This window comes from Aquimarina hainanensis (assembly GCF_042684685.1).
GTDB classification, from domain to species: Bacteria; Bacteroidota; Bacteroidia; order Flavobacteriales; family Flavobacteriaceae; genus Aquimarina; species Aquimarina hainanensis.
The window spans coordinates 1-57,671 of sequence record NZ_JBHULX010000022.1 but is presented as its reverse complement, the minus strand read 5'-3'; the positions used below and the strand labels follow the sequence as shown (position 1 = coordinate 57,671).

43 protein-coding genes (1 of these 43 running past the window's edge) are annotated in these 57,671 nt (G+C 36.4%); 21 read left to right on the top strand and 22 right to left on the bottom strand.

Annotated features, from left to right (window positions below):
* Window positions 1-900, bottom strand: the 5' portion of a protein-coding gene (locus ACFSTE_RS12390; RefSeq protein WP_378253345.1) for a helix-turn-helix domain-containing protein. The gene continues 90 nt to the left of window position 1, outside the view; only the first 900 of its 990 coding nucleotides appear in the window; its start codon is at window positions 898-900; its stop codon lies off the left edge, out of view.
* A gap of 107 nt (window positions 901-1,007) precedes the next feature.
* Here ACFSTE_RS12390 and ACFSTE_RS12385 point away from each other — a divergent pair, with 107 nt between their 5' ends.
* From ACFSTE_RS12385 to ACFSTE_RS12375, 3 genes are all read left to right on the top strand, one after another.
* Entirely contained in the window at window positions 1,008-3,392 is a 2,385-nt protein-coding gene (locus ACFSTE_RS12385) for a TonB-dependent siderophore receptor (RefSeq protein ID WP_378253343.1), read from the top strand.
* 131 nt (window positions 3,393-3,523) lie between these two features.
* Window positions 3,524-4,258: a serine O-acetyltransferase EpsC gene (gene epsC, locus ACFSTE_RS12380; protein ID WP_378253341.1), complete on the top strand. Its 735-nt coding sequence runs from the start codon at window positions 3,524-3,526 to the stop codon at window positions 4,256-4,258.
* Window positions 4,259-4,272: 14 nt separating this feature from the next.
* Complete coding sequence (locus tag ACFSTE_RS12375) at window positions 4,273-5,292, top strand: MBL fold metallo-hydrolase (protein WP_378253339.1); 1,020 nt, start codon at window positions 4,273-4,275, stop codon at window positions 5,290-5,292.
* Window positions 5,293-5,304: 12 nt separating this feature from the next.
* On the opposite strand, the gene obgE is transcribed toward ACFSTE_RS12375, so the two are convergent.
* Both obgE and ACFSTE_RS12365 read right to left on the bottom strand, forming a co-directional pair.
* Window positions 5,305-6,303 carry a GTPase ObgE gene (obgE, locus tag ACFSTE_RS12370; RefSeq protein WP_176027279.1) on the bottom strand — a complete coding sequence of 333 codons (999 nt, stop codon included), beginning with the start codon at window positions 6,301-6,303 and terminating at the stop codon, window positions 5,305-5,307.
* 144 nt (window positions 6,304-6,447) lie between these two features.
* The gene (locus tag ACFSTE_RS12365) at window positions 6,448-7,554 is read right to left on the bottom strand and encodes an adenylate kinase (RefSeq protein ID WP_378253336.1); all 1,107 of its coding nucleotides are present in this window, start codon (window positions 7,552-7,554) and stop codon (window positions 6,448-6,450) included.
* A 163-nt stretch (window positions 7,555-7,717) separates the two neighbouring features.
* Here ACFSTE_RS12365 and ACFSTE_RS12360 point away from each other — a divergent pair, with 163 nt between their 5' ends.
* The 3 genes from ACFSTE_RS12360 to ACFSTE_RS12350 all read left to right on the top strand — a co-directional run bounded on the left by ACFSTE_RS12360 (window position 7,718) and on the right by ACFSTE_RS12350 (window position 12,169).
* A complete protein-coding gene (locus ACFSTE_RS12360; protein ID WP_378253334.1) occupies window positions 7,718-8,878 on the top strand; it encodes a 5-(carboxyamino)imidazole ribonucleotide synthase in 1,161 nt (386 codons plus the stop codon).
* Window positions 8,875-9,360, top strand: coding sequence for a 5-(carboxyamino)imidazole ribonucleotide mutase (purE, locus tag ACFSTE_RS12355; RefSeq protein ID WP_378253332.1), 486 nt, complete (start codon window positions 8,875-8,877; stop codon window positions 9,358-9,360). Before ACFSTE_RS12360 ends, purE begins: the two co-directional genes overlap by 4 nt.
* A 787-nt stretch (window positions 9,361-10,147) precedes the next feature.
* Complete coding sequence (locus ACFSTE_RS12350) at window positions 10,148-12,169, top strand: M3 family metallopeptidase (RefSeq protein WP_378253330.1); 2,022 nt, start codon at window positions 10,148-10,150, stop codon at window positions 12,167-12,169.
* A gap of 63 nt (window positions 12,170-12,232) precedes the next feature.
* On the opposite strand, the gene ACFSTE_RS12345 is transcribed toward ACFSTE_RS12350, so the two are convergent.
* Both ACFSTE_RS12345 and ACFSTE_RS12340 read right to left on the bottom strand, forming a co-directional pair.
* Window positions 12,233-14,596 (bottom strand): M20/M25/M40 family metallo-hydrolase, encoded by a 2,364-nt coding sequence (locus ACFSTE_RS12345; RefSeq protein ID WP_378253328.1) that lies wholly within the window; start codon window positions 14,594-14,596, stop codon window positions 12,233-12,235.
* 457 nt (window positions 14,597-15,053) lie between these two features.
* Window positions 15,054-17,099 carry an SBBP repeat-containing protein gene (locus ACFSTE_RS12340; protein ID WP_378253326.1) on the bottom strand — a complete coding sequence of 682 codons (2,046 nt, stop codon included), beginning with the start codon at window positions 17,097-17,099 and terminating at the stop codon, window positions 15,054-15,056.
* 447 nt (window positions 17,100-17,546) lie between these two features.
* Between ACFSTE_RS12340 and ACFSTE_RS12335 the strand changes: the two genes are divergently transcribed.
* From ACFSTE_RS12335 to ACFSTE_RS12320, 4 genes are all read left to right on the top strand, one after another.
* Window positions 17,547-18,863 carry a hypothetical protein gene (locus ACFSTE_RS12335; RefSeq protein ID WP_378253324.1) on the top strand — a complete coding sequence of 439 codons (1,317 nt, stop codon included), beginning with the start codon at window positions 17,547-17,549 and terminating at the stop codon, window positions 18,861-18,863.
* A 195-nt stretch (window positions 18,864-19,058) separates the two neighbouring features.
* On the top strand, window positions 19,059-19,613 hold the full coding sequence (locus ACFSTE_RS12330) for a sigma-70 family RNA polymerase sigma factor (RefSeq protein WP_176027287.1): 555 nt from the start codon (window positions 19,059-19,061) through the stop codon (window positions 19,611-19,613).
* A 4-nt stretch (window positions 19,614-19,617) separates the two neighbouring features.
* Entirely contained in the window at window positions 19,618-19,896 is a 279-nt protein-coding gene (locus tag ACFSTE_RS12325) for a hypothetical protein (RefSeq protein ID WP_176027288.1), read from the top strand.
* A 47-nt stretch (window positions 19,897-19,943) separates the two neighbouring features.
* On the top strand, window positions 19,944-20,198 hold the full coding sequence (locus ACFSTE_RS12320; protein WP_176027289.1) for a hypothetical protein: 255 nt from the start codon (window positions 19,944-19,946) through the stop codon (window positions 20,196-20,198).
* Here ACFSTE_RS12320 and ACFSTE_RS12315 read toward each other — a convergent pair whose 3' ends face one another.
* Window positions 20,199-21,014, bottom strand: a complete 816-nt coding sequence (locus tag ACFSTE_RS12315; protein WP_176027290.1) for a hypothetical protein — start codon at window positions 21,012-21,014, stop codon at window positions 20,199-20,201. It lies immediately after the preceding gene.
* A 134-nt stretch (window positions 21,015-21,148) separates the two neighbouring features.
* Between ACFSTE_RS12315 and gcvP the strand changes: the two genes are divergently transcribed.
* The gene (gene gcvP / locus ACFSTE_RS12310) at window positions 21,149-24,001 is read left to right on the top strand and encodes an aminomethyl-transferring glycine dehydrogenase (RefSeq protein WP_176027291.1); all 2,853 of its coding nucleotides are present in this window, start codon (window positions 21,149-21,151) and stop codon (window positions 23,999-24,001) included.
* A gap of 94 nt (window positions 24,002-24,095) precedes the next feature.
* Here gcvP and ACFSTE_RS12305 read toward each other — a convergent pair whose 3' ends face one another.
* The gene (locus ACFSTE_RS12305) at window positions 24,096-24,467 is read right to left on the bottom strand and encodes a hypothetical protein (protein WP_176027292.1); all 372 of its coding nucleotides are present in this window, start codon (window positions 24,465-24,467) and stop codon (window positions 24,096-24,098) included.
* A 113-nt stretch (window positions 24,468-24,580) separates the two neighbouring features.
* On the opposite strand from ACFSTE_RS12305, the gene ACFSTE_RS12300 reads away from it, so the two are divergent.
* The 3 genes from ACFSTE_RS12300 to ACFSTE_RS12290 all read left to right on the top strand — a co-directional run bounded on the left by ACFSTE_RS12300 (window position 24,581) and on the right by ACFSTE_RS12290 (window position 26,650).
* Complete coding sequence (locus ACFSTE_RS12300; RefSeq protein ID WP_176027293.1) at window positions 24,581-24,853, top strand: hypothetical protein; 273 nt, start codon at window positions 24,581-24,583, stop codon at window positions 24,851-24,853.
* A 399-nt stretch (window positions 24,854-25,252) separates the two neighbouring features.
* Window positions 25,253-25,777 carry a methyltransferase gene (locus tag ACFSTE_RS12295; protein WP_176027294.1) on the top strand — a complete coding sequence of 175 codons (525 nt, stop codon included), beginning with the start codon at window positions 25,253-25,255 and terminating at the stop codon, window positions 25,775-25,777.
* A gap of 21 nt (window positions 25,778-25,798) precedes the next feature.
* Window positions 25,799-26,650, top strand: a complete 852-nt coding sequence (locus ACFSTE_RS12290) for a glycosyltransferase family 2 protein (protein WP_378253320.1) — start codon at window positions 25,799-25,801, stop codon at window positions 26,648-26,650.
* Between the two features lie 131 nt (window positions 26,651-26,781).
* Here ACFSTE_RS12290 and pafA read toward each other — a convergent pair whose 3' ends face one another.
* Entirely contained in the window at window positions 26,782-28,443 is a 1,662-nt protein-coding gene (gene pafA / locus ACFSTE_RS12285; protein WP_378253318.1) for an alkaline phosphatase PafA, read from the bottom strand.
* Window positions 28,444-28,557: 114 nt separating this feature from the next.
* Here pafA and ACFSTE_RS12280 point away from each other — a divergent pair, with 114 nt between their 5' ends.
* Together ACFSTE_RS12280 and ACFSTE_RS12275 are read left to right on the top strand one after the other, a co-directional pair.
* On the top strand, window positions 28,558-29,295 hold the full coding sequence (locus ACFSTE_RS12280; protein WP_176027297.1) for an MlaE family ABC transporter permease: 738 nt from the start codon (window positions 28,558-28,560) through the stop codon (window positions 29,293-29,295).
* Window positions 29,295-30,059, top strand: coding sequence for an ABC transporter ATP-binding protein (locus ACFSTE_RS12275; RefSeq protein ID WP_176027298.1), 765 nt, complete (start codon window positions 29,295-29,297; stop codon window positions 30,057-30,059). Before ACFSTE_RS12280 ends, ACFSTE_RS12275 begins: the two co-directional genes overlap by 1 nt.
* A gap of 81 nt (window positions 30,060-30,140) precedes the next feature.
* Here the strand turns inward: ACFSTE_RS12275 and ACFSTE_RS12270 are convergent, their stop codons facing one another.
* Genes ACFSTE_RS12270 through ACFSTE_RS12255 form a run of 4 tightly spaced genes read right to left on the bottom strand, consistent with a single transcriptional unit; the run spans window position 30,141 to window position 34,193 of the window.
* Complete coding sequence (locus ACFSTE_RS12270) at window positions 30,141-31,607, bottom strand: DUF389 domain-containing protein (protein WP_176027299.1); 1,467 nt, start codon at window positions 31,605-31,607, stop codon at window positions 30,141-30,143.
* A 2-nt stretch (window positions 31,608-31,609) separates the two neighbouring features.
* On the bottom strand, window positions 31,610-32,686 hold the full coding sequence (locus ACFSTE_RS12265; RefSeq protein ID WP_176027300.1) for a mannose-1-phosphate guanylyltransferase: 1,077 nt from the start codon (window positions 32,684-32,686) through the stop codon (window positions 31,610-31,612).
* A 2-nt stretch (window positions 32,687-32,688) separates the two neighbouring features.
* The gene (locus tag ACFSTE_RS12260; RefSeq protein WP_176031016.1) at window positions 32,689-33,285 is read right to left on the bottom strand and encodes a SprT-like domain-containing protein; all 597 of its coding nucleotides are present in this window, start codon (window positions 33,283-33,285) and stop codon (window positions 32,689-32,691) included.
* A gap of 56 nt (window positions 33,286-33,341) precedes the next feature.
* Window positions 33,342-34,193, bottom strand: a complete 852-nt coding sequence (locus tag ACFSTE_RS12255; RefSeq protein WP_378253315.1) for a DUF4349 domain-containing protein — start codon at window positions 34,191-34,193, stop codon at window positions 33,342-33,344.
* A 241-nt stretch (window positions 34,194-34,434) separates the two neighbouring features.
* On the opposite strand from ACFSTE_RS12255, the gene ACFSTE_RS12250 reads away from it, so the two are divergent.
* The 3 genes from ACFSTE_RS12250 (at window position 34,435) to ACFSTE_RS12240 (ending at window position 37,624) form a co-directional block, all read left to right on the top strand.
* On the top strand, window positions 34,435-35,286 hold the full coding sequence (locus ACFSTE_RS12250) for a hypothetical protein (protein WP_378253313.1): 852 nt from the start codon (window positions 34,435-34,437) through the stop codon (window positions 35,284-35,286).
* On the top strand, window positions 35,283-36,173 hold the full coding sequence (locus ACFSTE_RS12245) for a hypothetical protein (RefSeq protein ID WP_378253311.1): 891 nt from the start codon (window positions 35,283-35,285) through the stop codon (window positions 36,171-36,173). The genes ACFSTE_RS12250 and ACFSTE_RS12245 overlap by 4 nt, the downstream gene beginning before the upstream one ends.
* 140 nt (window positions 36,174-36,313) lie before the next feature.
* Window positions 36,314-37,624 (top strand): sugar MFS transporter, encoded by a 1,311-nt coding sequence (locus ACFSTE_RS12240; RefSeq protein ID WP_378253310.1) that lies wholly within the window; start codon window positions 36,314-36,316, stop codon window positions 37,622-37,624.
* Between the two features lie 307 nt (window positions 37,625-37,931).
* Here ACFSTE_RS12240 and ACFSTE_RS12235 read toward each other — a convergent pair whose 3' ends face one another.
* The 5 genes from ACFSTE_RS12235 to porV all read right to left on the bottom strand — a co-directional run bounded on the left by ACFSTE_RS12235 (window position 37,932) and on the right by porV (window position 43,841).
* Window positions 37,932-38,615 (bottom strand): SDR family NAD(P)-dependent oxidoreductase, encoded by a 684-nt coding sequence (locus ACFSTE_RS12235; protein ID WP_378253308.1) that lies wholly within the window; start codon window positions 38,613-38,615, stop codon window positions 37,932-37,934.
* Between the two features lie 34 nt (window positions 38,616-38,649).
* The gene (locus tag ACFSTE_RS12230; RefSeq protein WP_378298167.1) at window positions 38,650-39,639 is read right to left on the bottom strand and encodes a M20/M25/M40 family metallo-hydrolase; all 990 of its coding nucleotides are present in this window, start codon (window positions 39,637-39,639) and stop codon (window positions 38,650-38,652) included.
* A gap of 160 nt (window positions 39,640-39,799) precedes the next feature.
* Window positions 39,800-41,419 (bottom strand): pyruvate dehydrogenase complex dihydrolipoamide acetyltransferase, encoded by a 1,620-nt coding sequence (locus tag ACFSTE_RS12225; RefSeq protein WP_378253304.1) that lies wholly within the window; start codon window positions 41,417-41,419, stop codon window positions 39,800-39,802.
* A gap of 6 nt (window positions 41,420-41,425) precedes the next feature.
* The gene (gene pdhA / locus ACFSTE_RS12220) at window positions 41,426-42,424 is read right to left on the bottom strand and encodes a pyruvate dehydrogenase (acetyl-transferring) E1 component subunit alpha (RefSeq protein WP_176027308.1); all 999 of its coding nucleotides are present in this window, start codon (window positions 42,422-42,424) and stop codon (window positions 41,426-41,428) included.
* Window positions 42,425-42,689: 265 nt separating this feature from the next.
* Window positions 42,690-43,841: a type IX secretion system outer membrane channel protein PorV gene (porV, locus tag ACFSTE_RS12215; protein WP_176027309.1), complete on the bottom strand. Its 1,152-nt coding sequence runs from the start codon at window positions 43,839-43,841 to the stop codon at window positions 42,690-42,692.
* Window positions 43,842-44,551: 710 nt separating this feature from the next.
* Here porV and gldJ point away from each other — a divergent pair.
* Window positions 44,552-46,228, top strand: coding sequence for a gliding motility lipoprotein GldJ (gldJ, locus tag ACFSTE_RS12210; RefSeq protein ID WP_378253301.1), 1,677 nt, complete (start codon window positions 44,552-44,554; stop codon window positions 46,226-46,228).
* 79 nt (window positions 46,229-46,307) lie between these two features.
* Complete coding sequence (locus tag ACFSTE_RS12205) at window positions 46,308-47,585, top strand: UDP-N-acetylmuramoyl-tripeptide--D-alanyl-D-alanine ligase (protein ID WP_176027311.1); 1,278 nt, start codon at window positions 46,308-46,310, stop codon at window positions 47,583-47,585.
* Here ACFSTE_RS12205 and ACFSTE_RS12200 read toward each other — a convergent pair.
* The 5 genes from ACFSTE_RS12200 to ACFSTE_RS12180 all read right to left on the bottom strand — a co-directional run.
* Window positions 47,578-48,201 carry an alpha-ketoglutarate-dependent dioxygenase AlkB family protein gene (locus tag ACFSTE_RS12200; protein ID WP_378253299.1) on the bottom strand — a complete coding sequence of 208 codons (624 nt, stop codon included), beginning with the start codon at window positions 48,199-48,201 and terminating at the stop codon, window positions 47,578-47,580. The two genes, ACFSTE_RS12205 and ACFSTE_RS12200, sit on opposite strands and share 8 nt — an antisense overlap.
* A gap of 122 nt (window positions 48,202-48,323) precedes the next feature.
* Window positions 48,324-51,290 carry a GH92 family glycosyl hydrolase gene (locus tag ACFSTE_RS12195; protein ID WP_378253297.1) on the bottom strand — a complete coding sequence of 989 codons (2,967 nt, stop codon included), beginning with the start codon at window positions 51,288-51,290 and terminating at the stop codon, window positions 48,324-48,326.
* A gap of 200 nt (window positions 51,291-51,490) precedes the next feature.
* A complete protein-coding gene (locus ACFSTE_RS12190) occupies window positions 51,491-53,167 on the bottom strand; it encodes a RagB/SusD family nutrient uptake outer membrane protein (protein WP_176027314.1) in 1,677 nt (558 codons plus the stop codon).
* Between the two features lie 159 nt (window positions 53,168-53,326).
* On the bottom strand, window positions 53,327-56,482 hold the full coding sequence (locus tag ACFSTE_RS12185; RefSeq protein WP_176027315.1) for a SusC/RagA family TonB-linked outer membrane protein: 3,156 nt from the start codon (window positions 56,480-56,482) through the stop codon (window positions 53,327-53,329).
* Window positions 56,483-57,014: 532 nt separating this feature from the next.
* Window positions 57,015-57,671, bottom strand: a 657-nt coding sequence (locus ACFSTE_RS12180) for a PorP/SprF family type IX secretion system membrane protein (protein WP_378298125.1), incomplete at its 5' end; no start/stop codon positions are given.

The window sequence follows — 57,671 nt, the reverse complement described above, 5'->3', positions numbered from 1 at the left end:
AGCCTCAGAAACCGTATATCCTTCTTCCAGAATCATTTTTTTGGCATGTTCCATACGCAACTCGGTCAGGTAAGCAAATACAGGTTTCCCAAACACTTTCTTAAAATCTTTCTTGAGCTTAAAACTGTTTAGCCCTACCTGGAGCACTAATTCTGAAATGGTTGGAGGTGTCTTAATATTTTTTCGAAGGATTTTTTCGGCATCGATAATCTTTGCATAATCAATCGCACTCAATGATATGGCATCTTCCGCATTCCCCTGTTTCTCAATAATATCGAAAAGAATTGAAAAAATTTCAGCTACTTTGGATTCTAAATAAACCTTTCGGATGGAATTCGTATACCTACACCCTAAAATATCATCGATAATCAATTGCAATTTCGGAGAAATAGGCTTGCTTTTTTTCCACATTACAAAAGGCTCCTTGTTTTCCATAGCTTCTCCAAAATGAGAAATCGCTTTTTTATAGCTGGCATCAAAAATCCGTTTCAGGTAGCGTTCCGTAAATTTAATTTCAAGTGTTTTCCGTCTTTGGGTATCAAAAGTCAATTTCCCTTTCACCTTAGGCAGGTAAAATAAATTATAGTGCCCACTTGGTATATTTATAGGTACACTTTTTTTATTATATGGTGTATACACATTACTTCCTTCAATTTCGAAATGCAACTTTAAAAAAGGGAAATCGTGTTCCACTTCTGCTTCATAAGGAGAGTCTACATCTATTTCTACATCTTTAGTCTGCAGAAAAACTCCGTTTAACTGGATATCTGCCGTAGTCCCTTTGATTCCCTTAAAATTTACTTCCTGCCGATCTTCCAATAACGTATCTGTTTCAAAGTCATCAGAATACGTCTTCTCAATAACCCCTCCTAAAATATCACTTTTAATTCTACTTTTCATTTATTCCCTTTTGCGGCAGTCAAAATACCTAATGCGTTATTCATCATTTCACCCTCCCAATACCTTTGCAAAGTTACTATTTAAATTAAATCCAAATTAATAAAAAAATGAAGAATTTATCAATGCGTATTGGTAACGCTATTCTGGTAATCACCTTTTTACTACTTGGTAGTGCCGGGTATTCACAGGCAACCAACAGTATTACAGGAAAAGTCTTTACATCAGACGGACAACCTGCTGCTTACATCAATGTATTAATAAACAACACTGCAAGAGGAGCTCTTACAGATCAAAATGGAACATACACTTTTCACAATGTAGATGCCGGCGATTACGAATTCGTATTTTCACTTATCGGACTCAAATCCCAGACAATAAATGTACAGGTAGCCGAAGAAGGAATCACTTCCGTAAAGGACATTACTCTCGAAGTTGATGAACAAAAACTACAAGAGGTGATCGTCATTGCAGAACGTCTAAATCAGTTTGCCAGAAAAGAAACAGAGCAGGTAGCACGTTTACCTCTAAAAAACATCAACAACCCTCAATCATATACGGTAGTAAGTAGTGAGTTACTAAAAGAGCAAATCAATACTGATCTACCTTCTGCCCTAAAAAGTATCACAGGAGGAGGATATGTAGAAGGTAATCAGGGATTCGCATCTGTATATGCCAGAGGTTTCAGAGCGGATTCTAATATCAAAAACGGACTAAGAGTATATACTAAATACCCTATCGATCCACAAAACATTGATCGTATCGAAGTAATCAAAGGACCTTCTTCTGTATTATTCGGTGCCGGATATTACGGAGGATTGGTTAACCTTGTTACTAAGAAACCTTTTGAAGGAAAAAAATTAGATGTTTCTTACACATTAGGCAGCTGGGATCTGAATCGTTTTACGGTAGATTTCAACACAGCTCTTGACAAAGAAAACAAAACATTATTGCGAGTAAACGGTGCTTATCATTCTGAAAACAGTTTCCAAAACCAGGGATTCCACCGTTCTTTTATGGTAGCTCCTAGCATTACTCATAAGGTTAGCGACAAACTTGATCTGGAGTTCAATGCTGAAATCAATCATAGCAAAAAAACCAAGAATTTTGCTAGAGGAATTGCCAGAGGAGGCATCGAAGGAGCAAATAGCTGGGATGATATCAACTGGGATTATAACGAAAGTTATACTTCTAATGAGGCAGCAGGAGACGTAAAATCACAATTATATCAATTATTTGCAAACTATAAAATCAAAGATAACTGGATTTCCAAAACGTCTATTTCATCTAATAATTACCACCTAACTGATAATTATGTATATCTGGAAGCAATTGCCAAAGATACGATTAACAGAGGGATCATTCAGTTCAGCCATGGAAATGGAGGAACATTAGACTTACGCCAGGATTTTCAGGGGATCCATACAAGTGATGCTATCGAAAACAAAATAGTTATCGGAGTTAATTATGTGAATACTTTCTGGGACTTCACTATTAAAAACGGTCCTGTTGTAAACGGAAGATCACATTGGAATTTCCCATATGATCAAATTGTATTAAATGGAGAAAACACTATAGTACCTCCTATTACACGCAGGGGGCTTGATGAAGCTGATGGTAGCATTGCTGCTCGTGAAACAGGAAACAAAAACTTAGCAGCATACATTTCGGACGCGATCACTATTCAGAAAAAACTAACCTTGCTAGGAGGAATCCGTTTTGATCGTTTTATGAATGACCCAAGTATAAGTAATGGAATCTCTCGGGGAGGATACAATCAAAATAACATTTCTTATAATGCCGGAATCGTTTACAATCCATTTGGGGATAAGCTAGGAATATTTGGTAATTATATGAATGGTTTTAAAAATGTAGCCCCTGGAATCATGGACGCTGAAGGAGAAATTGTAGATTTCGATCCAGAAGAAGTAAACCAATGGGAAACCGGAGTAAAACTAAATCTACTAGATGGTAAAATTAAAAGTACTGTTAGCTATTACAACATTACAATTGATAATGCCATTCGTCGTTTCAATGGATTCTCTACTCAGGACGGAGAAATTGTAAGCTCGGGAATTGAAGCAGATTTAATCGCAAATCCTCTCCCTGGATTAAATATGGTATTAGGATACACATACAATCACTCAGAACACAAAAAACATGCAAATCCTCAATTCGACGGAAGACAGCTAACATTAACTCCGGAAACAGTTGCTAATTTCTGGATTAGTTATAGAGTACTTAAAGGGCAACTTAGTGGTTTAGGTGCCGGATTCGGAGGAAATCATATGAGTAAAATCTATCAGGTAAGTAGTTTAGACAATAGCTTCTGGGCCAATGATTATACCACATTTGACGGAACTATTTTCTACGACCAGCCGAACTATCGTATCGGTTTCAAAATAAACAACATGTTTGACAAGGAATACTATAACGCTTATGGTATGCCACAAAAACCTCTTAATGTTAATGTAGGTTTTACCTATAAGTTATAATTGACTTTTCGCTTTTTTTAATTAAGGTGGATTTTCACTACAAAGAAAATCCACCTTAATTTTTTTAAACATTTCCCAAGAACCATATTTCCATAAATAAAAGTCTTATTTTGTAAAAAAAAAGATTCATAATGGACATCTGGAAAACGATCAATGAAGAAATCATAGCAGCAGAAAAAAAAGAGCCGTTTATAACTCAGCTAACCAACGCTCTCCCTACAGAAGAAGGATTCTGGGGTGTCCTTACATATATTCTTAGTGATAAACTAGCGACTTCCGTATTTAGTCAGCAAACTTTAGCTACAATCATTACTCCTATTCTAAAGGATAATGATATGATCAGGCTTTTTATTACCACTGATCTGAAAGAGTATTTCAAAAGAGATTTTGCCTGTCATACATACCTGGAAATCCTTTTATTCTCCAGAGGTTTTCTCGCTACTTGCATGTATCGTATTTCTCGTTTTTTGTTTACTCAGAATCAGCCACAAACTGCTAAGTTCTTCCATAGTAGAATCATTGAACTATACACCATTGACATTCATCCAAATGCCCAAATCGGCAAAGGAACTATCATAGATCACGGAATCGGCATTGTCATTGGAGAAACGGCTCAGGTAGGAGATTACTGTGTTATTTTTCATCAGGTAACTTTGGGAAGTACAGGGCATGAAAATGGCGATCGTCATCCTAAAATCAAGGATCATGTAGTTATCGGTACCGGAGCAGTAATTCTAGGAAATATACATATAGCAGATCACGTTAACATTGCTGCGGGTAGTGTAGTTCTTAAAAACGTTCCTCCTCATACAACCGTCGCCGGTATTCCTGCTAAACCAGTAGGAAGATCCAAAAAATTACTTTAAAAAAACGCAAACGAATGACAATACACAGAATTCTTATCGTTACTTTTTGGGGTTTACAATTGATTTCCTGCAATCAATCTTCTCAAAAAACTACTTCAGAAATCCCTTCTCTGATAACTACAAATACCAAACAACAACAAACATCAGAAGTATCCACTTCATCTATCGATTCTCCTTCTATTGTTATTCTCGGCACCATCCAGGATGCAGGCTCCCCTCATATAGGCTGTAAAAAAAGCTGTTGTACTTCATTATTTGACACACCTGATGCAAATCGAAAAGTGGTTTCTCTCGGAGTAATCGATCCTATATCAAATAAGACATTTTTATTCGAAGCAACCCCGGACATCACCACTCAATTAAAAACCTTAAAGAAGCTTATCCCTAACCGACAGGAAGAAATTCCTGATGGTATTTTTTTGACACATGCACATATTGGTCATTATACTGGTTTAATGTATCTGGGAAAAGAAGCTACTAATGCCCAAAAAGCACCTGTATACGCAATGCCTAAAATGAAAGATTTTCTGGAAAAGAATGGTCCATGGAGTCAACTTGTAACCAATGAAAACATTCAGATCCTTCCCCTTGAAAACAAAAAAGAAATAACATTAACGCCTGCCATCCAAGTTACACCTTTTACAGTCCCTCATCGTGATGAATATTCCGAAACTGTCGGATATTACATCACCGGTCCTAATAAAAAAGCATTGTTTATTCCTGATATCGACAAATGGGAAAAGTGGGACACCAATATAATTGATGCTATTGCCAGTGTAGACTATGCCTTTATAGATGCTACTTTTTTTGACGGAGAAGAAATAAACAACCGAGACATTTCCGAGATCCCGCATCCTTTTATTATAGAAAGCATGCGTACATTCAAAGGATTATCAACAGCAGAAAAAAGCAAGGTATACTTCATTCATTTCAACCACACCAATCCTGTTATTAATGCACAAAGTAAGCAAGCACAGCGTGTTTTGACACAAGGGTTCAACATTGCACAAATTCATGATATTATCGCACTATAAGACGATAAAAAATCAAGCATTGAGCATTTGCCAAAGTTTATCTTTTAGCCCCTGTAACCCTTGTTGTGCAACAGAAGAAATAAACACGTAGGGAATCGTAAATGCTGCATCTAACTGTTCTTTTAATTCTGCTTCCAGCTCTTCATCCAGCATATCACACTTAGAAATTGCTACCAATCGTTCCTTATCCAATAGTTCCGGGTTATAACGTCTCAGCTCATCAAGCAGGATTTCATACTGTTTCTTAATATCGGGAGCATCTGCAGGAATTAAAAATAATAAAGTGGAGTTTCGCTCGATATGCCGTAAAAACCGATGCCCTATCCCCTTACCTTCTGCTGCTCCTTCAATAATCCCAGGAATATCTGCCATGACAAATGTCTGAAAATTCCTGTATTCTACAATCCCTAAATTAGGCTTTAGGGTCGTAAACTCATAATCTGCTATCTTAGGTTTGGCAGCTGTTATAACAGATAATAATGTAGACTTTCCCGCGTTAGGAAATCCTACCAAACCGACATCTGCCAGCACCTTTAATTCTAAGGTTATGTTAATCTCTTCTCCGGGAATTCCTGGTTGTGCATACCGAGGTGTCTGATTAACCGAGCTTTTGAAATGCCAGTTTCCTCGACCTCCCATTCCTCCTTCTGCTATGATTATTTCCTGACCTTCTTCTACTATTTCATGAAGGATTTTCTGCGTTTCTGTTTCGCGTATAACAGTTCCCAGAGGTACATCAACAAATATATCTTCTCCATCAGCTCCAGTACTTCTGTTTTTACTTCCATGTTCTCCATGACCTGCTCTGAAGTGCCTTTTGAACTTTAGGTGATACAATGTCCACATATTAGGATTTGCTCTGAGAATGATATGCCCTCCTCGACCTCCATCTCCTCCATCTGGACCTCCTTTGGTTATATATTTCTCTCTATGTAAGTGTACTGAACCTTTCCCTCCATTTCCGGAAGTAACATGTAACTTTACATAATCAACAAAATTCCCCTCTGTCATAACGCTCCTTATATTTCTTTATCATAAAAAAGTATCCATATTAACCGTTTCACGAAAATATCGCCTTTCTAATATGAATACTTTTATAATTATAATTTGGTCAAATATATGCTGACCTTTCTATTTTTTATACTTAGATCCTATTTATAAGGTATCTATAACCTCACTCAATCTATTGGTAATCTCCTCAACAGCTCCTACTCCATCAACTCCATAATACTTATCAAGTTTTTCGTAATATCCTTTTAGAATTGCAGTTTCATCATAATACACTTTAATTCTATTTCGGATGACAGACTCATCAGCATCATCTGCTCTTCCAGAAGTTTTTCCTCTTTCTAAAAGACGCTGTACCAACACCTCATCATCTACTTCTAAAGCCACCATTGCATTCACTCCTGTTCCTTTGCTCTCTAATAAAGTAGTCAATGCATCAGCTTGTGCCTCTGTTCTAGGAAATCCATCAAAAATAAACCCTTTGGCATCTGCATTTTTTTCTACTTCTGCACTTAGCATATTAATTGTTACCTCATCAGGAACCAACTGTCCTTTATCGATATATGATTTTGCCAATGTTCCTAATTCGGTTGCGTTTTTGATATTATATCTAAACACATCACCTGTAGAAATGTGTACCAGGCTATATTTCTCTTTTAATACTTCTGCTTGTGTTCCTTTACCTGCTCCCGGAGGACCAAATAACACTAGATTTGTCATATGTTTTGTTTTTAATTGGTATATCGCAGTAAGATTACGGCCCAATCCGTCATAATCGAGACCATACCCTACAATAAATTTATTAGGAATATCTAATGCTTTATAATCGATATGAATCGATCTGGTATATGCTTCCGGTTTAAAAAACAAGGTAGCAATTCTAAAATCTTTACACCCCTGATCTTTCATCATATCTGATAATATTGCAATCGTATTTCCCGTATCTACAATATCTTCCAGAACAACCACAGTCCGATCTGACACCTTTTCTGTCAAACCGATCAGTTCATGAATCTGTTCTGTAGATTCGGTTCCTTCATACGATGAAAGTTTCACGAAACTTATTTCACAATCATGATCAAACCTCTTTAATACTTCTGAAGCAAACATAAAAGCACCATTCAGCACTGCTAGAAACAATGGTTTTTTTCCTGCCAGGTCTTTGTTAAGTTCTTCAGCAAGTCCATCTATTGCTTTACTAATTGCTTCTTCTGGCAATAATGGCTCAAATTCTAAATCATGTAATTTAATCATGTTTACCCCTAAATTTTATAAGGTTTGACGTTATCAGGTGGCAAAGATAATGATTACAAATCATACTTATAACAGTTTACTCCTTGCATTTAGATCGTAATATTGTGGTTTTTACTTTTTAAAAAATTATTTTTGCCCCATATACCAAACATTTTATTTTTTTATGATCAATTATTTTTCATCCGATTTTAAACTAGGTATCTTAGGAGGAGGACAATTAGGAAAGATGATGCTTTATGAAACTCGTAAATATGATATTCAGACATATGTCCTGGATCCCAGTGATGATGCCCCAAGCAAGATTGCTTGTAATTATTTTGAAAAAGGTGATTTAATGGATTATGACACCGTCTATAATTTTGGAAAAAAAGTAGACGTATTAACATTCGAGATAGAAACCGTTAACATCAATGCCTTAAAGCAATTAGAAAAAGAAGGAAAAAAAGTATACCCAAGTGCTGATACCCTCGAAAAAATTCAAAACAAAGGACGACAAAAGTTTTTTTATAAAGACCAGCAAATTCCAACAGCCGCTTTCCAGAAATTCTCAACACTTCAGGAATTAAAAAAACAGGTAGACAATGGTGAAATAACATTCCCTTTTGTATGGAAAAGTACGCAGGGAGGGTATGATGGTAATGGAGTAGCCGTGATCCGAAAACCCGAAGACCTTACAACTCTTCCTGACACAGAATGCATCGCTGAAGACATGATTCATTTCAAAAATGAACTGGCTGTTATTGTTGTCAGAAGCGCCTCTGGAGAGATAAAATCATATCCTGTGGTAGAAATGGAATTTCACCCGGAAGCGAATCAGGTAGAATATGTTATTTGTCCGGCCAGAGTGAGTGATCGTGTTGCCCAAAAAGCAAGAGCTGTTGCCAAACAAGTATCCGAAGCATTCCAACATGTTGGTATATTGGCTGTAGAAATGTTCCAGACACAAACGGATGATATCCTTGTTAATGAAGTTGCTCCAAGACCTCATAATAGTGGGCACTACAGTATAGAAGCCAGTTACACGAATCAATTCGAACAACATATCAGAGCTATTCTGGACCTTCCTCTGGGAGCTACTGATAGTAAAGTAGGCGGAATTATGGTCAACCTTGTAGGAGCAGAAGGGCACACAGGAAATGTTATTTATGAAGACATTGACACCATTATGCAAATGAATGGAGTAACTCCACACATATACGGTAAGAAAGAAACACGCCCTTTTAGAAAAATGGGACATGTAACGATCGTACATGAAAATATATCCGAAGCAAGAAAAATTGCAGAAAAAGTAAAAAACACAATAAAGGTAATAAGTAAGCCATGAGTAAAGTAGGAATAATTATGGGTAGTACAAGTGATATGCCCATTATGGAAAAAGCCATCGAAGTACTAAAGGGATTCGATATTGAGGTAGAAGTAGATATCGTATCTGCTCACAGAACTCCTGATAAACTTTTTGACTATGGAAAAAATGCCCATATCAGAGGAATCAATGTCATTATAGCAGGAGCTGGAGGCGCAGCACATCTTCCTGGAATGGTTGCTTCCTTATCTCCATTGCCAGTTATCGGGGTTCCTGTAAAATCGAGAAATTCGATCGATGGATGGGATTCTGTATTATCTATATTGCAAATGCCTGGAGGAGTTCCTGTAGCAACAGTAGCTCTTGACGGAGCGCTTAATGCAGGGATATTAGCTGCTCAGATTATTGGAGCAACTGATAAATGTGTTTTGGACAAAGTTCAGATATATAAAGAAGGGCTAAAACAAAAGGTTATAAAAGGAGCCAAAGAAATCCAACAGTAAATTATTTAGGTACGGTTCCAAAAACATATAAATCCAGAGGATTGAGTACCAGAAAATAATGCCTCAAAAAACCTCAAAAAGCAAAAAGAGTCACTTTCTGTGACTCTTTTTTTATTAGGTCATACAACAATTATAACAATATTTATTAACCAACTTAAATATATTACACAAAAAAAATGTTGTATAACCCTACTCTTAAAACCTATAACAAAGGTAAAACCTTACTTTTATTACGCAATAAAAGTATTCATAAAAAATATAACTTTTCGATGAAAATACATAAAAAACCGATAAAATACACAAATTAAGCCTTACTAAACAAATAAAAGAAAGAAAAAACTTCACAGTATTGATGTAAAACCGTAAAATTATGTCTCAATAAAGCCAAAAAAGAAAGAAAACAGAAGGTATAATTTTGTTTTTTCGACAAGGAATCAAACCTCCTTCATACTCATAAAGTTACTTTTTTTTTCTTAAAATATAGCAATCCAGATAAAGAAAGTCTTTTTTTATAAATTGAGTAAAATAAAAAAAGAGCCACAGGTTTGTGGCTCTTTCAATATATTTGGTCTTACTAAAGAAATAATTATTGTTATTCATACCCCTAATAGCAATAATGTTTATTTTTCTATAGCTTAACCATTACTAATAAACCTATGGCAAATCTACTGGTATTAATATTAGGTAGAGCAATAAAAACCATAATAAAAAGGCAATTTTCGATTAAAAGCACACTTTTTCGACAAAAAACATAGTATTTAACAAAAAACTAAACAGTATTTATAAAATGAATAATCCATTATTAGAATTATTTGACCATTCCCCCTTCTCCAAGATACAACCTGCACATTTTCTTCCTGCCATTCAGGAAGCAATTGACAAGGCTAAAAAAGAAATAGACTCCATAGTTAATACTACCGAGACACCTTCTTTTTCGAATACAATTGAAGCATTGGATTATAGTGGCGCATTACTGGATCGAATTACCAGTATTTTCTTTAATCTAAATAGTGCAGAAACCACAGATGAGATCCAGCAAGCTGCTCAGAAAATATCTCCTCTACTATCTGAATTCAGGAATGATATCGCATTAAACATTGAACTCTTTAATCGAATTGAAAGTGTATACAATCAAAAAGACGAGCTTACACTTTCTGAAGAACAAATTACCTTACTGGATAAAAGATATAAGTCTTTTTCCCGAAACGGAGCTAAATTGCCTAATGACAAAAAGGAGCAACTTCGAAATATCGATAAAGAATTAGCTCAATTGAGCTTGTCTTTTGGAGAAAATGTGCTAGCAGAAACTAATAAATTCGAATTACACCTCACCCAGGAATCTGATCTGGATGGACTACCAGAAGGGGCTAAAGAAGCCGCACAAGCCATTGCCAAAAGTAAAAATAAAGAAGGATGGATTATCACTTTGGATTATCCTAGCTACATCCCTTTTATGACATATGCTTCTAACAGAGCGCTTCGAAAAAAACTATCCATGGTTTTTGGTTCTAAGGGATTCCATGGGGATCAACATGACAATCAAGAAATTGTTTTAAGAATTGTTACCCTAAGACATCAACGTGCTCAACTTTTAGGGTACAATTCGCATGCGCATTATGTTCTGGAAGAACGCATGGCAGAAACACCAGAGAATGTCACTTCCTTTCTAAATGAAATCCTTCAAAAAGCCAAGCCTGCTGCTAGTAGAGAGTATGAAGAATTAGAGCAATTTGCCAAAGACTTAGATGGTATAGATCAGCTTCAAAAATGGGATGGGGCTTATTATTCCGAAAAACTAAAACAAAAACGTTTTAATCTGGATGATGAAAAACTAAAACCTTATTTCAAACTGGAGAATGTTATCAATGGAGTCTTCCAGGTCTCATCTAAATTGTTCGGTCTGGAATTTGAAGAGGTTTTTGATATCGATACCTATCATGAAGAAGTTAAAACATATAATGTAAAAGACAAAGAAGGAAATTTTATTTCTTTACTCTATGCGGATTTTCACCCAAGAGCTGGTAAAAGAAATGGAGCCTGGATGACTTCTTATAAACCTCAGATGAAAAAAGAAGGCAAAAATATCAGACCTCATGTCTCTATTGTTTGCAACTTCACAAAACCCACTCCTAGCAAACCGTCTTTATTAACTTTTAATGAGGTTACAACATTGTTCCATGAATTTGGTCACGCACTGCATGGTATGCTTGCAAACACAACCTATCCCAGTCTTTCTGGAACCAATGTATACTGGGATTTTGTAGAGCTCCCCAGCCAAATATTAGAAAACTGGTGCTATGAAAAAGAGGCACTAGAATTATTCGCTAAACATTATGAAACTGGAGCATTGCTTCCTATGGAATTAGTAGAAAAAATAAAAGCATCTGCTACTTTTCAGGAAGGAATGGCGACCTTACGTCAATTGAGCTTCGGGCTATTAGACATGTCATGGCATGCCAAAGATCCTTCTGCAATTACCAATGTAAAAGAACATGAAAAAACTATTTTCCAGGAAACTTCCTTATACCCTGAAGTAGCAGAAAACTGTATGAGTGTAGCTTTTTCTCATATTTTTCAAGGAGGATACTCTTCTGGATACTATTCCTACAAATGGGCAGAAGTACTGGATGCTGATGCATTTGAATACTTTAAAGAGAACGGCATATTTAATGAAAAAACCGCTCATAAATTCAGAGATAATGTACTCTCTAAAGGAGGAACAGAAAACCCAATGGTATTATACAAACGTTTTAGAGGACAGGAACCCAAACCAGAAGCCTTACTCAAACGTGCCGGTTTAATCGCTTAAAGAAAAAAGCCATTACCTTAGAAAAAAGGTAATGGCTTTTACAATTAGTATGGTTATTGACCGTTATTCTCTCAACAATTGCTGAGTGTATTTTTTAGCACTTCCTTCCAGTGAAATAAAGTAAGTTCCCGAGGCAAGATCAGAAATCAGTAACTTGGTTATTTTATCTGTTAAAGCTATTTTTCTGATAATTTTTCCATTCATATCAGAAATCAGGAGTTTTTTCACTTTCCACAATTCATTTCCAATTGAAATTGTCAGATATTCTTCTTTAACAGGATTAGGAGAAAACTGAATCACTGCTGCATCTTCAACCAACATTTCTCCTTTTTTCAAAGTACTCTTCCCTGAAGTACCACAGTTCCCTAAAAACCTCCAGCTACTACTTGTTTTCTCGTACAAACGTCCAAAATAAGTCACCTTATCTCCAACCTGGTAATTCTGAGATGAATCATATGCAGGAACTCCATCACAGATATCCCCACTATTACCTGTAGTTGTCACACGTATCGCATCACTAAAAGCAGATTCATTCCCCGCAGCATCTTTAGCCTTAATCTTAAACTCATAGGTTGTACTGGCAGCTAATCCAGAAACATTTTTAGATATTCCGGACACAGTTCCTAAATTAGTAGATCCTCTATACAGTATATAGCCTGTCACACCTACATTATCAGTAGAAGCATTCCATGAAAGGGTACATGAATTCTGCGTCACATTAGAAGACGTCAGCCCACCAGGCACCGAAGGAGCCTGTGTGTCACCTCCTGTAGTTCCTCCAATCACTACTGTATAATCTTCTACTTCGCCGTAATCGAATGTTTCACAAGCTGTCGGGATCCCGTTATACTTCATAGACACCCGCATTCGTGTTCTCCCATTCTTTGCAGAAGAAGGTACTGTAAAACTTCCATTAACCGGACTGGTTTTGGAAGCAGCCTTACTCCAGACCAATTCTCCAGCATCTTTAAAATCTTTATCCTGATTATAATCAATCCATACAGCATACCCTTCATCATATGCAGTCCCTGACCATTTAGGAGTAATCGTTATTGTATGTGAATTTCCTTTTGATAAATTTGTAGAAATTCCTGTGTGATCCCCATAACCATTAGATCCATCGGTTGTATTATCAATACTTCCTAATTTTACATTTCCAATGTACTCATCAGTTACTTTTTTCCCTTTAGAAGCACAGTAAACCGGGTCTCCTCCGCCACTAACTCCATTTCCTACTTCTATTAAAAACTCTAACGCCAATTTCGTAAACTTGGCTGCATGAGTCGCATTTGGGGTTGGTGACCTGTCGAAAGTATCCCTTGTCGTATGAATATTAGGATTACTCTCCCTGAAAGTAGCTTCTATCGGGAAAGAAACCTGATATCCCTGTTGCGCCCAGCTATAATGATCAGAACATCCATAATTACATCTAGAGGTTCCGTACGTAAACTTATGTGTCCCCGAAACATTGTAATGATCCATTAACTGTCGCAAAAAACTATTTAATGTCTGGCTATTATAACTATCATCAGTAATATAGATATCTCTGGAAGACCCTTTATAATTAGTCATATCAAACTGCACATAACCAACAACATTTACATTTCTTCGCTTATAGTCTTCTGCAATTTCTTTAGACCCTCTCAACCCAACTTCTTCAGCTGCATATGCCATAAACTCTATGGTTCGTTTCGGCTTAAAATTCATTTGAAATAACACCCTTGCCGCTTCGGTTATAGTGGCAATACCAGATGCATTATCATCTGCTCCAGGAGCATTCGTTGTTCTTTCTGGACTTACAGAGTCAATATGCCCTCCTATAATGACATAATCATCAGGTTTTTCTGTTCCTCTGATCGTCATGACTAATGATGGCATTGAGGTACTGTTATGATTAACTAACCGGACAGAAACATCACTCCTGTTTCCAGCTAGTTGCTCCCATTTTCTTTTTAAATCTGTAACTGATTGCTTGGCCTTACTAGTTGTATGATATCTGGTCCCATATCGCTCCAACTCCTTTATCTGGTTGGCGATATTTACATTATTAACCAAATCCAAACTTTCTTTAACCAATCGATCCTGAGTAATCGTATAAGAAACTCTTCGCTGTGTCGATTTCCTATTTTGTTCATTTTCGATAGTTCGAAGTGCATCTTTTTCTGAATGTTCATAAACAAAACCTGGTCCATGAACCAATACCTTGTGATGTAATTCTTCTGCGGCATTATGGCTTAGCATCACAGCACTAAAACCATTTTTAGAAGCAATTACTTTCACATCTTCGGGATGTCCTTTTTTTAGAGCTATAGCATCTTTTGTTTCCATTGTCGCGTAGAACATTTCTTTTTTCTCTTGCTGTGCATATCCATTGGAAACATATAGACATACCAAGAGCACTGAAATAAATAAATTTATTTTTTTCATTTTTAAAGTGAGTTTGTGTTATGTTCCTAACATACATATTTTTACGACAACATAACAACGGTATCTCCTCAAAATAAAAACTGTTTTCACTTCTCTTTAAACAGCAACAATCGTTTTCTTTAGAACAACTATACAATACATCTGTCGCCTAAGTGCTTTTATTATCGTACTATTTAAAACACGCTGGAAACCAAAAAAAGAAAGCATACACATAGAAAATTTTATGCTAGAACAAAAAAAGCTTTTTGAAAATATCTATTCATAGTGAGATAATACAGTACTTACCATCACTTACTAAAAACCACTCCTTTTTTCCGGCAATGATGTAAGGCACAATAAAATCCATCTTGACTTTTTGATATTATCCAAAAAAACAAGGGTATTTTTACTATATCTCAGGAAATAGAAAAAGTCTTCTAAATATAATTGTAGAAGACTTTTTTATTCACAGTTAGGATTATTCTTTTACAAATCTTTTAACATACACACCATTAGCTGTTTTTATTTGAAGCATATAATTTCCTGACTTTAGACCTGACACATCTACAGCACCGTTTAAATATTCTTTTTCCATAACGCGCTTTCCCGAAAAATCTAAGATCGTATAAGACATGATTTTTGAAATCCCAAATTCTATATTTAGCATATTATTTACTGGATTAGGGAACAATTTTACACTTTCCAGGTTAGGCAGCTGTTTTTGTATTGTTTTTTGTATTGAAAGTTCAGCTATTTTTCCTCTTGGGCAAGGAATATTATTGGTTGTAATTCCATATTTTCTGGCTTCTTTCCAAGGTGCACACTCATTTAAATACACCCCATGTTTTACATAATAATAACGTCTTGGCTGTAATTGATAATTAAATACTATAGGATTTGTATGGTATAGATAAGGCGCTGGTTGTTGCCACCAATAAATACTTTCTCTTACTATTTCGGTACTTGTCCCCGGAAAGTATTCTATAAGATGCCAATCGGAGTTCGGATTCGCTCCTGCCACTTGATTTACTCCTGCTACTTTTAATGTAGTCATACATACTTCATATGTAAATGCTGGATCTAATACAGGAGGAGTATTAGCCCCCCATGCTATATTAAATGCATTAGTATGACCTATAAGTGGTAATGAAAGAGTTGTATTGATGTCCGGATCAAAATCATTCGTGTTAGAAAATAAACCTCCGGTAGCATACACCTGATTACAATTCCCTGTTACGATACTTCCTACATCTCCTGATCCTCCTTTATGAATCCAGTGTATATTTCCATTAGCGGTCGCATGCCTACTTATAAACAAGCCTCCAGAAGAAGTAGTCCCCCCTGTGAGTACTCCATTTTGATTATCTACAGTAATCGTTTCTACTCGATCATATGCTGCCGTATTTCCTCCCTCTACACGCTGAAACCATCGAAACTCTCCTGAAGCCTTTAATGATACAATATATATATCTTTTAGGCCTTGATTTGAGGCAATAAAATTAGTAGCGTTTGGATCAAAATCAACAGTCGCCTTAAAAGTACCTGCGATATAGACATTTCTATTCTCATCTATAGTTATTACATTACCTTCAATTCTTTCTCCAGGTTGCACATTAGGTTGTTTATTAAATCCTTTAGCCCATACTACATTTCCATTAGAATTAACTTTCAAAACAAATGCATTTCGATTTGTTGATCCCGTTGACAATAGATTTGCAACTGTATTTCCTGAAGAGAAATCACGATAGTCTAATTTTTTAAAATAAGTCCCTGTCATATAGATATTTCCTAAGTCATCCCCTGTGATACCGTTTCCTTCTTCATGGTGAACACTACCATAAGTCCTAAACCAAATATCATTTCCTGTGGTAGGGCTTATTTTATACAAGAAAGTATCATCTGTTACTGATGACGGGGTCTGAATAGTGGAATACGTTCCTGAAAAATAGAGCTCATCTGTATCTTTATTATAAAAGATCTCACCGCCTTCATCATATCCAGAAAGCCCAAAGTTCCTAGCCCATATAGCATTTCCATTAGAGTCTAGTTTTAGTACATATACATCAGTATGACCATTAGAAGAAATACTTACATTATTTCCAAAAAAAAGTGTTCCTGAAAAAGTCCCGACAATATATATATTACTATCAGCATCTGTAGTCAGAGATTCCCCAAATGCAGTCGCGCTTTCATCACCATAATACCTATGCCACAGATAATTACCTTCATTATCTAATTTTTGGATATAAACATTTGCTGAATTATCTCCATTAGTTATTGCCTGCCCCGTAGGGCTTGGATCAAAATCAAAACTCCCATATGAAAACCCTGTAGTAAGAATATTGCCCTGACTATCTATTGTGATTCCTTCTCCATAACTAACTCCCCCTATACCTCCATATGGTGGTTGTTCATTAATAGTATGCCCCCATCGGTAACTAGGTTGCGCCAGCAAACCTGAATAACATATAGCTACAAGCATCAGTAATAATGATTGTTTTTTGCAAAAATATTTTTTTTTCATCTAGTTGAATTTAAGGATTACTCCCCAAGTATACCCTTTCCTGAATGGAAAAAGTAAATGACTTAATGAATAACAAAATAAGTTTATAAAGTATCCTAATTTTAGAGTCTTAAACATGACGACGACTAGCCTCCTTAACCATCGTTACAAATTCATTTCATTAAATCAGCTTATCATGACTTTTTCTGTTTTCTAAAAAATAACGGCAATCCTTCTCTTTAGAACCTCTAAAAAACACCTCTGCCCCTTAAGTCCTTTTATTATCGTATATTTAAGCACCTTGAAAGGCAAAAAAGAAAACATATAATAGAAAATTCTACGCTAGAATTAAATGCTTGTTATTTATTCTAGTTTTTCAGAAGCCCTTGCTTTATTTATTATAGATAGATTGTATGTTTTAGAAAATAAAAACACTCGAAAGGGGGAAATCGAAAAATCGTTTTTATTATGAAATACTTAATACTCGTTTGGGGCTGTATACTACTGATCCCTTTTTGCGGGATTGGTCAAACTGGACCTGGAGGTGTCGGAACCACTGACGGCAGTTCTTCTCTTCGTGTTTGGTTAAAATCTGACGATCTTGATGCTGATGGCGATAACACTGATAATCCTACCAATGGAACTGCTGTTTCTCAATGGTCTGATTTTAGTGGAAGTGCGAATCATTTTACACAAACAGGAGCAAATCGCCCTACCTATACAACAGGAACATTCAATGCTGTCAACTTTGATTCTAATGCAGCAACCCCTCAATTAATGAATAACAGTACAACCGGATTTTATACCAACGGTAGTACTTTTTTTGTAACCAATACGGTCAATACTGGTCCTTCTCATACTTTATTTGACAATGGCACTTTTTCCCTTAGAGCAGAACAATGGTTCAATACTAGTAGAGTTGGTTTTACCCACTACGGAGTTGCAGATTACAGCACTACTATTGCTTCTCCATTTGGAACAAACGCAATCATCTCCTATCATAAAACAGGAACTTCTTCCAATCTAGATGTAAGAGTAAATACTGCAACGCAAGCTTTAAATATTGGAGCAACCAACAAAGGAATTCCTTTTGACAGAATTGGTAAAGCAACAGCCTCTGCAGATGAAGCAAGTGGAGATTTTTTCGAAATATTACTATACAACAACAGACTTAATGCTGCCCAAATAATTATCGTAGACAATTACTTAAGTGCCAAATACGCAAATATCCCTATCCCTATTGATGTATATAATGAAGATGATATTGCGGCAGGAAATTACGATCATGATGTTGCCGGTATTGGTCGAGTTAATGCTACGAATCTGCATAATGATTCTCAGGGAACCGGAATTGTACGAATATCAAATCCTACAAACTTAAATAATGATGAATTTTTTATGTGGGGACATGACAATGGAACCTTACTTATAAACAACACTACAGATATCCCAACCGGAATAACAGCCAGGTTCGACAGAGTTTGGCGGGTTAGTGAGGTTAGCACTACTGGTACGCCCGTAAATGTAGGTGACATTGATATGCAATTCGACCTGAGCGGGATTACAGGAATTACCACTTCCAGTTTACGACTCCTGATTGACTCAGACAATGATGGAAATTTTAATGATGAAACTCCTATCTCCTCAGCAATCGATCTTGGCGGAAACACATATGGGTTTAATGGAGTAACTGCATTAGCTAATAACCTTCGCTTTACTATAGCACTAGGCAAACGAACTATTATCACAAATCGAAGAATTACATACAGAATACGAAAAAATTAATCGTATTAGAATATATTTTTACTATAAAAAAAACAAATAGCATTATAAGACAAAACAACTGATAATTAAAATATTCCTTCATTTTAAAAAGTTAGTATTGAGAATTCTTTTTTAACTTTAATAAGATTGTAAAAAAGAATCAATAAATATTATTTCAACTTTTTATTCTATTTTTGATAAACACAATAAGAAAATATGTCCACAAATACTATTGACCCCAACATATGGGTGGATAAGTACGGTGATTACTTATTCAATTACACCATTGTAAGAGTAGACGATAAAGAAATTGCTCAGGATTTAGTTCAGGAGACCTTCTTTGCCGGACTTAAATCTATGAAAAATTTTAAAGGAGAAGCTAGTGAACGTACCTGGCTGGTTTCTATTTTGAAAAGAAAAATTATAGACCACTACCGAAAGATCAATAGTAACAAAGGAAAGGCAGAAGTACGGATAAATTACAATGACAGTTCCGAATCAGAAGGAGACTGGTTAGAGGAAAAAGTAGCAGATCCTTTTGACCTTAATGCAGAAAATGAAATTGAGAATAAAGAACTAGGATTAGCAATACATAATTGCATTGAAAAACTTCCCGAAAAGCAGGCTCTTATTTTCAAAATGAAAACCATTCAAGGGTTTGATACAGAAGCCATCTGTAATGAATTTAATATTACTGCGTCTAATCTATGGGTAACAATCCATAGAGCAAGAACAGCGATGGCTGAGTGCTTAGAAAAAAATTGGTTTTAGAATTATGAGCAAGGCTAGTAAGTTTTTTATTAATTGTGAAGAAGCGAATCTCTTTTGCGACAAAGATCAATACGAGGAAGCTTCTTTCTGGGAAAAAATACGTTTGAAAATTCATGTGTTATATTGCCGTGTATGTCAAAAATATGTAATAAGAAACCGAAAACTTACTAATACTATGAAAGAGGCCAAAGTCATAACAATTAACCAGGAGGTTAAAGAAATTATGAAAAAAAGATTACAACAGGAAATGAAAAAAAGTAGCAACCAATCCATTCAATCGTAAACAATTTAAAAATCCCTAGAGACCCCCAGAATAATTAAGACATTGCTATGAAACGAAGTAACAGACTATTCATTTCTCATGAGGAAGCAAAAATGATTTGTGATAAAAATCAATATGGAGAAGCTTCTTTGCTAGAGATTATAAAATTAAACATCCGACTTATTTTCTGTGCGCTTACCAGAGCATACAGCAAAAAGAACGGAAAATTATCTGACTGCATAAAAAAGGGAAAACCTCAAACATTATGCAAAGAACAGAAAGAGGTTATGAAGAAAAATATCCTGGAGAAGATGAACGAATAATTACCTAAGCACCAGAAGGATTCCCAGCCACATAATCGGAACGCTTTCTACCCAAAAAGAGCAAAAATATTCGGATTGCTCTTTTTTAGTACCCCATAAAAACAGTAAACTTATTGCTGTAATGGAAATTGTACTTAGAATTTCGGCTGACATCAATTCTTCTTTAGCTCCCGTCAATAACAAAAAGAATACTAACAATACCCCACCAAACACCTTAGCCCTAGTAACACCTATCATCTGTGGAATTGTACCCAGATCTTCATCATCATATTGCAAATCCCTTACCTCAAAAGGCATCATCATCACAACTACAAAAAGAAACCGTTGAATTGTCTCTACTAACACATCCATATCAATGGCGATCCGCACATGAATAATTGGCATTAGTACAGAAACTCCTGCCCAAACAATCCCTATAATAAATATCTTCACCCCAGCATAACTCCTCAAATTTTTCTTATTCGGAAAAACAGGAAAAGCATACAAAACAGTTAACAAAACAAAGGGAACTAAAATCACCACAGTTCTAAGTGGCATCAGAAATGTATAATACAAAAACAACACAGCGCACGCTATGGTCAGAAAACGAATCCCTCTCATAGACCCTGTCAGTCGTTTGTGATACAACTTGGAAACATTTGCATATTTCACCAGGTTATACGCCACAATAACTCCTAAAAAACTAAAGATTAAAAACTGATAATCAATAGGTAACTCATATTTCATAAAAGTTACAACAACCAAACAGCAAACAGCAATCGCTACATGTATACTTCCATTCACATAGAAGTCAAATATTCGTTTTAAGGTTTTCACATTGCAAAGTTAAGTGAATCTGTTAATAACACCTGAAATTAGTTAAAAACTTTATTCACCCATGTTAAAATAACTATAACGTTTTAGTGATTAAATACGTATTTTTGGCGTCTAATTTTCAACTGTTTTTAGCTATGAAAACTGATTCGTTTAAACTACGCCATATCGGTCCTTCTGAGAAAGAACTGGATAGCATGTTAGATACTATAAAAGTAGACTCCGTAGATCAATTAATCTACGAGACTGTCCCTGATGATATTTTATTAGATAACCCCTTGAATCTTCCACCTGCTTTAAGCGAACAGGAATATTCTGCAAGCATGCTGAAATTAGCTGCGAAAAATAAAATCTTTAAAACCTTTATTGGATTAGGATATCACGAAGCTTGTTTACCTGCAGTAATCCAACGAAACATTCTGGAAAATCCAGGATGGTATACTGCTTATACTCCGTATCAGGCAGAAATTGCACAAGGACGATTAGAAGCGTTATTAAACTTCCAGACGATGATCTGTGATCTTACAGGAATGGAACTGGCAAATGCTTCTCTTCTGGATGAAAGTACAGCAGCAGCAGAAGCAATGACGATGTTATTTGCTGTCAGATCCAGAGATCAAAAGAAAAACAACGTTTCTAAGTTTTTTGTGTCAGAAGAAATTCTACCACAAACCCTATCACTTTTACAAACAAGAGCTACCCCATTAGACATAGAACTAGTTGTTGGTAATCATGAGGAATTTGATTTCTCTGATTCTTTCTACGGAGCAATCCTTCAATACCCTGGAAAATCAGGACAGGTATACGACTACGCTGATTTTACTAAAAAGGCTCATGAAGCAGGAATCAAAGTTGCTGTAGCAGCAGATATTCTGAGCTTGGTAACCTTAAAGTCTCCAGGAAGTTTTAATGCAGATGTTGTTGTAGGAACTACTCAGCGCTTTGGTATTCCATTAGGATACGGAGGACCACACGCTGCTTATTTTGCAACAAGAGAAGAGTTCAAGCGAAATATCCCTGGAAGAATTATTGGTATTACCCAAGATACAAATGGTAATAGAGCCCTGAGAATGGCACTGCAAACCAGAGAACAGCACATAAAAAGAGATAAAGCAACCTCTAATATTTGTACTGCACAGGTATTATTAGCCGTTATGGCAGGAATGTATGCCGTATATCACGGTCCTAAAGGACTTACCTATATTGCTAATAAGGTACATTCATACACCCATACACTAAGTCAGGAATTAAAAAAATTAGAGCTACAACAAGTAAACGCTACTTATTTCGATACAATTACATTAAAAGCTGATGCTGCCAAGACAAAAGAAATAGCAGAATCAAAAGAAGTAAATTTCTACTACCCAGATAATGAAACTGTTTCTATTTCTCTAAATGAAGCTACTACAATAGATGACATCAATACTATCCTCTCTATTTTTGCTCAATTAAAAGGAAAAACAGCAACTAAAGTGAATAACATAGATGTTCAGACAACAACCCTTCCTGATCATTTACAAAGAACTACTGAATTCCTTACGAATGAAGTATTCAATGCATATCATTCAGAAACTGAATTAATGCGTTATATCAAAAAATTAGAGCGCAAAGATCTATCACTGAATCATTCTATGATTCCATTAGGCTCATGTACAATGAAGCTTAATGCCGCATCAGAGATGCTCCCATTAAGTAATCCGCAATGGGGAAATATTCACCCTTTCGCCCCGGTAGCACAAGCACAAGGGTATCAGGAAGTATTAAAACAATTAGAAGACCAATTAACAGAGATCACTGGATTCGCAGGAACTTCATTACAACCAAACTCAGGAGCGCAAGGAGAGTTTGCTGGACTAATGGTTATCAGAGCATATCATGAATCCAGAGGAGATCACAACAGAAATATCTGTCTTATCCCATCTTCAGCACATGGTACCAACCCTGCTTCTGCTGTAATGGCTGGAATGAAAGTAGTAGTTACAAAAGCTACTGAAGAAGGAAATATAGATGTAGAAGATCTACGAGAGAAAGCAATCAAACATAAAGACAATCTGGCAGCTTTAATGGTTACTTACCCTTCTACTCATGGAGTGTACGAATCAGCCATTAAAGAAATCACCAAAATCATCCATGATAACGGAGGACAAGTATACATGGATGGAGCCAACATGAATGCACAGGTAGGTCTGACTAACCCAGGTGCCATTGGTGCAGATGTCTGTCATTTGAACCTTCATAAAACATTCGCTATACCACATGGCGGTGGCGGTCCTGGCGTAGGACCTATTTGTGTAGCAGAACAGCTAGTTCCATTTTTACCTGGTAACCCTGTTATTCCTTCGGGAGGAGAAAAAGGAATTACCGCTATATCTTCTGCCCCATGGGGATCAGCATTAGCCTGCCTTATCTCATATGGATACATCACTATGTTAGGAGCAGATGGACTAAAAAGTGCTACTATCCACGCAATCTTAAATGCGAATTATATCAAAGAAAGACTAGAAGGTCATTATCAAACCCTTTATTCCGGAGAAAGAGGACGTGCTGCACACGAAATGATTCTGGATTGCAGGCCTTTTAAAGCACACGGTATCGAAGTTACGGATATCGCTAAGCGATTAATGGATTACGGATTCCATGCTCCGACAGTTTCATTCCCTGTTGCCGGTACTATTATGATAGAACCCACAGAAAGTGAAAACAAAGCTGAGTTGGATCGTTTTTGTGATGCTTTAATAGCAATTAGACAAGAGATAGCAGAAGCTACCGCAGAAAACCCGAATAATGTATTAAAAAATGCCCCTCATACACAGGCTATGCTTACGGCTGACACTTGGGATCTACCATATACCAGAGCGCAAGCTGCCTATCCTCTTCCGTATATTGCAGACAATAAGTTCTGGCCATCTGTTCGTCGTGTAGACGATGCCTATGGAGACAGAAATCTGATCTGTACATGTGCTCCAATAGAGGCTTATTTAGAAGCATAATACCAGTTATATAATCTCCACAAAAAAGGCTAAGTGTACACTTAGCCTTTTTTATTATTTTTCACTGATAAACCAAAAACAATTTCCCTTTCCCCTATTCCTCTTCGTCCATTCCCTCTTGAACTATAGAAATAATCTTACTTCTCACATCTTCATCATCGAGATAATGTAACAATGCTTCTTTCAGAAAATCTCTTTGTCCGTATAAAACGTCCGGCTCTTCTGCCAACTTTGCTCCCGGTTTCAGCATCTTTCCTTTACCCGTAACTAGCCATACCGGATTTAACTCTGTATATAAATTGATTATCTTTTCTATAAAATCACCTCCAATATTACTATTAACAGATTGTAACCTATGCAAATAACCTGCACTAGCACCGATCGAAAGACTAAAACTCCTCAAGCTTACCCTTCTAAATTCTGCAAATGCAATTACTCTATCTAAAATTTTATTCGGTTTATCCAAAATAACTATATTTTATTTGTTTATATATACTATTTTATATAGTTTTGTATACAGAACTATAACATTTCGTTCACAAATATAGTCATTATCAATATAATATTAGCCAATAACCCATGATAAAACCGGAAGAACGCGACTCTATTATTAAAATAATCGGGAGCAAACACGTAAAAAAGATTCAAGATCACTTATCCAAAAACAACATTACAGCACCAAATAACAAACCTTATTCCAAAACGATCATATCGTACATTTTATCTGGAAAGAGAGAGAATGAAGTCATAGAGAATGCTATCATTGCATTTGCCCACAGTAAAATGCTTGAAAAAGAAAAAAATCAAGAAATCAAGGACTTACTAACGAAAAAACATTTAAGAAAAACATAAACTTTTCTTTAAAAACACACAAAAAAGAAACCGAACCTTATGATTTATCAGTACAATTCACACAGCTTTTTATTTCAACTTTTGGATACAGAAAAACAGCATAAACAAAACTTGCCCTTTTATTTTTGGACACACATTTGTTTTAAAAAAGTAGCACATACATTCAATAACATCATAAATAAAATATTACACACAGATAATTTTAGATAAAAAAAACAAAAAAACTCCACTATAAAGAAAAAATTATATAAAGAAGATTGTCCTGTATCCCCTTCATAACTCCGTAACCCTAGTTAGAATACCGGGCAATCTTTTCAAAAAACTATCAGATCTTTCTACAAAAAATGAAATATCTCCATTTTAAACTCTATATTTCGGCTATCATATAAGAACTATATCATGTACGAAGGGAGTTTTCCTCACAAACGCTACAAAAAAACATTAGAATTTCTACGCAAGCATGTTCCTGCTCCTGTTTCTGTTCTTGATCTCGGAGTAGAAAATCCTTTTGTGGAGTTCATGAAAAAAGAAGGGTATACCGTGACCAATACAAAAGGCGAAGATCTCGATATTGACACCTCTTCTCTTTCTCAAAAAACAGAGGTTGTTACTGCTTTTGAAATTTTCGAGCATCTTTTATCTCCTTTTACCGTTTTGCAAAACATCAAGGCGGATAAATTAGTAGCTTCGATCCCAATGCGACTATGGTTTTCTCCTGCTTATCGAAGTAAAACTGATCCTTGGGACCGTCATTACCATGAATTTGAAGCCTGGCAATTCGATTGGCTCTTAGAAAAATCCGGCTGGGAGATCAAAGCAACAGAACAATGGACACATCCTGTAAAAAAAATAGGTTTCAGACCTTTACTTCGTTTTTTTACTCCTCGGTATTACATTGTATACGCGGAGCGAAAAAAGCAATAGTTCTGCTAAAAAAAGTTTACATTGAGAGTATACATTATCATACCCGCATATAACGAAGAAAAATACCTCAGCGCTACACTGGACTCTTTAATAAACCAGACAGCTCCTGCCAGTAACATTGTTATTGCCGATGATAACTCTACAGATAACACTGCAACTATATGCAAGTCTTATGTAGAAAAACACCCAAACATCAGCTATATCAAAACTTCTGAAACCGGAGACCACCTTCCCGGAAGCAAAGTTATTAATGCTTTCTATCAGGCATATAATTCTATTGATCAGGAATACGATATTATCTGTAAATTTGATGCTGATTTGATCTTCCCTTCTGATTACCTAAAAACGATATGCACTGCTTTTACAGAAGATCCTGCCGTAGGAATGGCAGGAGGTTTTTGTTATATCCAGAAAAACGATACCTGGGTACTAGAAAATTTAACCAACAAAGATCATATCCGAGGAGCATTAAAAGCATATAGAAAATCCTGTTTCGAAGCAATCGGAGGCTTAAAGACTGCTATGGGATGGGATACCGTTGATGAGTTACTGGCACAATACCATCAGTGGTCCATAAAAACAATCGAAACACTACATGTCAAACATCTAAAACCTACGGGACATACCTATACCGCCAAAGCCAGGTATAAACAAGGGGAAGCTTTCTACAAAATGAGATATGGTTTTATAATTACCGTGATCGCTTCTATCAAACTGGCACTATTAAAAAAGAAACCTTTACTGTTTTTTGATTATATCATCGGCTTTTTTAAAGCTAAACAACATAAATGTTCATATTTGGTATCTAAAAAAGAAGGGGCATACATCCGCTCCCTGAGATGGAAAAAAATTAAAGAAAAAATATTGAGATAAACAGCTTCAATACAGAAGCACAAAACTATTTATTGCAAAATAATTATCAATCGTATCATCTTTTGTTATTTCAAATAAAAAAGAGCTCAACAGTTTGTTGCGCTCTTTTTCCTTCTATAGTATATTGTTATCTATTCTAATATAAAAGAAAGTACCTCTCCCGTTGCTCCGTTAGGAAATGATATCCCTAATAAAGCAGCAATAGTCGGTGCTATATCTGTAATTTTGGTTTCCATTGTTGTACTCCCCTTTCGCACTCCATTTCCGTAGAAAAACAACGGAGCATGTGTATCATATGTCAATCCACTACCATGAGTAGACCCTGTATGAGAATACACAATGGTAGCCGGATCAAAGACAAAAACGATATCTCCACTTCGTTTTTGATTATACCCTTTCTGGATTCTATGTGCAATCCCTTCTGAGTAACTTGTTCCTTCTAACTGACTTCTCGTGTATACTTTTTCTATTTCTTTTTGCTGTAAAACAAAATGAGCCAATGCACGCTCTAAATCTGCAATGGAAATTGCATTTTCCTGTAATACTTTATAATCAAAAAAGAGCTGATTATTCGATATGTTTTTAATAAGTCCATCAACCTTATACATTTCCTTCACAAACGTTTTTACTGCTGTCTGAAACGACTTCATATCAAAGTAACCAGCAGGAATTTTTACAGACTGCAAATAAGCAGGTACATGCACTGCTCCGTGATCCGCAGTAAGGAATAAAGTATATGCTCCTTTGCCTACTTTTGCATCCAGCGCTTCGAATAGACGTTTTAGATCCCTATCCAATCTTAAGTACGTATCTTCTATTTCTTTGGAATTTACACCAAAGTTATGCCCTACATAGTCCGTACTAGAGAAACTAACCGTTAGAAAATCAGTAATTGCATCACGCCCTAAATCCTCTCCATCAATTGCCGCAATCGCAAAATCTGCTGTCAGACTATTCCCAAAAGGAGTTGACTTCAGAATATCATATCCTCCATTTGTCTTTCCCAGTTTCTTTAAATCATAAGGAAAGGTTGCTGTTTCTTTTCCTTTAAATCCTCGTTCATATGCATTCTGATCTGAACCACTTTCTGTATAAGTACTTATATCAAACAACGTATTCCAGGGTTTCATATAGGCATCAACTTTCTTAGCATCATTAAACTTTTGTACCCAGGCTGGTAATTGATCTACATAATAGGAACTCGTTATCCAGTTTCCTTCCTTACTCCCCTTAAACCAATAGGCTGCATTTGCCGTATGACCAGCCGGCAGAATTGCTCCTCTATCTTTTAGGGAAACTCCGATGGTTTTTCCTTTCATTTGTGTATGCAATCGATTCTGATCTGCAATACTGGTGGTTTTCATTCGATGCGGAGACATCTTACCTGCTACACTCTCAGTTCCTACAGGTGCTACCGAATCATCTCCCGCACAATACACCATCTTCTCTTCGAATTTATTATACCAGTTATTGGATATGATTCCGTGATTCTGAGGAGTTGTTCCTGTATATACAGAAGCGTGTCCCGGTCCTGTATAAGTCGGCACATAATTAAAGTGATTGTTTTTACAATTAAAACCTTGTGTTACTAATCGTTTAAACCCTCCTTCTCCAAACCTCGCATAAAAGCGTGTGATATAATCATATCGCATCTGATCCACCACTACTCCTACCACTAACTTAGGAGTACTGTGTAAGTTGACCGGTGTATTCGAATCAGTTATTTTCTTCTGAGACATCCCAGAAAACACGCCTATTATAACTAAAACGGCGAAGAGTAATTTGTTTTTCATTATTTCTCTGAATTTAAAGCTCAAAAATACCATATAAATAAATGCAAAACTTTATTAGTTCGTTAAAAGCGCTCGATATTTTTTTTCTATTTTAGCCTTTCTAATTAAGAACACATGTTTTATTTGGATGACATAGGTCGCTATGTTTTAATGTTGAAAGGGGTTTTTAGTCGAATGACCAAAGGCGCTGTACTAAGAAACCTTATTCTCAAAGAAATTGATGATCTTATAATGGGATCGCTGGGAATTACAATATTTCTAGCTTTTTTTATCGGTGCTGTTGTCGCTATACAAACAGCCTTAAACCTAACCAACCCTTTAATCCCTAAACAACTTATTGCCTTTGCCTCCAGACAATCTGTAATTCTGGAATTTGCGCCTACTTTTATTTCTGTTATTATGGCTGGAAAAGTAGGTTCATTCATTACTTCCAGTATAGGAACTATGCGTGTAACAGAACAAATTGATGCTTTGGAAGTGATGGGAATAAACTCCCTGAACTACCTCGTGTTTCCTAAAATTATCGCTATGCTAATGTACCCTTTTGTGATTGCCATTGCTATGTTTGTAGGTATTTTTGGAGGATATATTGCAGGGGTTTACGGTGGGTTTGTATCTAGTAGTGAATTCATTTCCGGGTTACAAGAAGACTTTATTCCATTTCATTTGGTCTATGCTTTTATAAAAACTTTTATATATGCCTTTTTCCTGGCAACCATCCCTTCTTTTCACGGATATTATATGAAGGGAGGAGCCCTAGAAGTAGGTAAAGCGAGCACCTCCTCTTTTGTCTGGACAACAGTTGTTATCGTCATCGCTAATTATATACTCACGCAATTGCTATTAAGCTAATGATAGAAGTAAAAAATTTACATAAAGGTTTTAACGGAGAGAAAATCCTCAAAGGGATCACCACTTCTTTCGAACGTGGTAAGACAAATCTGATTATAGGAACTAGTGGTAGTGGTAAGACAGTATTTCTTAAATGTCTTCTGGGACTTTTTACTCCAGAAGAAGGGAGTATCTGCTACGATGGAAAAACCTATTCTGATCTGGGCTCAAAAGAACAAAGAGACCTCCGGGAACAAATGGGAATGGTATTTCAGGGAAGTGCCTTATTTGATTCCATGACTGTCGAAGAGAATGTTATGTTTCCTCTAATGATGTTTTCTAAACAGAGTAAATCCGAAATGTTGGATCGTGTTCATCAGGTTATAGACAGGGTGCACCTGGAAAATGCTAATAAAAAACTCCCTTCCGAAATTAGTGGAGGAATGCAGAAAAGAGTTGCTATTGCACGAGCGATTGTCACCCGACCTAAATACTTATTCTGTGATGAACCAAACTCTGGACTTGACCCCAGAACAGCTATTGTCATTGATAATCTCATCAAAGAGATTACTGAAGAGAATGATATTACTACTGTCATCAATACGCACGATATGAATTCCGTAATGGAAATCGGAGAGAAAATTATCTTTCTACAAAAAGGTCACTTAGAGTGGGAAGGAAATAAAGATCAAATATTCCTAACAGATAACAAAGCCGTTACTGATTTTGTGTATTCTTCTAACCTGTTCAAAAAAGTAAGAGATGCTCAGATAAAAGGGCTATAACAATATTCAACCTATCAATTAAAAAAAGGACTAGTGTTAACTAGTCCTTTTTTTATTCTATGCATTGACAATACCTGACAATTATTTAATCAATAGGGTATCGACTTTCATTTCTTTAGTAATCCACTCTCTTAATTTGTCTTTTCTTAATTGATTCAAACTATCAGAGACCTGAAATTTCCATATAGGAAAAAGAACCTTTACTGTATCTACTTTAATAAAATTAGACTGCAACACCTCTCCATATCCTAACTCCTTTAGATCCGGGAATCTAATTTTAGCATCTTTTGCAATCGTACTATACGGCAATCCTACTACAGGAGTTACTTTGGCTTCTTCTAGCTGAGTCTCGAGGTCTTTGATCCTATTTTGTAATTCTTCAATTTCAGCATTTAACCCTTCTACAATATTCCTGCTCTTACTCAATTCTTCTCGTGTATCTTTATACGCATTAGAAAGCAATTCATAACTCTTGGTATCACTTCCTTTTATCTTTAGTTTTACATCTTTCAAACTTGGATACAACGGATTACTGGAAATCTCATTCAACAAATCACTTTTTGTCGCTTCTGTAATTTCATTATAAAAATTAAGGAATAATGTCTGTGTTTTAAAATTCGCATCCCAATCAATCAGCATCAATGATTTATTAGACTTCACTTCATTAGTCACAAAGTTTTTAGTCTGGCTATCAAACTTGCTTTCTCTATAGACATCAATAAATGTCAAGATCGCAGGAATCATTACTAAAATTGCTACAAAAGAAGCGATTCTGGCTATTAATTTTCTACGAGCTGAGTTGGCATACCTAAGCATCGGGAATCTCAGTAATTTCAATACCAGGAAGGTAGCAAGCCCAATAAATATGGTATTGATTATAAACAGGTAGATTGCCCCCAGAGCATATCCATATTTTCCTACTGCCAGACCAAACCCTACTGTACATAAGGGAGGCATCAGGGCAGTAGCAATTGCTACTCCAAAAATTACACTGGCAATGGTTCCTTTTTTTGTTCTGGCAATAATTAATGCCAATCCCCCAAAAAATGCTATCAGTACATCTCTGATATCAGGTCGGGTTCGCGCCAATAACTCTGATGATTCTTCTCTTAGCGGGAAGAAAGTAAAAAACAAAAAGGCTGTAAATACACTCAGCACCACCATCACCCCAAAATTAATAAGTGATTTTCTCAAGGTATCAATATCATTTACCGCAATAGACAGCCCCATTCCCAGAATAGGTCCCATTAACGGAGATATTAACATGGCTCCGATGACTACGGGAATCGAATTCGCGTTCAATCCTACCGATGCGATAAAAATCGAACAGATCAGAATCCAGGCGGTTGCCCCTTTGATCGAAATATCTTTCTTTATTGCTTCTACAGTACTCTCCCGATCTGTATCATCTCTAAAGTCTAATAACTCTCTTAAAAAACTAAGGATACTAACAAAAAGTCCTTTGGCATCTTTTTTTACTGCTTCTTTTTGTTCTTCTACTCGTTGTTCTTTTTCCTGATCGTTTAAATCCTGTGTATTTTCTTCCATAATTATCCGAATTGGTTGCCGTATTTCTCTACTACTTTTTTAAGAACTCCTTTGATATCCTGCTCTTTCTTTTTAGGATAGATCAATAGTACTTCTTCCTTGTCTACAATAATGTAATCTTCTAATCCATCCACTACGACTACCTTATCTGTAGCGGTTCGGATCATATTCCCGGAAGCATCTTCTGATACCACACGAGCATTTACCACTGCATTTTCTGCCGCATTCTTATCCAGTTTATCATATAAAGAACCCCAGGTCCCCAGGTCACTCCAGTCAAAAGTAGCTGGTAATACGTATACATTATCTGCTTTCTCTAAAATAGCATAATCAATAGATATATTTTCTGCCAACGGATAATTTTCCTGAATAAAATCGTTCTCCTGCTCAGTATTATAGACCATTGACCCTTTGCGAAACAATGCAACCATATCTTTTTGAAATTTTTCAAAAGCATGGATGATACTTCTGGCACTCCAGATAAAGATTCCTGCATTCCACAGATAATTCCCCTCTGAGAGAAACTGTTTAGCCGTTTCGTAATCTGGTTTTTCAGTAAACTGGGTTACTTTTTTTATAGCTGTTTCTTCTTTCTCATACTGAATATACCCATAACCTGTATTAGGAAAAGCAGGTTGAATACCCATCGTCATCAGAATATCTTTTTTAGCACATGCATCAAAACTTTTTTGAAGTCCCGCTATAAAAGCATCTTCATTTTCTATCCAATGATCACTTGGCGCTACTGCCAATAAGGCATCTGGATTTTCTTTTTGTATTTTCAAAGCTGCATACAGAATACACGGAGCTGTATTCCTCATAGCCGGTTCTGTAACCACTTGTCTTTCTTCTACTTCTGACAATTGCTCTAATACTAGTGAGGCATATCGTTCATTGGTAAGAATAAAAATATTCTGAGCAGGAATAATTTTAGTCAATCTGGCAAATGTCTTTTGTATCAGTGTCTCTCCTGTTCCCAACATATCGTGAAATTGTTTGGGAAACGTCGTCGTACTGACTGGCCAAAATCTAGATCCAACTCCGCCTGCCATTAAAACGGCATAATAGTTTTTATTCATACTTAGTCTAATAGTTCTACTTCTGCATTTGGATTAAAAAGATACATTCTTCCGGTACTAACCTCCATACATTCGTATCTTTTTACGCGTTTATTACCTTTTTGAAAGATCTTCCCATTATAAATCCTAAACTGGCTTCCCAAAGGTAATTCAAAGATATAATTTTTATCATTTTCCGGATCGAATTGCTTTAATGCTATCGACATCTTCTCGTCGGTATCACTGCTCGCTCTTGGGTTCTTAAAATGATTTGCTATCACCGGCAATAACTTAGACGGAAAAACCTCTGGATTAATATACGGCAACATCAAGTGCTGAAAAGTCCGTTTCCATTCCATTCCATGGGGTTTTATATGCCTGCCATATTTCTCAAACGATACCAGATGTGCTATTTCATGAATAAGTGTAATCAAAAAACGATATTTATTCAATGACGCATTTACTGTAATCTGATGTCTTCCATCCGGCATTCTTCTATAATCACCATGTCTGGTCATTCGCTCATTGACTATTTTTAAATGCACATTGCATTTTACAATCAATGAAAATGCTGGTTCTACTGCCCGTTCCGGAATATATCTAGTAAGAATTTCTTTCACGGTTGCAAAATACAAAATAAAGCGCACCTTAGCGATACGCTTAGTCCATAATTTCACTACCGAATCCACTTCAAATATACAATTACCAACCCTGCCATAACCACTCCTGGCCATATATAAAACAATAATAACAGTACTTGCCTTATTCCCTGCCAGCCAAAATGGATCCCTTCTCGTGCATCTTCCCAAAAAGTATCTTGTTTCTTTCCAGAAAGAACACCTTCTTTAATTTCTTCATATACTTCCAGTTCCAGCGTACTATATTCTGTCTTATCATTCCAATACAACATATTTCCTTTTATCACTTCTATTTCTTCTTGTAATCTTCCTATTTTCCCTTCCGCCATTAAAACATCTTCTACTGTTTTTGCTTTTCCCCTGAGAATTTCTTCATACCTAATCCTGACTGCTTCTTTGGTTTTTAATCTGGAAGCCGCATCAATATATTCCATCGTTACATCGGTAGCTTTACTGTTTCTATAGTCAATTTCCAATACCAAATCATTTATACGGCTCATGACAACTTCCAGTGATGCTTCGGGGACACGAATTACACCTTTGCTTTCTTTAGCGTAGCTATTATCCTCAAAATGTTCTTCTGCAAAATAGCCTCCTGCTCCTCTAACGATTTTTTTTATAGTCGCCATCCTTAAATACAGGCTGTCCACTTTTGCCCGAAAACGAACATTTTTAATAATCTTCTGGGTATCCCGAAGGGAGACCGTATGTTCTTTTACTGTTTGCTTCTGATCACTTTCTCTAATCATAGCTGTTTCTGTTGTCTCAGTTCCCAGAGAAATCATTTCTGCTGAACTCATTTTCCGGCTTTTGTTTTCTGAACACCCTCCGAGTATAAAAAACAAAGAAATTCCCAGAATATACATTCCATATTTTTTCATCTTATCCATATTTATATTATTTTAGAAATCAGCGATTATATATTGATTTCCTCCATAAAGTTTTACTATCTTGTTATCGTATATGACAAACCTAGTATCCTGCAGTTGAACTTTCTTGTAAAACTCTTGAAAAGCAATTGCAAAAGGTTTTACAACAACACAAACACCTATAATTTAAAAGCTTACTAATATTACTGCTGTAGAAAAAATAGCCTTCGAGTCCCTGAAAAAAGCACTTTCTAAAACTTTTTTGGAACGTCATACCACTGCGAACCATGATATTTCTACCTGGAAAGGCACGGAAATCTCTCTCTTTAGAGAAGATTTATTATTTAAAACAAAGGGAAGTATTAGCGAGAAATCGTTTTATAGCTATTTTAAAAAAGATAGCAACAAGCTTCCCCGAATTGACGTCCTACATTTGTTTGCTCAATATTGCGGATATCAAAACTGGAATGACTTTCTGAGCAATAACAGACCTGCTCCTCAGCAAAAGCAATTGAATTACAAAAAGTGGCTTTTCCTTCTGGGAAGTACCGGGGCAATACTAGGAACACTTTGGGTATTTTTTTTCACGCCTACTCCTTCAAACACCTTCTCCTTTTGTTTTATTGATCAGGACAGAGAAGAACGAATTATCAATCCACCGATTAGCATTAAGGTATTGAATAGCAAAGAATCTCCTTTTGACATAAAAAGTGATAGCACAGGATGTTTCTCCTGGACAACCAAAGATGACTTTGTCCGGTTCAGTATTACCTCTCCTTATTACAAAGATGACACTATATATCGCTCTTACACTAAACACCAACAAGAACAAATTCAGGTAAAAACAGATGATTACGCCCTGATGCTCCATTATTATGTAAATGGAAAAATTGAGGATTGGAAAAAACGGCGAAAAGAACTACATAAAATCCTTGCTGATGAGGCTACTATTTTTAAAATTTTACCTCATGGTGTTGGCGTAGAAATGTTCTCCAAAGATGATTTCATCAATACATTAACTACTCCAACTCAGGAATTAAAAAATATCCGGATTATCGATTCGAAAAGAGTTAATGGTAAGATTGTAATGTTAAAATTTAAAAGTTCATTATGAGACAGCTTCTTTATATCGTTTTATTTCTGCTCAGTATTGGCTGCTCTAACAATCGTGCTGAGAAATTCACTTCAAAAGAACAGTCCTCTACTGCTGTAGAATCTGAAGCGATCATAAAAGAAGTTATCACACCGAAACAAGCCTATACGGAGGTGATTTTTCAGAAATTAAAAGACATTATCGAAACCAGACAGCTTCATATAAAACACCCGGAATTTCCTAAAAATGACACGCTTCCTACATGGATTCATATCACTCCGCATACGCTATTAAAAAACATCGAAATCATCGATTCTGTCGCAATGACTGATTCTATTACAACAGTGAAAACCAAACTCAATTTTGAGCGTCAGAAAACAGACACCATTATATCTATCATCAAACGATCAACTGTTTTTATCGATACAATAGCAACAACATCAATCCAGATTGATTTTGAAAAAACAGAAAAGAAACAACCGTCCGTTACCTACCAAAAAGAAGTCCACACTCCCTTGCAAAAAGAAAAGTTTTCTTTAAAAGATCTGAATTTTTCATGGGAAGACATTGATAATTGCGATTGTCTTTTTTCTGTAAACGTTGAAGACACTCCTTCTCAGAAAATATTCTTCGGGCGACTTAATGATGATACTCACGGCATCCTTCAAGTTGGGATTCATGCTGCCTCAGAAAAAATTCAGGTTACCACTCCCAGAAATACAAAAAGAGCATTTGGTTCTTCCTGGAAAGAAACCTATAAGAACTCTCATTATAATATACGGATAACAGCTACTCCCGAAACTTCTAAATTCAAGGATAAATACGCTTACTCTATCAATTTCTTTTTACGAAAAAAGACCGACAACACCCTCGTCCGAAAAAATATCCTTGTTCATTGCAAATCATAATAATTTTTCCTTCTTATTTCGCACTTTTCAATAAAAAGCACTTTTCTTACGAAGAATGCGCAAAATTAAGCAGCTAAAAAATTCAGTTTTAGTAAATTGCTTTCTTTCATTTATAAAATTCTCTTTATAAAACAACCTCTATGAATACATCAAAATCGTACAGAAGTGCTTTTTTCACCATTACCTCTTTATTCTTTTTATGGGGGTTTATTACCGTTTTAGTTGATTCTCTGATTCCCCGGTTACGGGATGTTTTTGAATTATCATATTTTCAGGCCGGTCTGGTTCAATTTGCATTTTTCGGAGCTTTCTTTCTACTCTCGATTCCCGCAGGTTTTATTCTATCAAAAATCGGATACAAAAAAGGCATCATTCTGGGATTAAGTTTAATGGCAATTGGCTGTCTGCTTTTTTATCCGGCTGCTTCATACAGGGCTTTTTCCGCATTCCTTCTCGGATATTTCACACTGGCCAGTGGTATTACTATTCTACAGGTAGCTGCTAATCCTTATGTAGCTCTTTTGGGAACTGAAGAAGGCGCTGCCAGCCGACTAAACCTATCTCAGGCGTTCAATTCCCTGGGAACCGCTATTGCACCAGTTGTCGGAGCCATCTTTTTATTAAGTGACACTGTAAAATCATCTGAAGAAATAGAGATGTTAAGCGCTGCTGATAAAGAGGCTTATTATATATCTGAAGCCTCTGCTGTACAAATGCCTTTTCTCTTTATCGTAGTATTTATCGCTTTGCTGGTCATAGCTTTTGCCTTTATAAAACTTCCTAAATTAATTGAAGATTCTCCACAAGGAGGATACCTGACACTGATTGCTCAAAAACCTAAAATACTACTTGGTGCTCTAGGAATATTCGTATACGTTGGTGCCGAAGTGGCTATCGGAAGTTATTTGGTCAATTATTTTATGCATATGGAATTAGTAGATACTATCAAGGAAACTCCATTTATGCGATTCTTATCAGAAACACTACTCGGGGCTAGTCTGGAAAAAAAAGACGGAAAGGCAATTGTAGGTGCCTTTGTGGTATTTTATTGGTCTGGAGCGATGATCGGAAGATTTGTAGGAGCCTACCTGACTAAAATTATTCCTCCTGGAAAAGTATTGGGTATTTTTGCTACTATAGCCATTCTGATGATTACCCTGTCGATTAGCACATCCGGATTGGTATCTATGTGGTCAATCCTCGCCGTAGGATTATTCAATTCTATTATGTTTCCTACTATATTCACATTGGCTTTAGACGGACTGGAAGACCTCAAAGCACAAGCTTCCGGTATTTTGTGTACAGCCATTGTAGGAGGAGCTATCATCCCTCCTATATATGGGTTACTCACAGATCATATCGGCTTTAAAACCGCTTTATTACTCATCGCTTTATGCTATGGATTCATTTTATATTACGGATGGTCTAAACGACATAAAGAAACAAATTAACTTACAAAAGCTTGCAAGACGTCTTGCAAGCTTTTTCTAAAACATTTCTGACTCTGTCAATAAATAAAAGATTGATGGATAACAACTACAAAAACTCTCTTATAACAGAGATAATCTCAAAAAACAGGATATCGCAAAAAAGTATCAGCAAGTAACATACGTAAAAGAGATACCTCTTTAGGTATCTCTTTTACGTATATCATAGAGTATTTTACAGAAGTCCACATCTCCTCAAAAGAAGCTCCTTGTTTTCTACTTACAGCTGTGAAAGTGATTATTACTTCCTCAACTGACAGGCATTCTTAATTTATGGAGTGCTGCTTGATACCTGTAACACCTTCCCATTATAAAATGTATGTCCCGTCAAAGAAAAATCCTTAATATACGTAGCCATTTGCACAGCAGTTAAGGGCGCTTGATAGCCTGGAAACGCTTCTTCCAACATTTCTGTCTGAACAGCTCCTAATGCCAGTACATTAAACGAAACCCCGCTTTCTTTGTACTCTTCTGCCAGTAACTCATTCAGGGTTATCACTGCACCTTTACTAGAGCTATATGCTGCTAATCCAGGAAATTTCATGCTCCCCTGGATTCCCCCCATACTACTAATGGTTACGACATGGCTTTTTGCCTTCATAAAAGGGAGTAATTGCCTGGTTAGCTCAGCTACCCCAAATACATTGACCCTATAGACGGCTTCAAATTCTTCTGTAGTAATCGCTGCAAAAGGTTTATTAAGTAGTTTTCCTGCATTATTGATCAATACATCTACCTCTGCTCCCCAAAGCTCTTCTACATGTGTTTTTACCCGTGCTATAGCCGACGCCTCTGAAATATCAAAAGAAAAAGCGGTTACATTCGAATAACCTAATGACGTAACAGGTTTTTCATTTCTGGATAATGCCAATACCTGATGCCCTTCTTCTGCAAAAAGCTTAACCATTTCCAATCCGATTCCCCTACTTGTTCCTGTGATGATAATTTTTTTCATATGACTGATCTTCTATTTTTTTTTAAACAGTATACTAGTTATTATATACAATTTCTTTTGTTTTTGCATTTATAATTTTTGACAATACTGGCGCACATTCATTAATCAGTCTTGCCATAAAAGCAAAATCCATTTCAGCAGCCTCATCATCCACGTGGTGGTAGTACTTATAATTTGTAAAATCAAAAGTAGAAATTGTTTGTGCCGGAACATTAAACACCTGGTGAAATGGGTAGTTATCACTTCTTTTGAACAAACTAAATTCTTTGGCTTTTTCCAAAAATCCCACCAAATCTTTTCCTGCATATTCATTCATTTTCTGAGCCATATTTGATTTGTGAAAACCTGTAATATAAGCTGTATAATTCTTGTTATTCATCGGCACACCTATCATTTCAAAATTAACCATCGTATACAAGTCCAGGTTCTTCTCTTTTAATACTCCCGCTAAATTCTTAGACCCTAACAGCCCTCTTTCTTCCGCACCAAACAGCACAAACAAGATACTTCTCTTATTATCTTTTTTTTCTGCAAAATACCTGGCTAAAGAAATCACTGCTGCACTTCCTGCTGCATTATCATTAGCTCCATTAGCTACCTTATCTTTTGCTTCATTTTCTTTGGCATGACCAATATGGTCCAGATGTGCTCCCAGAATCACAAATTCATTTGCTAATTTCTCATCTGTTCCTTTGAGATATCCTACGACATTACAAGTTTTTTGCCCCTGAACTTCGAAATTATCCCTATAAGACTCAAAATAAGGAGCAACCCCAAATTTCTTAAACGTATTCTCGACATATACCACTGCTTTTTCATATCCTTCTGTTCCTGTATCTCTCCCACCCAACTCATCACTCGCCAAATAAGTAACAATATCAGCAACTTCTTTCTCCTCAGTAGTAGTAGTAGTAGTAGTAGTAGTAGTAGTAGTAGCTGTTTCTTCTTTATTTTTCTGTGCAGTAACCGCTTCTTTGCATTGCACTAAAGACATCGCTAACGCAAGTATCCATATTCGTTTCATTTGTTTTCGTTTTTTGATGTTAATGAAATTGTTATAAACTCCAGATGACTCATTCACCTCTATCATAAGGTCTAAAAATCCACATACTGGTGTTATAAAGATAAAAAATCCCGTTTCATATGAAACGGGATTTTTCTTATATACTGTATCTGTAATTGGATTAAGCAAGCATCGTTACCGGATTTTCCAAATACTGTTTTAATGTTTGTAAAAACTGAGCTCCCGTAGCACCATCTACTGTTCTATGATCACATGCCAAGGTTACTTTCATTGTATTTCCTACTACAATCTGTCCTTCTTTTACAACTGGTTTTTCTACAATCGCTCCTACAGAAAGAATTGCCGAGTTCGGTTGATTTATAATCGAAGTAAACTCCTGGATTCCAAACATCCCTAGGTTTGAAACTGTAAAAGTACTTCCTTCCATTTCCTGCGGAGTTAATTTTTTATTCCTTGCTTTTCCTGCCAGGTCTTTTACATTTGCCCCTATTTGGGTCAACGACATTTGATCTGTAAAAGGAAGTACAGGAACAACCAACCCATCAGCCACAGCTACTGCCACACCTATACTAATATGTTTCGCATATTTCGTTGTAGTATTTGTCCATTGAGTATTCACCTGTGGGTGTTTCCTCAACGCCATCGCACAAGCCTTAACTACCATATCGTTAAATGATACTTTTGTATCCGGCAATTGATTGATGTTCTTACGGGAAGCAATTGCATGTTCCATATCTACTTCTATTGTCAAGTAGTAATGAGGTGCTGTAAACTTAGATTCAGAAAGACGTTTTGCAATTGTCTTACGCATCTGAGAATTTTTCACTTCTTCAAAATGTTCTTCACCTGCTGGTGTATATGCCTGAATACCGCTTACAGCAGTGTTATTTTCTGCTTCTTTTGGAGCTGTTGTTTTCTCCACTGTCTGTGAAGGAGTATAAGACTCCACGTCTCTTTTAACAACGCGTCCGTTTTCTCCTGTTCCTTTTATTTTAGACAGATCAATTCCTTTATCTGCTGCTATTTTCTTAGCAAGCGGAGAGGCAAATATTCTACCTCCCGATCCGGATGTATCTGCTACTGCTGTTTCTGTTGCTGTAACAACTTCTTTCTTTTCTTCTGTACTTGTTGCTTCCGGAGTTGCTTGCGAAGGTACTCCACCTTCTTTAATTGCAGAGACATCTGTTCCCGCAGGTCCGATAATTGCCAATAGTGAATCAACCGGAGCGGTTTTTCCTTCTTCTATTCCAATATGAAGCAATGTCCCTTCATAAAAAGACTCAAACTCCATAGTAGCTTTATCTGTTTCAATCTCCGCCAGAATATCTCCTTCAGACACCGCATCTCCAACTTTCTTCAACCAGGTAGCCACTGTACCTTCTTCCATCGTATCACTAAGTCTAGGCATTGTAATAATCTCTACCCCTTCTGGCACACTTGCACCTGTAGGAGCCGGAGTTGCTACTTCTGCTGCTTTTTCTTCTACCGGAGTGGTTTCTGCTGCTGGAGCTCCTCCTTTTAACAGAGAAGATATATCTTCTCCTTCATCCCCTATAATAGCTAATAACTGATCAACCGGAGCGGTTTCGCCTTCTTCAACACCGATATGCAATAGAGTTCCTTCATAAAACGATTCGAACTCCATGGTTGCTTTATCTGTCTCAATCTCAGCAAGCATATCACCTTCTGCTACCTTATCTCCTACTTTTACGAGCCATTTTGCCACTACTCCTTCTTCCATAGTGTCGCTCAATCTCGGCATATTTATTACTGTTGCCATACGCTATTATAGTTTATGTGGTAAAAATGGATAATTTTCCTGTTCGTACACTACGTCGTACATTACATTTTTATCCGGAAATGGAGATTCTTCTGCAAATTTTTCGCACTCTCGTACTTTATCTTTAACTCGCTTATCTATCTCTTTTATTTCTTCTTCTGTAGCATAGTTATGTTCCTTGATTATATCCAATACCTGTGTAATTGGATCAATCTTTTGATATTCTGCTACTTCTTCTTTGGTTCTGTATTTCTGAGCATCACTCATTGAGTGCCCTCTATATCGATACGTCTTTAATTCTAAGAAAGTAGGTCCTCCTCCTGTTCTGGCTCTGGTAATTGCTTCATCCATTGCTTCTGCAACTTTTACAGGATTCATCGCATCTACAGGACCACAAGGCATTTCATACCCTAAACCTAATTTCCAGATATCAGTATGGTTTGCTGTTCTTTCTACAGAAGTCCCCATAGCATATCCATTGTTTTCTACACAAAAAACAACAGGTAAATTCCACAACATGGCCAGATTAAACGTCTCATGAAGAGATCCCTGACGAGTTGCTCCGTCTCCCATAAATGTCAACGTAACTGCATCTCTGTTATGATATTTATCGGCAAATGCCAATCCTGCACCTAATGGTATTTGTCCTCCTACAATTCCGTGTCCTCCATAAAAACGATGTTCTTTAGAGAATATATGCATGGATCCTCCTAATCCCTGAGAGGTTCCAGTTCCTTTACCATACAATTCTGCCATTACTCTTTTAGGGTCTTCTCCCATCCCGATAGGCTGTACATGATTACGATAAGCAGTAATCATTTTATCTTTTGTCAGATCCATCGCGTGCAGTGCTCCTGCCAAAATAGCTTCCTGACCATTATATAAATGTAAAAAACCTCTTACTTTTTGCTGGATATATACCTGTGCTAGCTTATCTTCAAATTTTCTCCAGAAAAGCATGTCTTCATACCATTTAAGGTATACTTCTTTGGTTATTTTTTTCATTTAGAATTATATGATGTTCACTAATAAGTCAGTTATTTCACTGACACCTGATCTATTACATCCTGATGGAAATGATATCCCAACAAAACGAAAAGCAAAAATAATATATTCGGCTTTAAGGTAAAAACAGTTTAGTCATAAAAATCTACGAAAACGTTTTAATTAACGTGTAGTGAAATATTATTTAAACTCATTTTAACAAAAAAGGGTTACTGAAAGCCATATCAGTAACCCTTTTCCGTACATTATTATTAATGATCATTTATTATCTCTCATGGAAGTCCTCTCCAAAATTAAAGGATAATCCAAATCTCAGTGTTCCTTCTAATGGACTTTTTACTGCAGAAGTAGAGAACAGATATGAAATATCAATATTCACAATTGTGTATTTAAACCCAGCTCCCAGAGATACAAATTTACGGGCTCCTTTATCTTCATGCTCATTAAAGTATCCTGTTCTGAAAGAGAATACATCTCTATAAACATATTCTGCTCCAAGTCCCCAGGTAATTTCTTTTAGCTCTTCACTAAATCCTCCTGGTGCATCTCCCCAAGAAGAAAAGATCGCTCCAAATTCGCTAATATCTTCGTATTCTTTATTATCTTCTGAATCGATATCTCCATCTCCGTCAAAATCTTTTGGAGTTGGCACCAATAACTTATTAAATTCTATAGAAGGAGTAATTCTGTTATCTTCATTAAATATGAAATCGAATCCGGCTCCAATTTTAAAATTAGTAGGAATAAAGTTTTCTTTTCCTGCGTCGTCATATTTAATTTTCGGTCCGATATTAGAGATATTAGCTCCTGCTCTCCAACGACCGTTAAAGGATCTGTATCCTATTTCTTCACTCTGATAGAAAGCCGCTACATCCACTCCAAAACTACCTGCCGCACTAGCGTCATCTCCCAGTCCTTGTAATCTTAAATCCGAACGAAGATATCTTCCTCCTACTGCCATAGAGAAACGATCACTCAATCTCAATGCATAAGATAAATCAAAGGTAAATTCATTTGGTTTTTGTACGTTAGGGGTATCGGTTGGTCCTTGTCTAAATTCTATATCTCCCAGACTAAAGTATCGAAGACTTGCTGCCATCGCACTTCGGTCATTTATTCTATTATAGTAATTAACACTTCCCAGAAAAATATCATTAACCAGACTACTTAGGTAAGGTGTATAGTTCACCCCTACTCCCTGCTTTTTTTCTATAAAAGCATACTTTGCGGGGTTCCACTGCTGCGAGAATGCATCTGCAGAAGTAGCAACTCCCTGATCGGCTAAACCTGAAGCTCTGGCATCAGCTGCGATTACTAAAAAAGGGGTAGCTGTAGTTATCGCCCGATCTTCCTGAGCTTGTAATGATAGGTTGCTAAGTGTCATAGCTACCAAGCCAAGTATCACTATTTTTTTCATGTTGTCTGTGTGTTTAAAACAAATATAGTTACTTTGTTAATTATTAAGTTAGTTCATTTTCGGATATCTGCCTGCACAGTCCTGCATTAGTTAACGCATATTTTACAGATATCTTATATAAAAAAAGTGTATTTTATTCTTTTCCTTTGATTTTCTCCCCCAAAAACACCATATACCAATCAAGGAATACTATCGATAAACCCACGGTATATTTTGCTCAAATATAATAATCTCATTTTAATATATACTTCCTTGATTATAGTTAAATAAAAATTTACACATCCTTTAACGCCTTTAGTATCTTTGGACCGTATTCTTCTATCTATAGTTCCTTTAGTAAGGCTTTTCATTCTATTATATATAGATCATCATTTTCTTTGAGAAAAAACTTTTTCTACAGGAAGCAATTACTTATGGAACAAATTAAAAAAAATATCGAATTCCAAAGCGTCAATAATAACCTTTCAGAACCCTTGAAAAAACACGTATTTATACCTGGTTCCTTTATTTTGACATCATTAAAAACACCTACATATTTTTTATTTGTTTTCATCAAAAGAATACTAAACAATAAAATATGACGTTAAAAAACTGACTTAGTGGGATTACATTTTTTTTGTTATTCAATAAAATATTAAAAATATTAGGCTAAATTTAACGTTAATTGTTATATTGCAAGCCCTAATTTCTACTTTAACGAACTTAAGATTATGAAAAACGCGTTTATTTTTAGATCGCTAATAGTGTTGTCTGTTAGTGCTTTACTGTTGAGTTGTACTAAAAACGACTATGGCAACAGTTCCAGAGCCACTGGTTGGAAATACAATTCCAAAGACGGCGGATTTCAGGTAAACACAAACTACAAAGATCAGGAAACTGGTCCTGGTTTAATTTTTATCGAAGGTGGAACCTTCACAATGGGACGCGTGCAGGACGATGTTATGCACGACTGGAACAACACTCCCACCCAACAACACGTTCAGTCATTCTACATGGACGAAACTGAGGTTACCAATATTATGTATTTAGAATATTTAGATTGGTTAAAAGGAGTATACCCTCCTACTGAACCTAAATACAAGAATATCTATAACGGTGCACTTCCTGATACATTAGTATGGAGAAATCGTCTTGGTTTTAACGAAATGATGACAAACAATTACTTACGTCACCCGGCATATGCTAACTACCCTGTAGTAGGTGTAAACTGGATTCAGGCTGTAGAATTTAGTAATTGGAGAACGAATCGTGTTAATGAAAGAATCTTAGAAGAAGAAGACGTAATAAAGAAAAATGCTCCTTTTGAAGATGTATCTGCAGAAAGTACATTCGATACAGAGACGTATCTGAATGCTCCTTCTCAAACATATGGAGGAAATGATGAAGCGATCAGAGGAGGTCGTGCTTCTGAAAAATATGAAAGAAGCAATGACTCTACTGGATTATACATCCAAAGAAAAGATGGATTACTACTGCCTAAGTACCGTCTTCCAACAGAAGCTGAGTGGGAATATGCTGCATTAGCGTTAGTAGAAGTTAGAAGTTATAACATATACAGAGGAAGAAAAAAATATCCATGGAATGGAAAATACACGCGTTCCGGAGCTAGAAGAACACGTGGGGATCAATTAGCTAACTTTAAGCAAGGTGATGGTGACTACGGTGGTATTGCCGGATGGAGTGATGATGGAGCTGATATCACTGCTCCTGTAAAATCATACGATCCAAATGATTTTGGACTTTATGATATGGCAGGAAATGTTGCCGAATGGGTAGCTGACATCTACAGACCAATTGTTGATGATGAATACAATGACTTTAACTACTATAGAGGAAATGTATACACTAAAAATGCAATCAATGCTGACGGTACTGTAAAAATCGTTACGACTGATTCAATTATATACGATACATTAAGTAATGGTAAGATTGTTGCTCGTGTATTACCAGGAGGGATATTACAAACTCCTGTTGACGAAAACGAAACTTATCTGAGAACAAACTTTACTGATAGTGACAACCGTAATTTCAGAGATGGAGATAAGAGTTCATCTAGATATTACGAGGGGTACATGGACGAAAACATGCCTAACAGAAGAATGTACAACGCTCCTATTCATGAAGTAGGTCCTAGTGAAGAAGACAGTACAAAACTGGACAGAAGATATGATGAGACCAGTACCAGAACTACTATTGTTGATGATGACGTAAGAGTATACAAAGGTGGTTCCTGGAAAGACAGAGCATATTGGTTAGACCCTGCTCAGAGAAGATTCTTCCCTCAGGATATGGCTACTGATTATATAGGATTCAGAAATGCGATGTCTAGAGTAGGTACAAAAGCAAAAAACAAAAAGACACCTAGACATAAAAAACCTACTAATTAAGAAATTAGCAAGTTCATTATAGAAGAAAAGAATAAGCCCTGTGTAATCGCAGGGCTTTTTAATATGATAAAAACAGCTTATGACAATTCCTGAATTACACCAATTATTTCTACAAAGTTCGGGGGTATCTACAGATACCAGAAAGATTAAAGACACCTGTATTTTCTTTGCGCTCAAAGGAGCGAATTTTAATGGCAATATATATGCTGATGAAGCTTTGAAAAAAGGAGCTTCTTATGCTATTGTCGATGAAAAAGAATACGCTGTTTCCCCACGATGTATTTATGTTGGAAATGCATTACAGACTTTACAGGAGTTAGCTACATTCCATAGACAACAACTAGCTATCCCGATTATTGCCCTGACAGGAAGCAATGGCAAAACAACAACTAAGGAATTAATTAATACGGTACTGTCATCCACTTATCGCACAACTGCTACTGTTGGTAATCTAAATAACCATATCGGAGTACCTCTGACCTTGCTATCCATGTCTTCGGACACAGAGATAGGGATTGTAGAAATGGGTGCAAACCACCTAAAGGAAATTGATTTTCTATGCTCGATAGCACTTCCTGACTATGGATATATCACCAATATAGGAAAGGCTCACCTCGAAGGTTTTGGGGGATTAGCAGGTGTTTTAAAAGGAAAGACCGAGCTTTATCGCCACCTTGCCGACAGAGATAAAACCGTGTTTTTAAATACCGAAGATGCTACGCTTGTTCAGCAAGCCATCAATATGAATACATACACCTTTGGTAATCACACAAAAAATGATGTCATGGTTCATCTCAAGGATGCCTCCCCTATGGTAACTGTCACATATGATGGATTGACTATAAATAGTCATCTTATAGGCGCGTATAACTTTACTAATATTGCTGCTGCTATTACTATTGGAAAGTATTTTAAAATTTCTCCAGAAAGCATTCAAAAATCGATCGAATCCTATATTCCTGACAATAATCGGTCGCAAATTATAAAAAAAGGGACCACTACTATTATTCTTGATGCATATAATGCCAACCCAACCAGTATGAGCGCAGCTATCAAGAATTTTAACCAACTTTCATTTTCTAAAAAAACAGCCTTTCTCGGAGATATGTTCGAACTGGGTACTGAGGCTCCTCAGGAGCATCAAAGAATTACGGATCAACTCATTGCATCTGATATTGATCAAATATATCTGGTCGGAACACATTTCTATGCAACTGATAATATGGATGATCGAGTGAAAAAATTCTCTTCTTTTGAAGCTTTACAAAATGATTGGAATTCTCAAATGATTAAGGAAGGGGTTTTAATCAAAGGATCGAGAGGAATGAAACTGGAACGAATTCTAGATCTTATTTAGTTCTTGATCTTTCCGATATAATGGTCCTGAATGTCAGGTTGATTCTGGGATTTAGGATTTTTTTAGTTTTAGGCAACGCATGTAACCAATGTCGTTGTGTACTTCCTTTCATTTCCAGTAAGCTTCCTCTTTCCAACATCAAAGAAGTAGTATCTTTTGTTTTTTTATGTTTAAAAGAAAACTTTCTCGCAGCTCCCAAACTTACAGAAGCAATTGTATTGACCTCTCCCAATTCTTTCTCATCATCACTATGCCAGCCCATACCTTCTCCCCCATCATGGTACAGATTCAGCAAACATGAATTAAAGCGCTCTTTCGTCTCATGTTCAACCAGGTTTTTAATCACTAACAACTCCTTAGACCATGGAATAGCCCGCTTTTCCATATTAGAATAGGTATACCGATAATCCTGATCCCCATACCAGGCAACTTTTCTTTTGGTAATAATTCGTTTCCCAAATAACATGACTTCATCTGATTTCCAGGGAACCGTTTTAAGCAAGGTATCGAAAAGTGCTATTTCTTTTTGTTGTCCCAATACCACTCCATGATACAATACGATTCCATCGTACGGCAGAATATTAACATCTCTGGAAGATTCATTAAACAAGTCCATCCTTATATCGATTGAGAAAGTTTGATCATTACAAAATTAAAACAATTCCATAAAAAAAAGCACGAAGTGTCTTACAACGACTCCGTGCTAAACGTAAGAACTCAATTAACATTGTGTTATTATCAATCAGTACCCCTGAACAAAACAGTGGCTGGGATTTGCTGCCTTTCTATCTTAGGACCACTCCAAAATGCCGATAACCCAATATTATCAGAACACTGGAAATACTTTACCTGAAAAGAGTGAAAACCCCGAGACAGAACAATATCGTTTTTCTGTGTAAAGCTAAAGGACTTCCTTCCGTCACTTTCGAAAAGCTCTACTCCGTCAATCAACAACTGTGCTCCATCATTAGCAGCAATTTCAAAAGTATACACCCCCGATTCTGGTATCTTTATATACCCTTCAAAATCAAAACCAATCCATTCATCCCTCAATCTTTTGGAAATATCGACTGTATCCACAGTTCCTTTCTCAGTAGGTATTACATTCGAAAAGTCATATACAGACCTAAAAATCCCTTCATAATACGTATATGAGAGCCCAGAAGTTAACGCTTTTGTATTAGCGATCTCTTTTTCTTGCTGTTTTTCCAAATAAATGTTTGCGGTATAACTGGACTGCATTCCTTCTCTAAAAGCTTTGGCTTTGACACGAGTCGTCGTATCTATTGTAAAAGGCGCTTCATATTTAGTAGCTGAAAGTGTAGGTTCACTCCCATCTGTGGTGTAATAAATACTAGCGCCTTTTGTATCACAGCCCAGGGCAACTTCTTTTGTTGCCAAGAAAAGCTTATGATCTGATTTTAGGTAAGGGATATGTACCGTTTTCTGAGTATCTGAGAAAGGTCGGTATTTTTTTTCTTGTCCCCATTCTTTATTAGGGACATTTGTCATTTCAAAAACTAATTCTCCCCCTTTCATTATATCTGCATGCTTCAGATATGAATACGGGTATTCTTTTCCATTTAGGTGCACCGATGAAAAATGAATACGCTGTTTACCGGCATTATTTCCTTTAATTACAAATTGCTTTCCATTATCCAGGTGTAGGGTTACTTTTTCAAAAGCCGGACTTCCTATGACATATTCCGGAGCTCCGGGAGTCACTGAATAAAATCCCAGGCTACTTAGCACATACCAGGCAGACATCTGACCACAATCATCATTCCCACATAGACCATCTGGCTCTGCTGTATATAAATTATTTAATATCTGATGTATAATCCGTTGTGATTTCCAAGGTTTTCCTGCATAATTATACAAATATGCAATATGATGACTCGGCTCATTCCCGTGGGAGTATTGCCCTATCAACCCTGACACATCCGAATCTTCGCTTATTTCTTCCTGCACATTTGCTTTAAAAAGTGTATCTAGCCATTGTTCAAAAGCCCGATCCCCTCCTACCAAATTAACCATGGTAGCAATATCATGGGGGACAAACAAACTATACTGATAAGAATTTCCTTCTGTAAAATTAAAATTATAGGTCTTTTCTACGGATGCCGGGTCAAAATTTTCGTACCAGCTCCTGTCTGAATATCTCGGTCGCATAAATCCTGTTTCTTTATCAAACACATTCATAAAAAACCGAGCTCTTTTAGCATATTCTTCATAAATTTCTGTTTTCCCTATCGCTTTTGCCATCTGAGCAATACACCAATCGTCATATGCATACTCCAATGTTTTTGAAACCGACTGACTGCTTTTATTCGATGGGACAAATCCTAATTCGGTATAATAATTAATCCCCCGTTTTTTGACATTAGCACTTTCGATCATCGCTTGTAGCACTTTTTCTGTATCTACTTCCGTAATCCCTTTGAGATAGGCATCAGTCATTACTGATACCCCATGATATCCTATCATACATCTTGTGTCATTTGCTGCCAGTTCCCACATAGGAATTTCTCCGAACTGTTCATGCTTTTTTTGTAAGGTAACTACGATATCTCTGGTTATTTCCGGTTCTAATATGGTTAATAGGGGGTGTAATCCTCTAAAAGTATCCCATAACGAAAAAACTGTGTAATTGGTAAAACCTTTTGCTGTGTGTATCTGGTCATCCATTCCCCTGTATTTTCCATCTACATCATTGTATAAATTCGGAGTCAGTAAACTATGGTATAATGCAGTATAAAAGATTTCTTTTTTTGTTTCATCAGCATCCGTTACTTCTATCTTACTCAGCATCGTATTCCAGATAGTTCTTGCTTCTTCTCTCACTTTCTCAAAATCCCAATGAGACATCTCAGCATCCAGATTTTTTCTCGCTCCCTCGATACTAACTGCAGAAAGAGCTACTTTTGCCATTACTTCTTTTTCTTTAGGGTCAAATGTCAGTGCTGCGATTATTTTCTTATTGCGAAATTGCTTTTCTTTTGTTTCTTTTTTATCTCCACAAAGCACCTCATAAGATTGTATTGGTTTGGAAAAACGCGCTACAAAATATTGGCGCTGATTTCCTGCCCAGGCTTTAGACCTTCTATATCCGGCAATCTCTGTATCACTGATAATTTCGAATTCCGCCTCTACAACCGGATCTCGATGTTCCAGGTCAATAATGATATGTTTTTCTTCTTCTCCTGAAGAAAACGTATACCGATGTACTCCTACTCGTTTAGTGGCTGTTAACTCTGCTGTAACGGCATAATCCTCCAGCATCACCGAGTAATATCCCGGACTTGCTGATTCGTTTTCATGATGATATCTCGATCGATACCCTTCATCAGGATTGGTTACTGCTCCTGCTTGTAGTTTTACTGCTCCGGTAGTAGGCATCAATAGAATATCTCCAAGATCAGGAACTCCTGTCCCTGAAAGGTGCGTATGTGTAAAACCAATAATGGAAGGGTCCATATAGTCGTATCCAGCACAAGCTGGCCAACTGGTATGATCATTTCTTGTATCCGGGCTTAACTGTACCATCCCAAAAGGGAGCATAGCCCCGGGAAAGGTATGCCCTGGGGATTTGGTTCCTATAAAGACATCTACATAGTCTACTGCTTTTTTGGATTCAGTTTGGGTACATCTTCCCCCGATAATTCCCAGTAAAAAAAGTAGTAGTATTTTTTTTGCCTTATTCATATTACAGATTTTGATTGTATATTCTTTTATCAATTCGCTAAATGTGCTTATCAGTTTCCGAAATCTATTCCGATGTTTCTCTCTCTCAGATACGTTGCTGTTCTCTAAAATAACATAATCATGAAAGACAGCATCTATATATAGAAACTGCCTTTCTCTAATTAAAACAAAATAAGCTATTAAGAGGTATTCTTTATAAATTAATAACCCGGATTTTGCTTCAAAGCACCTTTAGCGGCATTAATAGCGTCTAATGGTATCGGGTAATATTCATTTTTCCCCGATGTAAAACTTGCTCCGTTAAGATATACCCGTTTGGTTGCTTCTTCGCTTACATATTCATTGAGTACCTGAGAGGCAATTCCCCATCGTACCATATCAAAGAAACGGTGTCCTTCTGAAGCGAGTTCTAACCTTCTTTCAAACCGTACTGCTTTTATAGCATAGTCTCTATCCGGAAATGATGTATACTCGCTAATCACGTAATTCGCAGCGGGAGTTCCTCCTTCATTTTTCACAAAACCTTCGGGATTTGCTGCTCTTGCTCGAATCATATTTACCAGATTCATCGCTTCTGTTAATTGCCCTTCATCTGCATGAATTTCTGCTCTCCACAACAACACATCCGCATATCGAATCAATGGAGTATTAATTGCATTATACTGTGGCGCTCCTGCTGCAGAGATGGTTCCTTCCTGTGATTTTAACACCTCATGCTTCTTACCTACATACGGTCCTCCATTGGATTGATCACGTACCCATCTGGATCCTGGCATTGCTCCCCATCCTAGGTATTCAATCCCTCTTCGTCCTACTGTCCAGTCTAATCTTGGGTCCAAATTCCCTGCGTATGGAGTAAAGGGTTCTTCAGAACTCACTCCCTGGTCACTATGAACATCTTCATCATTAAATGTATCTAATAAAGGGAGCCCATCTGCATCTGTTTTAAAGGCATTGACAAGGTTTTGACTTGGTTGAAAAAACCCGCAGCATCCTCCTCCCGGAGCATCTGATGCATACGGGTGATTTAGTCGGTTTCCTCTGTTACCATTAATAAATCCGTCTCCTCCATCATTTACAGAATTCTGAACAGCAAAAACAGATTCTGAATTATTGTCTTTTTCTCCATTAAAATTATCGTGATAATAAGGGACTAATTGAAACGGTCCTCCACTTATAATATCATCCAATACTGGCTTAGCAGCTGCAAAGTCATTTTGAAACATATGCGCTTTTGCCAAATACGCTTTGGCAATCCATGAGGTAGCTCTTCCCGCATCATCCTGCATTTCCGGCAATACTGCAATTGCTGCCAGCAGGTCTTCTTCTATCAACGGCCAAACATCCACATCATTAGGAGGTGTAGTAGTTAACGCTTCTGTCATATACGGAATATTATTCCATATTTTTTTGATCTCGAAATGATAATACGCTCTCAGAAACTTGGCTTCTCCCCCCAATACTGATAAGGCTTCTTCTGACTCCCCATTTTCAATAGCAATAGCAATAGAGCTTAGCGTTTGATTCGCTCTGGAAATTCCTTCATACATGGCTTTCCATTTTCTAGACAAATAGATATTTGTAGTTCCCGGAGTATATCGTTCTACATCATTTAACTGCGGTTGATCATCAATAGAGGATCCTTTATAAAAATCATCAGATGCTACATCACCAAGTGCCCAGTTAGAAGCCGGAGCCCAAAAATATCCTGGGTTTCCATCTAACATAGCGTAGGAGCTGATTAATTGCTGTCCTACCCATTCTTTATCGAATGTAATCACCCCTTCTACCAGAGAGGCTTGCGGAGCTATATCCAGCTCATGATCGCATGAAATAGTCAATAGACTCGCCCATGCTAGTATTATTATTCTTTTCATGTGTTTATAATATTGTTTTAGAAATCACATGGAACGCACCAGAAAATTATTTTCAATCTGTCTTATTTTTTTCATGGTTCGTTTCATTTCTTTTCGTATTATTCTTAATTCGCTAATCCATTTTACGCTTTTAGTATACCATCTAATACTTTATGTATTCTATAACGTAAGGTTAACTCCCAATAAAAAAGACTGTGTAACTGGATAAGCTCCTCTGTCAATTCCTATATCGAGATTTACAGAATCTCCTCCATAACGTTGTAAATTAATTTCAGGATCTAGACCTGTATATTTAGTCCAGGTGAATAAGTTTTTAGCCTGTAAATACAACCTTAGTTTATCGATCTTTAGTTTAGAAGTAACATCTTCTGGTAATGTATACCCCAATTGAACATTCTTTAATCGTAGATACGATCCATCTTCTATATAATAACTACTCGCACTCGAATAGTGTTCTGCAGGATTATTAGACAACAGTGGCAATCGCCCTCCTCTGTTTGTCGGACTCCAGGAATTTAAATAATCGCGACTCTTAGCTCCTGGAAAACTGTTAAAATCCGTAAAGAATTTTGTAAAATTATAGATGTCATTCCCTTGACTTCCTTGAAAAAACAGGCTAAAATCGAAATTTTTATACGCTGCTCCCATATTAAGACTATAAGTAAAATCAGGATGTGGACTCCCTATAAAATCACGATCTTCATCATTAATAATACCATCTCCATTAAGATCTCGATATTTAAAGGTCCCTATTCCCTTTCCTAAATAATCTCCAGTCTGATCCAAATCTGCCTGATCCTGGATAATCCCATCAATAACAAACCCATGAAAAGAAGCGATCGGTTGCCCTGCTTGTGTTCTGGAAGGTCTTGTTTCTCTTGCTACACTTCCTACTAAAAAGTAATCTGGATTATCAGACAAACTCTTTACTGTATTTTTATATGAAGAGACATTAAGTGCCAGATTATATGAGAAATTTTCATTGAGTTTATCATTATATCCTAAAGAAATATCAAATCCTTTATTCTCTACAGAACCAGCATTTATAAATTTTGATTGCGCATATCCTATCAAGGTAATATCTGCCTGGTCCTGTACCAGTAACCTATCAGTAAGTGCCTGATAATATTCTATCCCAAAACTAACTTTGTTATCTAAAAATGCCCCGTCAATTCCTATATTTTTTGTTTTGGTAGTTTCCCATTCCAGGTCTTTATTCCCGTGAATAAACAGGCTATATCCTGGAACTACACTGGAATTACTTCCACCAATATCATAATTGGTATTGTCATCATTAAGATACTGACTAAAAATTCGTCCTTGCGGAATACTTTCATTTCCTAACTCTCCATATCCTGCTTTAATTTTAAGATCGTTTATAAAAGAAACATCTTCCATAAAAGCTTCATTAGACAATCTCCATGCGACACTATACGATGGAAAATAATCGGATCTTTTACTTTTAGAAAATTTAGAGGTAGCGTCTCTTCTCAAAGAAAAAGATGCTAAATATCGATTATCATAATTGTAATCTAATTTTCCGAAGGCTGAAAAGTAAGCACTTTTTACTCCTCCTCCGTTATTATCTCTGGTTCCTGTCCCTCTATCAAGGTATCTGTAATCCAGATCATCTGTAAAAAAATCTGTTCTGGAAGCACTTAGAAACTTACTTTGAGTTTTATGGTATTCTGTTCCTAGCATTGCATCAATTGTATGATCACCTAATGCTTTGGAATAACTAAGTGTGTTATACCAGGTCGAAGATATTGTATACCCATTGCTTTCGATCAGTCTATTAACAGAATTAGGTTCTGCCACTTCCGGATTGAGAAAAACATAAAAGGAACTATGTGTTGTATCATAATTTAGTCCCATATTAGTTTTAAAAGTAAGCCCTTCTATCAAATCTGCTTCTGCATATACATTTCCAATCGCTCTAAATCTACGGGATAAATTATCTTTATTACGGATAGCACTTGCTACCGGATTAATTCCATTTCCTAATCCCACACTTTGAGGTCCCGCATAATTCCCTGCTATATCATGTACAGGAATAATCGGTTGGGCTCTATACAGGAAAGAAATATCTCCTCCTGTAGACTGATTACCAATAGACCCCACTCTATCTGAATATGAAATATTAAATGATTCTCCTATCCTAAAAGATTTAGATGCCTTAAATTCTGAATTTACTCGTAATGTATATCTATCATAAAATGTTTTTAGCGCAACTCCTTCTTGTTTTAACGCTCCTAAACCGACATGAAATCTCACATTTTCAGACCCTCCTGACATTCCTAAATTGTAGTTTTGTACAAAAGCATCATTAAAATAGGCATCAAACCAATCAGTTCCTTCTTTATTAGCCTTCGTTATCTTATTTGTCCTTGGATCATAGGTAGATTCATCCGCTACATCGGCACCTGTTGGTGTCAGATAATTAGGTAACACCGGAGTTTCTCCACTACCGTATTGTGGATGAGAAGGAGCGAATCCATCATTTTTAAATCGTGTCCAGATTACATTAGCTATTTCCTGCGGAGATAATAAGTCTGGAAATGCTGATTCAGGGACACTATCTACTCCAAAACTAGAATTAAATGTTATAGTAGCTCCTCCATTGTATTTTCCTCCTTTTGTCGTTATGAGAATAACTCCGTTTGCTGCTCTAAATCCATATATAGCTGCCGAAGAGGCATCTTTCAGGATTTGTACAGATTCTATATCCGCAGGATTTAACTGGTTAATTCCTGTTGTAGTTGGTGTTCCATCAATTACATATAGCGGGTCATTATTGTTAATCGTTCCGAATCCCCGGATTCGAACCATTGCAGCTCCTCCCGGACCTCCTTCTGATCCTACTGTAACTCCTGACGCTAGTCCTTGCAATGATTGTTCTATATCCACCGGTGAGGTCGCAGCTATATCTTCTGCCTTAACAACACTTACAGAACCTGTAATATTCCTTACAGATTGCTTAGAATATCCCGTTACAACAACCTCCCCTAACTGACTTGAAGCTTCGACTAATACGACATCATACACTATCGATTCTCCTACAATATATTTTTGGGTTTCCATTCCTAAATAGCTATACAAGACAACTTCTCCTTTATGTACTTGTAATGTATACTTCCCGTCAAAATCTGTTTGTGTCCCTTTAGAAGAGCCTTCTATAATCACATTAACACCTGGTAACAGCATTCCATCACCATCCATTACTTTTCCTGTAAGTACAATTTCCTGCGCCCATGCCATATTGACAAAAAACAGAAAAGGAACTACAAAAAAAATATTGTTTATTTTTTTCTTCATTTCAAAATTGGATTGATTAATAATTTGATTATTAGTTCCCCCTAATAACCTTTTTATAAGGTTCGCTAGCTCACTAAATTTGATGACGCTATCATCAATAAGAATTCTTTGTTACCAAATTTATATTATGAAGATTATTTTTTTTATTTATCCGGAAATTTCAGTGAATTTTATTTCAGAATAAGTTTCTAGGCATTTTTATTCCGTTTTATAAAGAAGAAACAAAGTAGATTCCGTTTTTTTTCACCCAAAAAATGACAAAAAAACAGACAAAAAAGACACAAAAACATCATAAATTACCCAAAAACAGTAAATTAAATGATGCTTTTTAGTTAAAACAACAAAAAAAACACAACAAATATTTTTCTTAAAAGATGAAGATTTTCTTACAAAAAATCGTTTTTCAAATTAAAAAAGTACCCCACTCCAGGACAACTATTCCTTAAAATATCTCCTGGTTTTATAAAAAGTAAAAGGGGAGAAAAACATTTTTTTCTCCCCTTTTTATGGTATTTGATACGCCCTTATTTTTTTAAAAGAAACGAGGGGTTAACATTCTGTTGTATTTCTTAAAGAGTTCAAATCGAAGCAATACTTCATAACTACCATCATTAAACACTGCCTTACCTAGTTCAGTAGTCTCTCGATCATAAGCAAAACCAACCATCAAACCATCTGAGACCTGAAAGCCAACCATACCACTCAATGCCGCATCCCAACGGTAACCAACTCCAAAACTCAATCGCTCATACAATAAAAAACTTGCGGATAAATCTACCTGTAAAGGGGCTCCCAAGACCAATTTTGTCAGCAAAGCTGGTTTAAATTTAACATCACTACTGAGATCAAACGTATGACCTGTAATTAAATAATAATTAATACGCTCCTTAGCTACAAAAGCTGAAGAATCATTACCCCCAACCGTAGCACTCTCATCAAAATGCTCCGTCTCCAATAAGTTTGGAGCACTCAATCCTAAATAAAAACGAGGGGTATGATAATACAAACCAATCCCAACATTAGGACTAAATTTATTGTCTATATTATTTTCGAAACTCGGATCATTAACATCAAATTTGCTCAATCGCTGAAAATCTACATTCAGTAAATGACCTCCTGCTTTTAATCCAAAACTTAACTTCCCAACATCTGAAGTAGGTATTGTATATGAAAAATCAATATCAAAATA

Coding starts and splice junctions, on each gene's coding strand:
- ACFSTE_RS12365 (WP_378253336.1), bottom strand. CDS start 7,554: ATGATTAAATTACATGATTTAGAATTTGAGCCATTATTGCCAGAAGAA.
- ACFSTE_RS12200 (WP_378253299.1), bottom strand. CDS start 48,201: ATGGACTTGTTTAATGAATCTTCCAGAGATGTTAATATTCTGCCGTAC.
- pafA (WP_378253318.1), bottom strand. CDS start 28,443: ATGAAAAACAAATTACTCTTCGCCGTTTTAGTTATAATAGGCGTGTTT.
- gcvP (WP_176027291.1), top strand. CDS start 21,149: ATGAAAACTGATTCGTTTAAACTACGCCATATCGGTCCTTCTGAGAAA.
- ACFSTE_RS12360 (WP_378253334.1), top strand. CDS start 7,718: ATGATCAATTATTTTTCATCCGATTTTAAACTAGGTATCTTAGGAGGA.
- epsC (WP_378253341.1), top strand. CDS start 3,524: ATGGACATCTGGAAAACGATCAATGAAGAAATCATAGCAGCAGAAAAA.
- ACFSTE_RS12350 (WP_378253330.1), top strand. CDS start 10,148: ATGAATAATCCATTATTAGAATTATTTGACCATTCCCCCTTCTCCAAG.
- ACFSTE_RS12245 (WP_378253311.1), top strand. CDS start 35,283: ATGAGACAGCTTCTTTATATCGTTTTATTTCTGCTCAGTATTGGCTGC.
- ACFSTE_RS12325 (WP_176027288.1), top strand. CDS start 19,618: ATGAGCAAGGCTAGTAAGTTTTTTATTAATTGTGAAGAAGCGAATCTC.
- ACFSTE_RS12385 (WP_378253343.1), top strand. CDS start 1,008: ATGAAGAATTTATCAATGCGTATTGGTAACGCTATTCTGGTAATCACC.
- ACFSTE_RS12270 (WP_176027299.1), bottom strand. CDS start 31,607: ATGGAAGAAAATACACAGGATTTAAACGATCAGGAAAAAGAACAACGA.
- ACFSTE_RS12190 (WP_176027314.1), bottom strand. CDS start 53,167: ATGAAAAGAATAATAATACTAGCATGGGCGAGTCTATTGACTATTTCA.
- ACFSTE_RS12185 (WP_176027315.1), bottom strand. CDS start 56,482: ATGAAGAAAAAAATAAACAATATTTTTTTTGTAGTTCCTTTTCTGTTT.
- ACFSTE_RS12280 (WP_176027297.1), top strand. CDS start 28,558: ATGTTTTATTTGGATGACATAGGTCGCTATGTTTTAATGTTGAAAGGG.
- ACFSTE_RS12335 (WP_378253324.1), top strand. CDS start 17,547: ATGAAATACTTAATACTCGTTTGGGGCTGTATACTACTGATCCCTTTT.
- ACFSTE_RS12235 (WP_378253308.1), bottom strand. CDS start 38,615: ATGAAAAAAATTATCATCACAGGAACAAGTAGGGGAATCGGATTGGAA.
- ACFSTE_RS12195 (WP_378253297.1), bottom strand. CDS start 51,290: ATGAATAAGGCAAAAAAAATACTACTACTTTTTTTACTGGGAATTATC.
- ACFSTE_RS12225 (WP_378253304.1), bottom strand. CDS start 41,419: ATGGCAACAGTAATAAATATGCCGAGATTGAGCGACACTATGGAAGAA.
- ACFSTE_RS12265 (WP_176027300.1), bottom strand. CDS start 32,686: ATGAATAAAAACTATTATGCCGTTTTAATGGCAGGCGGAGTTGGATCT.
- ACFSTE_RS12295 (WP_176027294.1), top strand. CDS start 25,253: ATGTACGAAGGGAGTTTTCCTCACAAACGCTACAAAAAAACATTAGAA.
- ACFSTE_RS12340 (WP_378253326.1), bottom strand. CDS start 17,099: ATGAAAAAAAAATATTTTTGCAAAAAACAATCATTATTACTGATGCTT.
- pdhA (WP_176027308.1), bottom strand. CDS start 42,424: ATGAAAAAAATAACCAAAGAAGTATACCTTAAATGGTATGAAGACATG.
- ACFSTE_RS12375 (WP_378253339.1), top strand. CDS start 4,273: ATGACAATACACAGAATTCTTATCGTTACTTTTTGGGGTTTACAATTG.
- gldJ (WP_378253301.1), top strand. CDS start 44,552: ATGAAAAACGCGTTTATTTTTAGATCGCTAATAGTGTTGTCTGTTAGT.
- ACFSTE_RS12330 (WP_176027287.1), top strand. CDS start 19,059: ATGTCCACAAATACTATTGACCCCAACATATGGGTGGATAAGTACGGT.
- ACFSTE_RS12205 (WP_176027311.1), top strand. CDS start 46,308: ATGACAATTCCTGAATTACACCAATTATTTCTACAAAGTTCGGGGGTA.
- ACFSTE_RS12230 (WP_378298167.1), bottom strand. CDS start 39,639: ATGAAACGAATATGGATACTTGCGTTAGCGATGTCTTTAGTGCAATGC.
- obgE (WP_176027279.1), bottom strand. CDS start 6,303: ATGACAGAGGGGAATTTTGTTGATTATGTAAAGTTACATGTTACTTCC.
- ACFSTE_RS12255 (WP_378253315.1), bottom strand. CDS start 34,193: ATGGATAAGATGAAAAAATATGGAATGTATATTCTGGGAATTTCTTTG.
- ACFSTE_RS12240 (WP_378253310.1), top strand. CDS start 36,314: ATGAATACATCAAAATCGTACAGAAGTGCTTTTTTCACCATTACCTCT.
- ACFSTE_RS12320 (WP_176027289.1), top strand. CDS start 19,944: ATGAAACGAAGTAACAGACTATTCATTTCTCATGAGGAAGCAAAAATG.
- ACFSTE_RS12300 (WP_176027293.1), top strand. CDS start 24,581: ATGATAAAACCGGAAGAACGCGACTCTATTATTAAAATAATCGGGAGC.
- ACFSTE_RS12345 (WP_378253328.1), bottom strand. CDS start 14,596: ATGAAAAAAATAAATTTATTTATTTCAGTGCTCTTGGTATGTCTATAT.
- purE (WP_378253332.1), top strand. CDS start 8,875: ATGAGTAAAGTAGGAATAATTATGGGTAGTACAAGTGATATGCCCATT.
- porV (WP_176027309.1), bottom strand. CDS start 43,841: ATGAAAAAAATAGTGATACTTGGCTTGGTAGCTATGACACTTAGCAAC.
- ACFSTE_RS12275 (WP_176027298.1), top strand. CDS start 29,295: ATGATAGAAGTAAAAAATTTACATAAAGGTTTTAACGGAGAGAAAATC.